Source organism: Prevotella melaninogenica, from assembly GCF_018127925.1.
In the GTDB taxonomy this organism is placed as follows: Bacteria; Bacteroidota; Bacteroidia; order Bacteroidales; family Bacteroidaceae; genus Prevotella; species Prevotella melaninogenica_C.
Genome location: NZ_CP072348.1, coordinates 814,900 through 872,570 on the forward strand (window position 1 = coordinate 814,900; position 57,671 = coordinate 872,570).

General features: G+C 40.3%; 45 protein-coding genes (1 of these 45 running past the window's edge). 16 read left to right on the forward strand and 29 right to left on the reverse strand.

Annotated features, from left to right (window positions below; all coding sequences use genetic code 11):
- Nucleotides 1–24: 24 nt before the first annotated feature.
- Nucleotides 25–699 carry an MgtC/SapB family protein gene (locus tag J4861_RS08890; protein ID WP_211805544.1) on the forward strand — a complete coding sequence of 225 codons (675 nt, stop codon included), beginning with the start codon at nucleotides 25–27 and terminating at the stop codon, nucleotides 697–699.
- 622 nt (nucleotides 700–1,321) lie between these two features.
- On the opposite strand, the gene J4861_RS08895 is transcribed toward J4861_RS08890, so the two are convergent.
- A complete protein-coding gene (locus J4861_RS08895) occupies nucleotides 1,322–1,843 on the reverse strand; it encodes an N-acetyltransferase (RefSeq protein ID WP_211817667.1) in 522 nt (173 codons plus the stop codon).
- Nucleotides 1,844–2,058: 215 nt separating this feature from the next.
- On the opposite strand from J4861_RS08895, the gene J4861_RS08900 reads away from it, so the two are divergent.
- From J4861_RS08900 to J4861_RS08915, 4 genes are all read left to right on the forward strand, one after another.
- Complete coding sequence (locus tag J4861_RS08900) at nucleotides 2,059–3,564, forward strand: glutamine synthetase family protein (RefSeq protein ID WP_211817668.1); 1,506 nt, start codon at nucleotides 2,059–2,061, stop codon at nucleotides 3,562–3,564.
- Between the two features lie 222 nt (nucleotides 3,565–3,786).
- A complete protein-coding gene (locus J4861_RS08905; protein ID WP_211817669.1) occupies nucleotides 3,787–4,512 on the forward strand; it encodes a nitroreductase family protein in 726 nt (241 codons plus the stop codon).
- A gap of 177 nt (nucleotides 4,513–4,689) precedes the next feature.
- Complete coding sequence (locus J4861_RS08910) at nucleotides 4,690–5,949, forward strand: nucleotide sugar dehydrogenase (RefSeq protein ID WP_211817670.1); 1,260 nt, start codon at nucleotides 4,690–4,692, stop codon at nucleotides 5,947–5,949.
- A 1,112-nt stretch (nucleotides 5,950–7,061) separates the two neighbouring features.
- On the forward strand, nucleotides 7,062–7,556 hold the full coding sequence (locus J4861_RS08915; protein ID WP_004360180.1) for a hypothetical protein: 495 nt from the start codon (nucleotides 7,062–7,064) through the stop codon (nucleotides 7,554–7,556).
- 573 nt (nucleotides 7,557–8,129) lie between these two features.
- Here J4861_RS08915 and J4861_RS08920 read toward each other — a convergent pair.
- From J4861_RS08920 to J4861_RS08935, 4 genes are all read right to left on the reverse strand, one after another.
- The gene (locus tag J4861_RS08920; RefSeq protein ID WP_196801662.1) at nucleotides 8,130–8,489 is read right to left on the reverse strand and encodes a DUF2023 family protein; all 360 of its coding nucleotides are present in this window, start codon (nucleotides 8,487–8,489) and stop codon (nucleotides 8,130–8,132) included.
- A gap of 53 nt (nucleotides 8,490–8,542) precedes the next feature.
- Nucleotides 8,543–9,031 carry a flavodoxin FldA gene (gene fldA, locus J4861_RS08925; RefSeq protein ID WP_211817671.1) on the reverse strand — a complete coding sequence of 163 codons (489 nt, stop codon included), beginning with the start codon at nucleotides 9,029–9,031 and terminating at the stop codon, nucleotides 8,543–8,545.
- A 130-nt stretch (nucleotides 9,032–9,161) separates the two neighbouring features.
- Nucleotides 9,162–11,249 (reverse strand): S8 family serine peptidase, encoded by a 2,088-nt coding sequence (locus J4861_RS08930; RefSeq protein WP_211817672.1) that lies wholly within the window; start codon nucleotides 11,247–11,249, stop codon nucleotides 9,162–9,164.
- Between the two features lie 661 nt (nucleotides 11,250–11,910).
- A complete protein-coding gene (locus tag J4861_RS08935; RefSeq protein WP_021672734.1) occupies nucleotides 11,911–12,285 on the reverse strand; it encodes a hypothetical protein in 375 nt (124 codons plus the stop codon).
- A gap of 325 nt (nucleotides 12,286–12,610) precedes the next feature.
- Between J4861_RS08935 and J4861_RS08940 the strand changes: the two genes are divergently transcribed.
- Together J4861_RS08940 and aroC are read left to right on the forward strand one after the other, a co-directional pair.
- Nucleotides 12,611–13,213, forward strand: coding sequence for an FKBP-type peptidyl-prolyl cis-trans isomerase (locus J4861_RS08940; protein ID WP_211817673.1), 603 nt, complete (start codon nucleotides 12,611–12,613; stop codon nucleotides 13,211–13,213).
- Between the two features lie 101 nt (nucleotides 13,214–13,314).
- Nucleotides 13,315–14,403: a chorismate synthase gene (gene aroC, locus J4861_RS08945; protein WP_211817674.1), complete on the forward strand. Its 1,089-nt coding sequence runs from the start codon at nucleotides 13,315–13,317 to the stop codon at nucleotides 14,401–14,403.
- A 169-nt stretch (nucleotides 14,404–14,572) separates the two neighbouring features.
- Here aroC and J4861_RS08950 read toward each other — a convergent pair whose 3' ends face one another.
- Entirely contained in the window at nucleotides 14,573–15,124 is a 552-nt protein-coding gene (locus tag J4861_RS08950; RefSeq protein WP_211817675.1) for an isochorismatase family protein, read from the reverse strand.
- 185 nt (nucleotides 15,125–15,309) lie between these two features.
- Complete coding sequence (locus J4861_RS08955) at nucleotides 15,310–16,020, reverse strand: DUF421 domain-containing protein (protein ID WP_211817676.1); 711 nt, start codon at nucleotides 16,018–16,020, stop codon at nucleotides 15,310–15,312.
- A 309-nt stretch (nucleotides 16,021–16,329) separates the two neighbouring features.
- Between J4861_RS08955 and J4861_RS08960 the strand changes: the two genes are divergently transcribed.
- The 3 genes from J4861_RS08960 to J4861_RS08970 all read left to right on the forward strand — a co-directional run bounded on the left by J4861_RS08960 (nucleotide 16,330) and on the right by J4861_RS08970 (nucleotide 18,733).
- Nucleotides 16,330–17,196: a GYF domain-containing protein gene (locus tag J4861_RS08960; RefSeq protein WP_211817677.1), complete on the forward strand. Its 867-nt coding sequence runs from the start codon at nucleotides 16,330–16,332 to the stop codon at nucleotides 17,194–17,196.
- Nucleotides 17,197–17,371: 175 nt separating this feature from the next.
- A complete protein-coding gene (locus tag J4861_RS08965) occupies nucleotides 17,372–17,797 on the forward strand; it encodes a hypothetical protein (protein ID WP_211817678.1) in 426 nt (141 codons plus the stop codon).
- 153 nt (nucleotides 17,798–17,950) lie between these two features.
- Nucleotides 17,951–18,733: a DUF481 domain-containing protein gene (locus J4861_RS08970; protein ID WP_211817679.1), complete on the forward strand. Its 783-nt coding sequence runs from the start codon at nucleotides 17,951–17,953 to the stop codon at nucleotides 18,731–18,733.
- 493 nt (nucleotides 18,734–19,226) lie between these two features.
- Here the strand turns inward: J4861_RS08970 and J4861_RS08975 are convergent, their stop codons facing one another.
- Nucleotides 19,227–20,201, reverse strand: coding sequence for an endonuclease/exonuclease/phosphatase family protein (locus tag J4861_RS08975; RefSeq protein WP_211817680.1), 975 nt, complete (start codon nucleotides 20,199–20,201; stop codon nucleotides 19,227–19,229).
- 177 nt (nucleotides 20,202–20,378) lie between these two features.
- Nucleotides 20,379–21,443: a bifunctional 3-deoxy-7-phosphoheptulonate synthase/chorismate mutase type II gene (locus J4861_RS08980; RefSeq protein WP_211817681.1), complete on the reverse strand. Its 1,065-nt coding sequence runs from the start codon at nucleotides 21,441–21,443 to the stop codon at nucleotides 20,379–20,381.
- A 587-nt stretch (nucleotides 21,444–22,030) separates the two neighbouring features.
- Here J4861_RS08980 and J4861_RS08985 point away from each other — a divergent pair.
- On the forward strand, nucleotides 22,031–22,981 hold the full coding sequence (locus J4861_RS08985) for an aldose epimerase family protein (protein WP_211817682.1): 951 nt from the start codon (nucleotides 22,031–22,033) through the stop codon (nucleotides 22,979–22,981).
- A gap of 119 nt (nucleotides 22,982–23,100) precedes the next feature.
- The gene (locus tag J4861_RS08990) at nucleotides 23,101–23,970 is read left to right on the forward strand and encodes a hypothetical protein (RefSeq protein ID WP_211817683.1); all 870 of its coding nucleotides are present in this window, start codon (nucleotides 23,101–23,103) and stop codon (nucleotides 23,968–23,970) included.
- Nucleotides 23,971–24,072: 102 nt separating this feature from the next.
- Here the strand turns inward: J4861_RS08990 and J4861_RS08995 are convergent, their stop codons facing one another.
- The 13 genes from J4861_RS08995 to J4861_RS09055 all read right to left on the reverse strand — a co-directional run bounded on the left by J4861_RS08995 (nucleotide 24,073) and on the right by J4861_RS09055 (nucleotide 42,309).
- Nucleotides 24,073–25,992, reverse strand: a complete 1,920-nt coding sequence (locus J4861_RS08995; protein WP_211817684.1) for a heavy metal translocating P-type ATPase — start codon at nucleotides 25,990–25,992, stop codon at nucleotides 24,073–24,075.
- 97 nt (nucleotides 25,993–26,089) lie between these two features.
- On the reverse strand, nucleotides 26,090–26,302 hold the full coding sequence (locus J4861_RS09000; protein ID WP_004360533.1) for a heavy-metal-associated domain-containing protein: 213 nt from the start codon (nucleotides 26,300–26,302) through the stop codon (nucleotides 26,090–26,092).
- Between the two features lie 732 nt (nucleotides 26,303–27,034).
- The gene (locus J4861_RS09005; protein WP_211817685.1) at nucleotides 27,035–27,484 is read right to left on the reverse strand and encodes an HU family DNA-binding protein; all 450 of its coding nucleotides are present in this window, start codon (nucleotides 27,482–27,484) and stop codon (nucleotides 27,035–27,037) included.
- A 362-nt stretch (nucleotides 27,485–27,846) separates the two neighbouring features.
- Nucleotides 27,847–29,430: a hypothetical protein gene (locus J4861_RS09010; protein ID WP_211817686.1), complete on the reverse strand. Its 1,584-nt coding sequence runs from the start codon at nucleotides 29,428–29,430 to the stop codon at nucleotides 27,847–27,849.
- A gap of 54 nt (nucleotides 29,431–29,484) precedes the next feature.
- Nucleotides 29,485–29,718, reverse strand: coding sequence for a hypothetical protein (locus J4861_RS09015; protein ID WP_346267021.1), 234 nt, complete (start codon nucleotides 29,716–29,718; stop codon nucleotides 29,485–29,487).
- A 730-nt stretch (nucleotides 29,719–30,448) separates the two neighbouring features.
- On the reverse strand, nucleotides 30,449–31,012 hold the full coding sequence (locus J4861_RS09020; protein ID WP_211817687.1) for an AraC family transcriptional regulator: 564 nt from the start codon (nucleotides 31,010–31,012) through the stop codon (nucleotides 30,449–30,451).
- A complete protein-coding gene (locus tag J4861_RS09025; RefSeq protein WP_211817688.1) occupies nucleotides 31,009–32,373 on the reverse strand; it encodes an MATE family efflux transporter in 1,365 nt (454 codons plus the stop codon). The genes J4861_RS09020 and J4861_RS09025 overlap by 4 nt, the downstream gene beginning before the upstream one ends.
- 491 nt (nucleotides 32,374–32,864) lie before the next feature.
- Nucleotides 32,865–33,989, reverse strand: a complete 1,125-nt coding sequence (locus tag J4861_RS09030; RefSeq protein WP_211817689.1) for a UDP-N-acetyl glucosamine 2-epimerase — start codon at nucleotides 33,987–33,989, stop codon at nucleotides 32,865–32,867.
- A gap of 116 nt (nucleotides 33,990–34,105) precedes the next feature.
- Nucleotides 34,106–35,053 (reverse strand): SPFH domain-containing protein, encoded by a 948-nt coding sequence (locus J4861_RS09035; protein WP_204866454.1) that lies wholly within the window; start codon nucleotides 35,051–35,053, stop codon nucleotides 34,106–34,108.
- Between the two features lie 103 nt (nucleotides 35,054–35,156).
- Nucleotides 35,157–35,606, reverse strand: a complete 450-nt coding sequence (locus tag J4861_RS09040; protein ID WP_211817690.1) for an NfeD family protein — start codon at nucleotides 35,604–35,606, stop codon at nucleotides 35,157–35,159.
- A 595-nt stretch (nucleotides 35,607–36,201) separates the two neighbouring features.
- Nucleotides 36,202–37,101, reverse strand: a complete 900-nt coding sequence (locus tag J4861_RS09045; RefSeq protein ID WP_211817691.1) for a M48 family metallopeptidase — start codon at nucleotides 37,099–37,101, stop codon at nucleotides 36,202–36,204.
- Between the two features lie 133 nt (nucleotides 37,102–37,234).
- Complete coding sequence (locus J4861_RS09050; protein ID WP_211817692.1) at nucleotides 37,235–38,548, reverse strand: MFS transporter; 1,314 nt, start codon at nucleotides 38,546–38,548, stop codon at nucleotides 37,235–37,237.
- An 11-nt stretch (nucleotides 38,549–38,559) separates the two neighbouring features.
- Nucleotides 38,560–42,309: a DUF4922 domain-containing protein gene (locus J4861_RS09055; RefSeq protein ID WP_211817693.1), complete on the reverse strand. Its 3,750-nt coding sequence runs from the start codon at nucleotides 42,307–42,309 to the stop codon at nucleotides 38,560–38,562.
- Nucleotides 42,310–42,557: 248 nt separating this feature from the next.
- Between J4861_RS09055 and J4861_RS09060 the strand changes: the two genes are divergently transcribed.
- The 4 genes from J4861_RS09060 to J4861_RS09075 all read left to right on the forward strand — a co-directional run bounded on the left by J4861_RS09060 (nucleotide 42,558) and on the right by J4861_RS09075 (nucleotide 46,161).
- Nucleotides 42,558–42,827 carry a hypothetical protein gene (locus J4861_RS09060; RefSeq protein WP_211817694.1) on the forward strand — a complete coding sequence of 90 codons (270 nt, stop codon included), beginning with the start codon at nucleotides 42,558–42,560 and terminating at the stop codon, nucleotides 42,825–42,827.
- A 145-nt stretch (nucleotides 42,828–42,972) separates the two neighbouring features.
- Nucleotides 42,973–43,794: a hypothetical protein gene (locus tag J4861_RS09065; protein WP_211817695.1), complete on the forward strand. Its 822-nt coding sequence runs from the start codon at nucleotides 42,973–42,975 to the stop codon at nucleotides 43,792–43,794.
- Nucleotides 43,795–43,828: 34 nt separating this feature from the next.
- Nucleotides 43,829–44,758 carry a cation diffusion facilitator family transporter gene (locus J4861_RS09070; protein ID WP_211817696.1) on the forward strand — a complete coding sequence of 310 codons (930 nt, stop codon included), beginning with the start codon at nucleotides 43,829–43,831 and terminating at the stop codon, nucleotides 44,756–44,758.
- Nucleotides 44,759–45,546: 788 nt separating this feature from the next.
- A complete protein-coding gene (locus J4861_RS09075) occupies nucleotides 45,547–46,161 on the forward strand; it encodes a DNA alkylation repair protein (RefSeq protein WP_211817697.1) in 615 nt (204 codons plus the stop codon).
- Between the two features lie 115 nt (nucleotides 46,162–46,276).
- Here the strand turns inward: J4861_RS09075 and J4861_RS09080 are convergent, their stop codons facing one another.
- From J4861_RS09080 to J4861_RS09110, 7 genes are all read right to left on the reverse strand, one after another.
- Nucleotides 46,277–49,129 (reverse strand): M16 family metallopeptidase, encoded by a 2,853-nt coding sequence (locus J4861_RS09080; RefSeq protein WP_211817698.1) that lies wholly within the window; start codon nucleotides 49,127–49,129, stop codon nucleotides 46,277–46,279.
- 9 nt (nucleotides 49,130–49,138) lie between these two features.
- Entirely contained in the window at nucleotides 49,139–50,467 is a 1,329-nt protein-coding gene (locus J4861_RS09085) for a thioredoxin fold domain-containing protein (protein ID WP_211817699.1), read from the reverse strand.
- 165 nt (nucleotides 50,468–50,632) lie between these two features.
- On the reverse strand, nucleotides 50,633–51,106 hold the full coding sequence (locus tag J4861_RS09090) for a hypothetical protein (RefSeq protein ID WP_004360519.1): 474 nt from the start codon (nucleotides 51,104–51,106) through the stop codon (nucleotides 50,633–50,635).
- Nucleotides 51,107–51,108: 2 nt separating this feature from the next.
- Nucleotides 51,109–51,741 (reverse strand): fasciclin domain-containing protein, encoded by a 633-nt coding sequence (locus J4861_RS09095; RefSeq protein ID WP_211817700.1) that lies wholly within the window; start codon nucleotides 51,739–51,741, stop codon nucleotides 51,109–51,111.
- A gap of 41 nt (nucleotides 51,742–51,782) precedes the next feature.
- Nucleotides 51,783–53,330: a RagB/SusD family nutrient uptake outer membrane protein gene (locus J4861_RS09100; RefSeq protein WP_211817701.1), complete on the reverse strand. Its 1,548-nt coding sequence runs from the start codon at nucleotides 53,328–53,330 to the stop codon at nucleotides 51,783–51,785.
- A gap of 5 nt (nucleotides 53,331–53,335) precedes the next feature.
- A complete protein-coding gene (locus tag J4861_RS09105; protein ID WP_211817702.1) occupies nucleotides 53,336–56,821 on the reverse strand; it encodes a SusC/RagA family TonB-linked outer membrane protein in 3,486 nt (1,161 codons plus the stop codon).
- Between the two features lie 347 nt (nucleotides 56,822–57,168).
- A protein-coding gene (locus tag J4861_RS09110) for a DUF3078 domain-containing protein (RefSeq protein WP_211817777.1) crosses the window boundary here: on the reverse strand, nucleotides 57,169–57,671 show its 3' portion. It continues 775 nt past the right edge of the window; 503 of the gene's 1,278 nt are visible here — the last part of the coding sequence; its start codon lies beyond the right edge, outside the window; the stop codon is at nucleotides 57,169–57,171.

The following is a 57,671-nucleotide window of genomic DNA, read 5'->3' on the forward strand; positions in this document are numbered from 1 at the left end:
TTCATTATATAATAAAGAAAGAACATGAACATGATAACTTATGAATTTGTACTGAGACTATTCGTAGCTGCTATGCTTGGTGGTGTGATTGGCTTGGAGCGTGAGTATCGTGCAAAGGAGGCAGGTTTCCGAACCCACTTCCTTGTGGCATTAGGTAGTGGTTTGTTTATGATTCTATCACAGTTTGGCTTTAATGATGTACTTGGCCATTACGAGCAAGTATCACTCGACCCCAGTCGTATAGCCTCACAAGTAGTAACGGGTATTGGTTTCATTGGTGCAGGAACGATTATCTTCCAGAAGCATGTGGTACGCGGACTAACAACTGCGGCAGGTCTATGGGTAACATCGGCTATTGGTATGACTGCAGGTGCAGGAATGTATGTACTCTCTATTGCAACAACAGTCCTTGTCTTGCTCTGTTTGGAAGCACTTTATTTTATACTCCAACACTTTGGCACACGCAATATAACTGTTACTTTTAGTACTCCAAAAGAAGAAAACATTCAACCTGTTTTGCAACGATTACGCGATAAGGAGATTATTATTGACTCCTATGAGATGACACGCAAAGACACTTCCTCAGGTCATTACTTTGTTGTGACGATGGAAATGAAGTTCAAACGGAAACGTTATAAGAATCATCTCCTTAACTTTATGGCTGAATTTGAAAACGTAACTGTTGAAACTATGGAGTAAATAGGAGCTAAAAAAAATGGTTCTTCTATTAAACCCAAATCGATGTTTAACCGCTAATGAGCGATTTTGGTTTAATACATAGATTGAAAATAGAATAAAGACTGATACATTTGCATAGTAAGACTATCCTAAATAGATAGTCTTACATAGTGAACAAACTACAAGATAAAATGCAAATAGATACTATGTCTTTCGGTATTCTACAAACAGTTTATTCCCACGTTATTGATATTTGTAAACTATTTTCATGCGACTCGAAGTCAATAGATGCTCTTTAGGCTTCTTAAAGACGCCCTTTAAGCTTGCAAAAGGTGCCCTTTAAGACCCTTACTAACGCCCTTTTGAAGTCCAATTAAGCATCTTTTCTCGTACCACTTCATAACCAATTGATTTACTGTTAGTTACAAACCTACTTTTTACACTTGTTTTTGCTGTTATTTATAGATACTTTACAAGAAACTATGTAATGATTTTGCAAAAACTCATCTACAAAGTTTTCTTCATGTAAATGATTTCTTCTTTTTACAAATAGCTCATAAGGAGGACTTAGCTACCCCCAAAGTTGCAAAAATGAAGAAGTAAGATTTAGACGTCAAAGGAATAGATAACCACTAACAAAATACTAAAAAACGCACTGAAAAGCTAATCTACTATCTCCATTCTCAACATAGACAATACCACAATAAACGAAACCTAAACGAATCAAAGAAGCCTGCATGGGGCGATTATCTGCATGGGTATCTATACGAATAGAAGAGGTAAATGCCGAACAATAGTTGATTATGTCAGCCATTACACCATGTACACCTTCCACAGAAGCCACACGATGGATAACATAATAAGGTTGGTTATCAAGCCAACTACCCTTATCAATACGGTTGTAATTAGGTTCTGGACCCGCCTTAGCTACAAATGTTCCAATAGGTTTCCCACACTCATAAAGTAGATAACAATCACCTTGTGCAATATCACGCCTTATAGTACTCTCAGCAGGATAATTTGCTGACCATTGATTAGGATTACCAGCTTTAATCATCTTTGCTTTCCCGTGCTCAATTAGGTTCGATACTATAGTAAAATCATCTATTGATGCTTTGCCAATAGTACGATTAGACGACAGATTTATTGTTTTCTCCTTTGTCATAAGATTTATACTTTTGTAATGCTAACGATGCAAAAATACAAAGAAAACCTAACATCAAGTTCCTAATATAAAAGAAAGTTGTACAAAACGAAAAATAAAGAATACCACACTGATAATAAATAGAGAAAAATAGTACGAAAAATAATTGCGAATAAAGAAATTAATATGTATTTTTGTCCTCATAATCAAATACTAATCTTATAAAAGCTACGACAATGGAGAATACCCTTTTTAAGTGTTCAGCAAATAGACTGGAAGCACACTTGGGCAAAGACTCACATGAATTTACAAAAGATGATATCAAGCAAGTTGTCAGTGACTTGAACATCAGAATGGTCAACTTCATGTATCCCGCTGGTGACGGACGATTGAAGACACTAAACTTCATGCTTCACACACCCGACTACTTGGAGACAATACTTACAAGTGGCGAGCGCGTTGATGGTTCTTCGCTCTTCAGTTTTATTGCAGCTGGAAGTAGTGACCTCTATGTAATGCCACGCTTCTCTACAGCGTTCATCGATCCTTTCTCAGAGATACCAACACTTTGCATGCTCTGTTCTTTCTTCGATCGAGATGGTAATCCATTAGCTTCATCTCCAGAATATACACTCCGCAAGGCTATGGATGCCTTTAAGAAAGTAACTGGTATGGAGTTTCATGCTATGGGTGAGTTAGAATACTACGTTATCCGAGAGGATGAAGGTGTATTCCCTGCTGACGACCAACATGGTTATCACGAGAGTTCTCCTTTCTCTAAAGGCAATGACTTCCGTATGCGTTCTATGCAGTTGATTGCTGAATGTGGCGGTAAGATTAAGTATGGACATTCTGAGGTAGGTAATTTCATTGAGAATGGACGTTGCTACGAACAGAATGAAATTGAGTTCTTGCCTGTTCCAGCAAATGAATGTGCTGAACAGTTACTCATTGCTAAATGGGTAATCCGTAGCTTAGGTTACGAAGAAGGACTTGATATTACCTTCGCTCCAAAGATTACTGTGGGTAAGGCTGGTTCTGGTATGCATATTCACATGCGTATAATGAAGGACGGAAAGAACATGATGCTCGAGGGTGGAAAGCTTTCTAAGGATGCTCGTCGTGCCATTGCTGGTATGATGGACTTAGCTGAGAGTATCACTGCCTTTGGTAATAAGAACCCAACATCATATTTCCGTCTCGTTCCACATCAGGAAGCTCCAACAAATGTATGTTGGGGTATGAGTAACCGTTCTGTACTTGTTCGCGTACCATTAGGTTGGACTTCTGGCGAGGATATGTGCCACAAGGCTAATGACATCGAACCACTTACAGCACGTGACTACACTATCAAACAAACTGTAGAAATGCGTTCTCCAGATGCTTCAGCTGATATCTATCAGCTTTTAGCTGGTCTTTGTGTGGCTTGCCGTCATGGTTTTGAGATGGCAAACGCTGAGGCTGAGGCTGAGAGAACCTTTGCAGACGGTGATATCCACGACCCAAAGAATGCAGAACGCTATGCTACCTTGGCTCAGTTGCCTGATAGCTGTGCCGCTTCAGCAGACTGCTTGGAACGTCAGCGTAAGGTTTATGAAGAGTATGATGTATTCTCTCCTGCAATGATTGATGGTATTATCAAACAGCTTCGCTCATACAACGACCGTACACTACGCCAAGAGATAGAAGGCAAGGAGATGATGATGGAGAAACTTGTTCGTCAATACTTCCACTGCGGATAAAGCATACATCATTCTAATATGTGACTACTATTAGTCCAAATATAAAATCCCAGGCAACGAAAAGGTTGTCTGGGATTTTTTAAATGGAAATGTTTTACTTAGTAATATATACATCTAATCTCTTGTTTAACATATTATTACAAGACTATCATACAAACCTATCAGAAGAGAAATAATGGCATACACTTTGCTCCTTTTAAATCTATTAAAGAATAAGAGATTATGAGTTTACAAGAAATATTAGATCATAGAAGGGCTGTCAGACATTTCGATCCTAAGAAACCACTCGATAGCACAGTTGTAAAAAAATGTATTGAACAAGCGACATTAGCTCCAACAAGTTCTAACTTACAACTTTGGGAGGCTTATCATGTAACTGACAAGAAGGTTTTAGAGGACTTGGCACCAGCATGCTTGGACCAGTTGACAGCACGTTCTGCCCAACAGATAATTGTATTTGTGACTCGACAGGACCTCTATAAGAAACATGCACTGGCAACACTTGCATTTGAAAAGGAGAACATCAATAAGTACAGTCCTACAGAGAAGAAGGAAAAGCGCATTAAGAAATTAGAACTATATTATGCGAAAGTAATACCGTTTCTCTATTCACGTTGCTTTGGCTTGTGGGGACTTGTTCGTAAGGCTTTAGCACAAACGATTGGACTTTTCCGCCCAATCATGCGTCAAGTAAGTGAGGGTGACATGCGAGTTAGTGTACACAAGAGTTGTGCCTTGGCTGTTCAGACATTTATGTTAGCAATGAGTGAGGCTGGCTATGACACTTGTCCACTTGAAGGTTTTGATAGTCTGTTGGTAAAGAAGGCACTGAATCTACCTTACAATACAGAAATAAACATGGTTATAACCTGTGGCATTCGTATGCCAGATGGTGTTTGGGGAGATCGTTATCGCCGTCCATTTGAGGAAACCTATCATTTAGTTTAGCCTCCTTTCTGTAAATTATCATTGCTGTATGATACTCCTTCATTGCAAGAAGAAAACGTACAGAATAGCTGACGGATAAAAAAAAGCAATAAGAAGGGATTTAGTAAGGATTTTATCCTTATCCATTGTCTTATTCAAATAGAATTACGTATCTTTGCAAAGAATCTGAACAAGACAATGGATAAGGATATTAAAGACTTAAAAATAGCTGTAGCTGGAACGGGCTATGTAGGTCTCAGCATTGCAACACTACTGAGTCAGCACCATCATGTGACGGCTGTTGATGTAGTAAAAGAAAAGGTTGACCTCATAAACAACAGACGTTCGCCTATTCAAGATGATTATATTGAACAGTATTTGGCAGAGAAGGATTTAGATCTTACTGCCACATTGGATGCAGAGACTGCTTATAGGGATGCAGACTTTGTAGTCATCGCTACGCCAACTAATTATGATCCTGTGAAGAACTACTTTGACACACGACGTGTTGAGGAAGTTATCGAAATCGTAATAAAGGTGAATCCTGATGCTATCATGATTGTTAAGTCTACGATTCCGGTTGGTTACACTGAGCATATTAGAGCAAAATACAAGTGTAATAACATTCTCTTTGCTCCAGAATTCCTACGTGAAAGTAAGGCGCTTTATGACAATCTTTATCCAAGTCGCATTATCATTGGTCGTCCTGAAGGTGACGAGCGCTTGGAACAAGCAGCCCAGTTATTTGCTCAGTTATTGCAAGAAGGAGCGATTGAAGAGAATATCCCTACTCTATTTATGGGACTAACAGAGGCAGAAGCGGTGAAACTCTTTGCTAATACTTACCTTGCCCTACGTGTAAGTTATTTCAATGAGTTAGACACCTACGCTGAGGTAAAAGGTCTTGATACATCTAACATCATTCAAGGTGTATGTCTTGACCCACGTATCGGCTCTTTCTACAACAATCCTTCTTTCGGTTATGGCGGCTATTGTCTGCCTAAGGACACTAAGCAGCTGCTTGCTAACTATGCCGATGTACCTGAAAATCTTATCCAGGCAATCGTTGAGAGTAACCGTACACGCAAGGACTTCATAGCTGACCAAGTATTGCATAAAGCTGGATATTACGACTATTACGACCGTGGTGACTATAGCCCAGAAGATGAGAAAGAGTGCGTCATTGGTGTCTATCGCCTTACTATGAAATCTAATAGTGATAACTTCCGCCAAAGTTCAATTCAAGGAGTAATGAAGCGTATTAAGGCAAAGGGTGCGCAAGTCATCATCTATGAGCCTACGCTTGAAGATGGCGCAACCTTCTTCGGTAGCCTTGTTGTCAACAACCTTGCTGACTTCAAACAGCGTTGTCATGCCATTATCGCCAACCGATACGACAAATGCCTTGATGATGTAAAGGAAAAAGTATACACAAGAGATATATTTAGAAGAGATTAATATAATCCCAAATGCGGTCATTAGACCACAAAAGCATAGCTCTTATTACTATAGTTTTGTTTCCTAACATCTTTTATTTCCTTATCGGCATCTTGTCTGTCTTTGTAACTTGGCGTAGCCCACTACGCCTGTGTTCCAAAGCCAAACAATCTACTCGATAATAAAACAAAATATGTTTAGGCTCTAATGACGGATTTGGGATAATCCCATTCTCCACCCTCAGCCAATGTATTCATACTCATCACTCATGGTGCTAACAGTAAACACCATGAGTGCTAATGATATACACCTTCCGAAAAGTAGATAGGAAGAGCTTTACCCATTTGTTAGTAAATGAGACTTACACCACCAAAAGAGAGTATTTATTACTTGGTTATATTGAGAAATACCCCTCCCAAGTAAACACAAAATTACCTATATAAAAGAGAGCCCTCAGCGAATTATATACTAACAAAACACTATTAATATTAGCCCTCGTCCTTTCATTTAAAGTCTTCTACCGCCCTCTATAAGCTAAACATCACTATATCAACTTTTAGGTAAAACTATTTTTCCTGTCATATCTGTCACATCTTATATACTCATAACCCTTTTATCGTCAATAAAATACGGCAAATGTTAAAAGTGACAGCAACGTACATTTAAACTAAATGTGGTGTTATTCACATATAAACATCTCAAAATAACAAGATATTGATATAATGATAAAAAGCAAATAAAAATAATTTCGCTAAGAATGTATTTTCTTGAAGGAATAAAACATTTTATAAGAAAAATTATCTATCTTTGTATCCGAATTCCAGTGTACCTATATAAAAGTGTACACTATAAAGAGTTCTATCTTTTAAAAGAGCGTTTGAAATCATCTTCTGCACGTAATCTGGACAATTACATTCACCGAGGATGGCGGCAATACGCTCATGCTTGGGATTATTGTACCCTTTTCCAAAGGGAATGATATACCTCAATGCGTGGGCTATTGTTTGCTATTCGGTGAAAAGCAGTCCAGAGCTTCGTGTAGAATAACATTCAATAGTTCCCACGCTTTTTCTATTTACTTAATTAATAAACCGCTTACTTTTGGGAATCAAGTTTGCATAAAACAAAAAACTATGAGAAAGTTTTTATTTACGCTCGTTATGAGCTTAGTGTATGTATCTGTCTTTGCACAGAAAGAAGTTCAGTTAAAAGCTGGAACAATTATCCCATTAAGAGCAACTAACACAGTAGCTGCTGCTGATGTAAAAGCTGGAGACAAAGTATTGTTTACAGTAGCTCGCGACATCAACATCGATGGTGTAACTGCTATCCCTTACGGAACCTCTGTTTCAGGTATAATCACATTAGCAAAGAGGTCTTCGTGGTGGGGTACCAAAGGAAGATTAAGCTTTAATGTTACAGAAATGGTTATGCCAAATGGTACTGTTATACCACTACAAAATGGCATGGTGCAGATTCAGGGTAAAAATAGAACTGCCTTGTCTGTCGTTTTATTTGCCCTTGTTGTATGGCCAGCTTGTTTTATTTGCGGATCAAAAGCAGAAATGCAAGCTGGATATGAAATACAAGTAAATGTTGCTGCAAATACAGCATTAAAGGTAGAATAATAAAATAGCATAAAAAAGGGTGTGTCAAAATATAAATTTACAGTTTGACAAGCTTTAGAACTATTAGCAGGATTCTCCGAAAAGAAAAGACTATTTCTTTACTATAAAACGACTATTGAAATGATCTTTTTTGATTGGTTTATTTCAAATTATAATATTACCGAAAGATATTTGTATTTTTACACACCTACTTTTATTTAACCCAAATCGATCATTAGACGATAATATTCATCATTTCTACTTTGCATATTGTTTCTTAACTTCTTTCATTTATTTGTCAATCAAATTAGACAGTCTTAGTCACTAATAAACGACATGAGTTTAAAAGTTACTATCACTACTATCATCCTAACATAAACACTTTATAATATGCATATTACGAGAAATATTAAAAGTGACAGCAACTGAAAACAAAATCTGTTTAGCTTCTAATGACCAATCTGAGTTTTATGTTTCAGCAAGTAAGAACCGTATAAAAGATAAAAAGGCTTGTCTCCCGACAAGCCTATTTATAATACAAAAACATTATGAAATAATTTATTTCGCGAACAAGATTATCATTTAATAATTGGCTTATGTCGCACATTTACAAGTGCGGCACTTGCGTTCACAGTACCGCTCGCACTGTACGCGAATGTCATAACCCAACATTGCACCGAGGATAAAATCCTCTTCTGGTGATAGTTGGTTAAGAGGTTTTGTTATCATCAGCCGAATGGCATCGAGGCATTCTTGTCGACCAAAGAACAAGTTCATACGATCACGACCCACTGGCTGAATGATATATGGGATGTTCTGATGTTCAAGGCGGAGCGTAGCAAATGGCTCATACTTCTTGTTACAAGTATACAAAACCATCTGTCGAACACCCTTCTTGTACTCGTAGATGTGATTCATCAACACCTTCATATCGGCGCTCATCATATCTGCCATCATAGTTATCCCTTTGTGTGAATAGTTATAATGTAAGCACTAAGTTTATAATCTTACAATGAAGGCTTAATAGCTTCCAACCATGCATCAATACGACCTTCTGTTTTGTCGTCTTCGTTTACATCATCCAAAGCAAGACCTACGAACTTACCATCAACAACAGCCTCGCTGTCATCAAAAGTATAGCCATCTGTTGATACACCAGGGAGGATATTTGCACCCTGTGCAGCATCATAAATCTCCTTCATTGCACTACAGAAAGTATCTGAATAGCTCTCGCTATCACCGCAACCGAAGATTGCAACAGTCTTACCAGAGAGGTCAGCACCCTTCAGTACGTTAATACCATCATACCAATCATCCTGCAACTCACCTGCGCCCCATGTTGAAGAGCCAAGGATAAGGTTGTCATTCTCTGCTACAACTTCTGCAGAGAAATCTGACACGTTAATAGCTTCAACGCCGAGCTTCTCAGCGATGGTATTTGCAATGCTTTCGCATGTACCGGTTGATGAACCGTAAACAACAATAGTCTTCTTCATATTTTGTTACTGATTTAATTTCTGATTTTATTAATCTTTACGGTTGCAAAGATACAATGAAAAACTATTACCTGCAATACCTAAAAATGATGGTTTGTGCAAAATACCTACTTTTAGGGAGTACTTTGTTTTACTTTACAAACTTCTTTCCGTTTCTTATATATATACCTTTAGGTAGATTCGCATCAGAAGTTCCTACATAACGACCATCTAAGAGGTAAATACGGTTATCATATTGCTCTGATACCTTCTTTTGACCAATCGTATTAATACCCAAAGCCTTTCTACGTAAAACTTCTCTCAGTCCTGCAGCAACGTCAATCTGCCCATATCCATAAAGATTATTAGGATAACTGAGTGACGTATCATAATGAGAACAAGTCTTAGCGAATATCTCCAGACAATCAGCTGGCGTCAACGTTGGATCAGCTTGTAACCAAAGTGCTATCGCACCCGTCACAACTGGTGCAGACATTGACGTTCCTGCATTAGCATTCCAAGCATAGGTACGACCATTATATTCAAAATGACGCACATCACTTTTTACAGAAGCATTTACATTCTTTGGATTATTGATAAAGAAGGTACTATAAGATGAGATGATATTCTGACCTGGTGCCATTACGTCTGGCTTTATACGCCCATCCAATGTTGGTCCCATAGCTGAGAACGGAGAACGGATGCCCTTCTGTCCACTATCATACACCTTCTTTTCTCCTAAATAATTAACAAACTGTGTACGATAGCTTGTCGATCCAACACATATCACATCTGGCGAACTGGATGGTGAGAAGATTGCATATCTACAATCTCCTGCATCCAACACGGGGTCAAGTGAATGCGGAAACATGTAGCCCGACATACGGTAAAGTTCTATATCAGCATCCCTACCCATAACTTGAAGTGAAACTTGCGGACTATCTCCAAGCTTCGATGGACTACTAATTTGAAAATCATAAGCCGTCTCACGTGCATCATAACTATTCGGATATGCCAACACACGCCATATATATTTCTTTCCGCCTACTAATAAGGAATCGGTAAGTAGTGAGTCTTGAGCATTACAAACATTAACCGTTGAAATATCAACGATTTGCGGGGAAGCTACGTTATCATATACACTTACTCGAAAAGCAAACGTCTGCTTAGACTTTGCCGTACAACTAAAGCGTTTCTCATTACCCATGATAAAAGCTCCAGCTCGCTCTCTTCCTATATTCTTATGTATATACGAATTTCTTGCTCCATCGTTACCAGCAGAAGAAACAATGATTCGTCCTGGTCCTATTAGTTTAGCAAGTAGCTCATAATATAATTGGTCATAGCCATGAAAATCCTGCGAACTACCCTCACTAAAATTGATGACACAAGGTTGATGCATACGTTCCGCATAATCGAATATATACTTAAAACCAAGTGCATCCGTGGCATAGGTAAACTTATAATAATCTTTTGGATCTATCAAAGAAGCATTATCAGCAGCATTATCAACCAATACCAAGTCGGCATCACAAGCCATACCACGATAAGGGGAAACGACTCCATTCCCTTCTGCTCCACTACCGGCAGCAATGCCTGCTGTATGTGTTCCGTGTGTTTGTGTCTCACCATCAATGGGATGTTCCAGTTTTAACAAGGCATCACGACCTACATAATCGCGACCTACATATAATGTTGAACCGATAGTATCACGCGACAACTGATCCCATAATGCTTTGATACGATACTGGCTCATATCAGCTGAATAAAAATTAGGATGCGTCAAATCAAAACCAATATCTTGTACACCAACAACGACACCATGTCCAGTATAGCTCTGAGATAGTCCTTCACCCGTATAAACTTTTTCAGCATTAACAACTAATCGAGTAGTATCCATTTGTATGCTGCATCGTCTTCCTGTCTCTATTCGCTTCACCTGTCTGCCACACGACAATGCCCCGAGGTTACTAAGAGGGATGGCTGCTATACTAATATTCCCCACACGTGCCAACTCCTTACAGCCATACTGACTTAGAACTTCTGCTGCATTACCATCAATACGTACAAAAGCAGTCAACAATCTATCATCACTCTGACTACGAGTAAGCTGCTTCGTTGCCAATGCCGATGCCATTGCTTCGCGAACAAATGGCGACATCTTCTCATAGCGAGGACGCTGAGCAATAATACCAAGAGAGGTAAATATAAAGAGTAGAAAAACTATTAAACGGTTCATTTCTTTATGGGCTAATTACAAATAATGTATTATAAGTAATGTATTCTGCCACAAAGGAACAAAAAAAAACTGACATATGCAAGATGTGTTAGACCTCAGTACCATATGTACGAAGCATCAACATGGCTCTTCTACAAACAACTTATTCCCATGTCATTGATTTTTGTAAACTATTTTTGTGTAGTTCAAAACCAATACATGCTCTTTTGGCTTCTTAAAGATGCTTAATTGACTTGCAAAAGACGCCCTTTAAGCCCCTTACTAACGCCCTTTTGAAGTCCTATTAGGCACCTTTAAATTTACCACTTTATAACTAATTGATTTACTTATGGTTACAAACCTGTTTCGTATATCTGTTTTTTACCGTTAGTTATAGATATTTTCCTTGAACATATGTAATGATTTTTCAAAGTCTTATCTATAGATTTTCGAAGTTTAAAAAGAAATGATTTTCAATGTCAGAGGATGATAATAGGATAGATAAACGACTGTTTTAGCCCTATTTTTGTTTAGTGAGTAACCTTGGTTGTTTCGTTAAAGCAATACGAAAAGCATCCACATATTTAACGGAAGAACTAAAAAAAGGCTACAAGTCATTACCTGACTCATAGCCTTCTATTTACCTATATGAAACCTTCTCTTATGAGAATATGTTGATTTCTTACTTGTTCAAACCGCGGTTGTTCAATGTAACATTGAGAATCTTTACATACTCACGATACTGGCGATCATTCAAAACATAACGCATATAAGAAAGATCCTTCTTAATAGCACTCTGCATCTTAGCCTCACGCTCAGCATTGTCAGCAACAGAAGCATTCATCATCTCAGTTGCGAAAGTGCGATTAATATCCTCTACAACATCTACCTGATCATAATTGAGATTCAGCGCACGACTCAAAGCGTATGTGCTTACATTAAATTTATATGCATTTGCGTTTGTAGCTGTGTTGTTGTTATCGTTCTCGTTTGCAGCAAAAGCCATAGTCATACTCATTACCGCTACCACTGTCAATACAATCTTCTTCATATTCATTATCCTTTCTAAATTATTAAAGCCTCATCATAAGGCTTATTATTATCTTTTATTTTGTAATTAATTTCTTTATTTCGAGTGCAAAGTTACAAGATTATTTACACACAATATAACTATTCATTACATATCATTAAACTTTGCTTATATTTTTGACACACATCAATACATTTGATTTATATCAGTAACAAATTCATCGATTTAACCCATTCTTTCCTAACATACCATATATAATGACACCTCAAAAAGGAAAAACCAGTAATTAATCAGATTATATTCCGTTTTAAATCCTTACCTTTGCACATATAATAATTAGAAATAAAGACAAATGGAGAATAAGAAACATCGACTCATGGTAGTCAGTTACGAATTATACTGTATAGAAAACGGTAAAGAGTACATCATCGAAAAGTCAGACGATATGCAACCTATGCAGCTCTATACAGGCTGCGACATGGCTTTACCTGCTTTTGAACAGGAGGTTGTTAAGTTTGATAAAGACACAGACTTTAAGTTTTCGTTGACAAAGGAACAGGCTTATGGCGAGCGTGATGACAAGAGTGTTTTGGCACTCAACAAGGCTACTTTCTCGCCTAACGGAGTATTTGATACAGAGAATATTTACAAAGATGCTGTCGTACCTTTGCAGAACGAAGAGGGTCAACGCTTCTTAGGTAAGGTTTTAGACATATCAGACGATAAGGTTACCATTGACCTCAACCACCCTCTCGCTGGCAAGGACTTAATATTCCATGGTCATGTCTTCGAGAATCGCGAGGCAAGCGAAGAGGAAGTAAAAGACTTCTTCGAGCAGATGAAACAGCACCACTGCAGTGGTGGATGTGGCGGAGGCTGCGGTAGCGATTGTGGTAATAGCTGTGGTTGCAAAGACCACGAGGAAGGAGAAGGCGGCTGCTGCGGCTGTCATTAAGACAAACTCTTCCTCTCCTATATTATAAGAATAAGGTATATTGAGTATGCAATAACTGCTCAAGCCCATTCTCCTCGAGAACCATTCATAGAGACTTTGTTATGAATACATTCGGACAACTCTTCACACTAACAACCTTCGGTGAAAGCCATGGAGCAGCCGTAGGTGGTGTAGTCGATGGGATGCCAGCTGGTATCACCATCGATATAGACTTCATCCAGCGTGAACTGGCACGTCGCCGACCGGGACAAAGCCATATCACAACGGATAGAAAAGAGGCAGATCAGATAGAACTACTGAGCGGTGTGTTCGAGGGGAAGTCAACTGGTGCTCCCATTGGCTTCCTTGTCCGAAATACGAATCAACATTCAAAGGACTATGAAAACATTCGTAATCTCTTTCGTCCATCGCATGCTGATTATACTTATTTTAGCAAATATGGCATCCGCGACTATCGTGGCGGAGGTCGGTCATCAGCTCGTATTACCCTTTCGCGTGTCGTAGCAGGTGCCTTAGCAAAACTTGTATTGCGTCAGCAGGGTATCAGTATCACAGCTTATACAGAGCAGGTGGGTGATATTCAACTTGAAAGAGATTACCACAGATATGATTTAAATCTCATTGAATCTAACCTTGTTCGCTGCCCAGCCCCACAGAAGGCAAGAGAGATGGAAGAACTCATTGCACAGGTGAAGCGTGAAGGCGACACCATCGGTGGTGTTATTTCATGTGTCATCAAAGGTTGTCCTGTGGGTTTAGGTGAACCCGAATTTGGAAAACTTCATGCGCAATTAGGTGCTGCCATGCTTAGCATCAATGCTGTAAAGGGTTTTGAATATGGAGAAGGCTTCGCTGGATCATCATGGAGAGGTAGCCAACAAAACGACACCTTCTTACCTACTGGCGACAATCCGCAGCACCCAATATGCAATATAGAAACCAACCATAGTGGTGGTATACAAGGTGGCATCAGTAATGGTGAGGATATTTACTTCCGTGTTGCATTCAAACCTGTCGCAACCTTGCTTATAGAACAGCAGACTGTAAACATTGAAGGGGAAGCAACAACAATGGATGTTCATGGTCGACATGACCCTTGTGTCTTACCACGTGCAGTACCCATTGTCGAAGCTATGGCGGCAATGACAATACTTGATGCTTTGCTGATAAGCAAAACTAATAGACTTTAGACATATCGATTCGTTTATACTTGCTATCAATCGCAACTCATAAAACAAAATTAGAAGGGGTTAAATCCATTCTTCTCAAGCTAACAATAGCAGAGAAAAAGTATGGACTTAACTCCTTCTAATTTCTATATACTCTTTTCCTTCTAATGAAGTTAAGTTTAGTACTCTTTTATTTCAGGCTTTCCACAAAAGCACTTAATGCAGCCCCTCCATCTAAAGAAGGTGAATAAGACTCAAGAACGTTGAGCTTTACACCCTCGAAAAATGCCTTTATGTCTTTTGCGGTATTCAACACACAGATGTCGCCAGCCAATCCACAGATATCTATCTGATCTATTTTCAACGCCTTAATCAACCGAGCGAGAATATCTGCTGACGCATTATTTTGCATGATAGAATACTCGTCCTTATCAATGCTATCACCCTTATATAATAAGGTAAAGCCACCCTTTGACTCGTTAAGAGCAACCAATAACGACTCCCAGATTGCTGCACCAACCGAATGTTGCACACAATGACGAGACCATTGTCCGCCCTCGTCAGCAAAAGAGCAGTGATGATAAGGATGCCAATCGGACGTGGCAATCTTCACAATATACTCATCACCATGTTCCTTCACATACGTAGCAAGTGCATCCATCGCCTCCTCAGCACCTCCCACAGGGAGTGTACCAGTAATGAAGTCTACCTGTGGGTCGACTATTAACAATAGCTTTTTCATATTTTATTGTCCCTTTAAACAATAAGACTAAATAGTTTCATTATCTATATTACAAAGCTAACAGAATATAAACAGTTGCTTTATAATATCAACGTTAATACGCTACAGATATTTTCTGAACACGCCAAAATTAATATAAAAATAGTGATACATAAGCCATATACCACTATTTTTATTTTAAGTTTTTATACTTGTGCGTTGTCTGGCTCAATCTCTTGAGCATCTACTTCTACCACTCCACGCTTAACGTGACCATCGTAAGTAACAAAATAAATACCCGTACCCGGTGTCCATTCCATACAGAAGAGTTCTCCTGGACCATTAAAACCATTCTTCTTGATAACGCGTAATGCCCATGCCTGTGAACGACCACTCTGCTTAAGACCACTCGAAACGAACTCACCATTGTTAACAAGTAAGAATGAATCAGCTGTCTTGCCTGTTGGAAGGACTGTCACCGCACCATTTGCTTCAAACAAAACATCCTCAACTTCAAACATAGAGAAGATTCCCTTTTGTCTTAATAGCAAACGGAACTGCTCCATTTCAAGGCTATTACGCTTAAAATTCTTAAAGTTAATAACGCCATTCTTCACAAGGAAAACGCTCTCTCCTTTGATAATATGACGTAGACGAGCAGAACGCATAGCAAAGCGCACGAGCATATTAAAGCCTGTCCATACTGCCAAAGCAAAGAGAATATGCCATATAGACATATCAGGATTATACAAGACACCACCGACCAAGGCACCAATCACAAAGGCACTCACGGTATCAAGTGGCGTAAGCTGTGCCATTTGGGCTTTTCCTGTAATACGCAAGAATGCCAAAATACCTATCATACCCGTAACAAGTTTCAAGGTAATGCCTATATAAGGCTGAATAAACTCAATCATTTCTTGTTGCTTTAAGACGTTATTATAAATTCATTTTTTATTCTTTTTGATGCTACAAAAATACGTCTTTTATACTTAACTCACAAATAACATGACTAAAAATACACTACGAAACGATTAATTCTATTTACGGAAAGAACAAAAACAAGCCTTATATAGCTATAAAGCTACTTGTAGAATTAAAAAAGAAAGCAACTCCTTTGCCAGTTCAGAAATAATATTTAACTTCGCACTGAATAAACTGGTAGAGTGATTAATAGATACCTAAATAAGAGGATTCTTCCCCTTTACCATAAAATAAAGATAAGAATGGAATACTATATCAAGATTAATGAAGAAAAGAGAGGTCCTTATAGCCTCAACGAATTAGCCGAACGTAAGTTGGATGAAACGTCATTGGTTATGCCAACAGATGGTGTAGAATGGGTTCCTGCCAACCAGATAGAAGAACTCCGCACACTCTTTGAGAGCAAAGAATCTATCAATAAGACAGAGAAAACAGAAGAGATACCTTTTGTTGAGGCAAGACCTATCATACCAACAGCACAACAAGAAGCCGTTCAGCAATCACAACCAGCACCTAAGAAGAAGAGTCACGCTGGTTGTCTTATCGGTATTTTGCTCACACTTATCATCTTGGTTGCAGTCATGGTTGTTACTTGTCCAAAGACAGAACAACACAAGGAGGTCCTCTCTACCGTTATCACCACGACTGTGAACGATGCTGTAAATGACAACGATAATCTTACAGGCAACACCTTCATCGATAATGCTTTCAAAACAGTCAGCAATGCCTTTGCTGGTAAGGTGATTGAAACAGCTGTTGATAACCTCGTCACTGTCGATAACTATGTTGTATGTTCATTAGGTAAGGTACACTATGATGGCAAAGATCATATCGTATCTTTAGGTGTCTTCGGGCATATCTTTACTGTAGATGAAGATGACCTTCGGGAAGCTGCAGAGCTGTATTACAAGAAGGAAGAAATCAACATGAAGGAACAACTTAAGAAGAAAGCACAGAAGATGTTGCAGGAAAATATTATTGCCCCTGCAGCCTCAGCTATCGAAGGACTATTAGGAAGTGCTATGGACGGTCTTCTTGATGAAATCGGTTTAGATAATCAACCCTCAAAATCAAGTAAGAAAAAGACTTTGGAAGCTGACTCTATCTAAGTAAAGATTGGACTCTCAGATAACAAGAGAACTGACTTATAGATGGATAATAACGCAAAAGATAGTTGTTAAAAAACAATATTTCTACATAAAAGGAAAGGTTTTACATATTATCTTTTGCATGTAAACAATATTTTATATACATTTGCACAATTAATTTAAATAGAATACAAGTATGAAGAAATTATTTTTTTTAGGATTAATAACGTTGTTTTTTGTATCTTGTGCCTCTTCTTTTAATAATGAAAAGATTGACACTCTGAAAGAACAGCGGAAGGTGCTCAAGATGACTACAGAGTTAAACAAACTGCAGTTAGATTACGAAAAAGAGAAGGCAAACAATGTCGAACTCAACAAGAAAGCTGCTGACATCAATGTTGAAGCAAATATAGCAACAACAGAATTCAGCACAACCAACGCATCAAGCACTGTTAAGGATGCAAAGACCACTATCAAGCGTCTGAAGGAAGCTAAGTCTATCAACAAGAAGTTGGCTAAGAGTCAGAAGACTTTAAGCAAGATGGAAAGAAAGATTGCTAAGCTTCAGGCAAAGATTGATGACTGTAACAAACGCATCAAGTTTGTTAATAATAACAATTAATATCGTCAAAAATATTATCGAGAATAAAGGACGCACACTTTGTGCGTCCTCTCTTATATATATCAGTTATCTTGACAGCTATACTTCTCTACTTTATAACTAATACTTATTACGAAAAACCATCATTTTATTCTCTTTAAAAACTATTATATAATGAAAAAGAAAATACTTCTATCGCTATTAGTACTCTTGGCTCATCTCCCAATATACTCACAAATGCTCTTTTCTGAGAATCTTACAATGGACATAGATAGTACAAAGACGATACAAGGAACTCTTTTACCTGTACTGGATTTTAAGACAGAAAAGGAAAATATTCTCACACTCAAGAATACCGCTAATCTCAACCTCTTAATAAAGCACAAGCGTGTTATCAACTTAATAAACAAGTTGGAGTTTTCCACTTACGGCAAGAAAGTAACGGTAAGTGGTGGATTTGTACACGTTGAATATCGTTATCTACTCAGCCATGCTTTTGAGGTTTACCCTTATGCTGAGTCACAATGGGCAGAAAGTCGTGGAATGGAATACAAGATTTCAACAGGATTACTATCACGCTATAGGATTATAAACAAAGAAAAGTATCTTATGTTTGCATCAGCGGGTATGTTCTATGAATTTGAGAAATGGGAAGATCCAACTCCTAATGCAGCCCCATCACATGTTTATAGTCGTAGCATAAAAAGTCACCTATCAGTAAGTTTCAAACAGCATTTAGGCGAACACTGGGAACTAACAACCACAGCTATTCATCAGGCGAAGCCAGATAGTTACTTTAAGGAAGCACGATTCGGTGGTGCAGCAGACCTAAGGTATAACATTACACCAAAGATTGGAATTAATGGTGCTTATCGTGTTATCTACGACACAGCACCAATTGTACCAATTAGAAAGACTTATACAAGCGTAGAGGCGGGGCTTAGTGTATCCTTCTAAGTAGTACAACTGTAATAAATTAGTAATAAGGCAATACTTTTTTGCATCTTTTTTTGCTATAAAATATGGTTCTTCCGTTAAATATGCGGACGCTTTTCGTATTGCTTTAATGGAAGAAACGAAGTTACTCACTAAACAAAATATGGCTAAAACTGTCATCTATCTATCCTATTATCATCCTTTGACATTAAAAAACTTTTTGTTTTAAGACTTTGAAAACAACAGACAAGGATTTGAAAAATCATTACATAAATCCAAATAAGTCATCCATAAATAACGGTAAAAACACATATAAAAGTCAGGCTTGTAACCATAAGGAAATCAATTAGTTATAAAGCAGCAAAATAGAAGGTGCTTAATTGGACTTCAAAAGGGCGTTAATAAGGGTCTTAAAGGGCACCTATTGCAAGTCAATTAAGCGTCTTTTAGAAGCCAAAAGAGCATATATTGGCTCTGAACAGCATGAAAACCTTTTACAAAAGATATGTATATTTTAATATTGAAGACGCAGAACAAGTGGAAGATGGTCGCTAAATCCATTATTAAAACGCATACCATTATAATTACGGCGGGGCTTTACTCCGCCGTATTTTGTATCTTCTTCTAATAGAAACGGTGCATCATTGATACGGCAATCTGTTACCCACGAACGCAGGTTTACACTTACGAGTATCTGGTCCAGACTTCCCCATTCTCCATGATAACGATAAGTTCCTTTCGCCCCATTACGTCCGTGCACTCCCGCAGATATATTAATCAATCCATATTCATACGCAAGTTGTAGCGAAGGACTATCTGCATAATCATTAAAGTCGCCCATCACTAACAGTTTCGGGTCTGTATACGCACTACGAAGAGAGTCTATAGCACTACACAATCGCTCCATTACGTGCATTCTAAAAGGACGAGAATAAAGTTCACCACCCATTCGACTTGGTGCATGAAGGAGGAAAACGTGTAGCGTATCACCGCTTTCTATTTCACCTTCTACATGTAGAATATCTCGAGTTGGGCGCATTTCCTTCATGGGTATGACTCGTATCGTATCGGCTTTTATCAATCGGAAGGAAAAAGGAGAATACAATAACGCCACATCTATACCACGTGCATCATTCGAAGCTGTCATCACATATTCATAACGAGCCTTACGCAACAAAGATCGACGAGTAAGGTCAAAGAGTACACTATCGTTCTCTACCTCGCATAAACCTACAATATCTGGCAGTATCCAACCACTACTGTCTTCGCCACAAGCAATGATTGTCTGCCCTATTCTATTCAGTTTTTGCCAATACTTCGTACGTGTCCAATGGCGAGGAGAGTCAGGTAAGAACTCATGATCATTCTTCAAAGTATCGTGTCGAGTATCAAACAAATTCTCGGTATTGAGTTCGACAATCGTCAAACGACTTTGAGCTACTGATAAAAAAGAACTCAACAAGAAGAAAAAAGTTAACAATATACGCATAAGTTTCAGGTTTATAGATAAGTAAGTTATTATTTCTTTATTTCAATGTCACTTGCCACATGATTACGTATTTTAGTCTGATACGCCTTCATGTCAGCAGTATCCTTTTCATCAATATCTACATAAAACCATAATAACCTCCTTCTCACTATTCATCTACACTCACTACACAGCACCCTACTTATTCACAACCTCCAACTGCTGACGTACACTCTCCTCATGTATTAGCTCAAAGACCTGGGCTGCAAAGTTGGCATCCATACCGCAAAGACTTGCTTGCGCGCCACGCTTCTCGAGGATTTCGCTATATCTACCAGCTTGAAGAATGGTCATATTATGCTCTTTTTTAAAGGCTCCTATCTCACGACAAATGCGGAAACGCTTGGCAAGAAGTCCCATTAAGGAGTTGTCAATTTCGTCTATTTGCGCACGAAGAAATCTTAATCCTTCAGTTGTAGAGGCATGATCACGCACTACCAAAAGGGACAGAATATAATCAAGAATATCAGGAGTTACCTGCTGTTCTGCATCGCTCCACGCCTTCTCTGGAGTACAATGACTCTCTACTATCAAACCATCAAAGCCTAAGTCCATAGCTTGCTGACATAGTGGTGCTATCAAATCGCGACGACCACCAATATGACTTGGGTCACAGATTATAGGAAGTCCTGGTATTCTTCTACGCAACTCTATAGGAATCTGCCACATAGGGGTATTTCGATAAATTTTCTTTTCATAGCTTGAGAAACCTCGATGAATAACTCCTAAACGTTTCAAGCCGGCTTGATTAAGTCTTTGAAGTGCACCAATCCACAGTTCAAGATCAGGATTGACAGGGTTCTTTACCAATACAGGGATATCTATTCCTTGCAAAGCATCAGCCAAAGCCTGCATAGCAAAGGGGTTAGCAGATGTTCTTGCACCTACCCAAAGAATATCCATACCATATTTCAGAGCCACTTCAACATGCTCAGGTGTCGCCACCTCGGTTGAAATCATCATACCAGTCTCTTCCTTTACACGCTGCATCCATGGTAAAGCCATCTCTCCATTACCCTCAAAACCACCCGGTTTCGTACGTGGTTTCCATACACCAGCACGGAAGATATGGCACCCCTTGGCTGCAAGATTACGTGCCGTAGACATCACCTGTTCTTCTGTTTCTGCCGAACAAGGCCCTGCAATCACTAACGGACGTTCTTTATCGCTCGGAAGTCGCAAAGGCTCTAACTCTAATTCCATAATCATATATCTTTTATTCCTTATTTACTTAATTGTTCCCCAAAGGTAATACAAATCATGCATAAAACCTTATTTTACCATTCTAAAGATGCAATTCGGTCGCGTGCTTTCATCATTAGCTCGGCTTTTAGACGTAGGGATATACGCATATGACGACGACCATACGTCTCTCTACAACATACTTCAAGGCACTAAACGCTCATCATATCTTGTGCTTACCCTCAACACCATTGGTGCTTACCAACAACACGATATGTGCGGGGCATTAACACCATAATAGAATATAGCAAAAAAGAATCAAAAAGAATATGAATTAAAGACTGAAAAACGCTAACAACTAACTTATAAGATGAATTCTATCACTAAAATACGTTATACTCTTCTATTAAAATAAAGAAATTCTGAGTAACATATCATCTTTTTTACTATCTTTGCATAAGATAGACTGCACTCGGCAATATAAAAGTAAACTTTCATTGCACTCGCTGGTACTATCTTTGCATAAGATAGACTGCACTCGGCAATACAAAAGTAAACTTTCATTGCACTCGCTGGTACTATCTTTGCATAAACATATAAAGAAACCTATGAAGCAGTTATATGCAATACTGACAGTAGCAATGCTTAGCGTTGTTCTCTGTTCACACGCACAAGAGCAGGTACAAATCCGACTTGTGAACGGAAACGGTATGGAGGCAGTTATCAGTAACTATGGTGCTCGCCTTGTCTCGCTTACTGCCCACAACTGGAATGGTAGGTTGGAGCCTGTCGTAAAGGGATATACCAATAAGGAGGAGTATCTGAAAGATAGAACCTTAGGTGCTACGCTCATCTACTTTGGCAAGAATAGTGAGGAGACACTATCAGGCAAGATGTGGGAACTTGTTAGTTCTGACAACCAATCGGTTACGCTGCGATATGTGACTTCACAAGGAGAGAATGGATTAGATGGAAAGTTAAACGCCACAGTTACTTACACCCTATCTGACCAAAACGCCCTTGATGTAGACTATCGTATTGCAACAACAGCTGAAACAAAGTTGGAAGTAACAAATGGTATTTGTTTCAACTTATCAGGAGAGATGCACCGCTCTATCCTCAAACAACACCTTTGGGTTGATGCTGTTCAGATAAACACCTACAACGCTCAAAGACAGTTGACAGGTGTACTTCAACGTATAAAGAACACACCATTCGACTTTACAAAACCAAGAGAAATTGGTGAGCGTATCAAGAGTACGAGTAAAGGATATGACATCGCCTATCAGTTGCGACACCCCGATAACATGCAGAAGGCGGCAGCAATTCTCTTTGATGCACAAAGTGGACGTGCTATGACGGTCTATTCAAGTGAACCAACACTCAATATTAACACATATGGTAAGGAGAGTTGCGGTATCTCATTACAGCCAATTCATGCTGGATATAATAGTGGTATGGAGAAAGTAAGTAACGAATTGCATCCTGGTCAGGTCTTCCATGGGGCTACAGTATTCTTCTTCACAACTGATCCTCCACTAATTATGCGCACCAAGTAAAAGGATAAGTATTAAGAACTTCTGAACTACTCGTGCGATAATATCCCCAGTTTGAAAAAGCACTAATTATCTTTAAAATCCTTGGCAGTTGACTGTCAAATATTTATATTTGCAAGCAAATGAGGAAATATAGTTTCATAATAGCGGCTATTCTCTGTATACCATTGTATGCACAGAATACAAAAGGAGACCACAATGGAAGTACTTCCACTGTGGAACCTATAGAATCAGCACGTCTACAAGGCCCACGCGAAGCCACAGAGGCTGAGAAGGAGTATGCCAGACGATTGGCTGAAGACCGTGCACAACAGGCACAGATAGATAACAACCTACCACTCATTACAGAGAACGGACAAACAGTTACACCAAATGATTTCTATTATCCGGCTTGGGGGTATGGTGTTGGAGCATGGAGATTACATAAAGGATTGAACATCAACCTTGGTGCATCGGCTTTTGCAAGCTTTGGACACGGAGACAATCATGGTGCAGGTTTCTCACAAGATGTATCATTGATGTATGTAACAAACCTCTCGAAGAAGGCTACTTTGGCTGTGGGTGGATATGTAAACCATCTTACCTATCGTGGTGATAACTACTTCGTGGGTGGTGTCAATGCTGTCTTCGGATATCAGTTCAATGAACATTGGAGTGCATACGCCTTCGTGCAGAAAGCTTTCACATCTAACAACTTCGGAGATGCCTTTGGCTACGGAGGTTACGGTTCACCTTATTGGGCTGGCTATGGTGGCTTTGGCTATTCACCTTTCGGCTATGGTTATGCTTCAATGGGATACGGATATGGACCAATGGCTTGGGCTTACGGTACCGGGGTTAGTCGCTACATGGATAGAATTGGTGGTGGTGTGACCTATCAATGGGGCTCAAACAATCAGAATTCAATTTCTGTTAGCGTAGAGTTTGACCGCCTCCCTTCTCAACGTAATGGTTTCTATAATACCAATCGATACGATTATCCTGTAAGATGAACAGTCAACAGGTTTACATAAGGAAATAGAGTTTACAATTACTACAGCACATTGCTGAACAAGTAATTAGTAAACTCTATTTTTTATAATACTAAATTCATATTATTTCATCCACCGTAAGCGAAGACTGTTAAGTACAACACTAACACTGGAGAATGCCATCAGCGCACTTGCCAATGATGGAGTAATCTGCCAATCAATGCCAAAAGCATAAAGCAAACCTGCTGCTAATGGGATACAAACAATGTTATAGATGAAAGCCCAGAAGAGATTCTCCCAAATCATACGTACTGTATTGCGACTCAACTGTATTGCTTCTGGGATTGCAGACAAGTCATCTCCCATGAGTGTCACCTGTGCTACATCCATAGCTACGTCCGTTCCCTTACCAATAGCAATACTTACATCTGCCAAAGCCAAGGCTTGTGTATCGTTAATACCGTCACCTACCATTGCTACTCGCTTCCCTTCGGCTTGCAGCTGTCTAACAAGATTCTCCTTATCTTGTGGTAACACCTTACTATGATAGTGTTTTATACCAGCCTTTTCAGCCCAATAACGAGCCGCCTCGTCCTTATCTCCACTCATCATATAGACCTCAATCCCCTTCTTCTGTAGCTCATCCATAGCCTCACGAGCATTAGGTTTTAATGTTTCACGCTCTTCAAAAGGAAGGTTATCAGCCTTTGTAAAATCGATGTTCTTATTCGGAATGGTCAATGTACCTGTCTTATCGGTCACCAACACATCTACCTTGCGCAGACTCTCTAAGGCTGCAGCATCCTTAATGAGTATTTGTTTCTGAGCAGCTTTGCCAATACCAACCATCAGAGCTGTCGGTGTTGCCAATCCCATTGCACATGGACAAGCAATGACTAAGACGGCAACAGCTGACATAATAGCCTGTGGTAAAGCACTATTCCCTCCTATCAACCACCACAAAAGGAAGGTAGCAAGAGCAATACAAGCTACTACTGGGACGAATACTAAGGCTGCCTTATCCACAATTCGTTGTACAGGTGCTTTTGAACCTTGTGCTTCTTGCACCATTCGAATAATATGTGCTAAGGCTGTATCTTCACCAACTTGACAAGCACGCATACGAAACTTACCCTGACTCGGTATCGTTCCTGCCAACACCTTTGCGCCTTTTTTCTTCTCCGCAGGCGTAGGTTCGCCCGTTATCATACTTTCATCGACGTAGGCTGCATCAGCTGTCATAAAGCTTTCTGCCCATATCACATCACCATCCACAGGTACCTTCTCACCGGGACGAACCTCCAAAACATCCCCAACCTCAATGGTTGAGATTGGAACCTCCTCTATCTTGTCGCCATCAACGATATGTGCTGTCTTCGGAGCCATACCCATCATCTGACGAATAGAGGATGCTGTACCGTCTTTGGCTTTCTCTTCCAACAGCCTACCAGTCAACACGAAGGTGATAATCATTACTGAAGCATCAAAGTAGGTGTGCCATACAACTCCCCTACTCATCCATACGGCGTCTCCCCAAAACGTATTAAACGTACTGAACAGAAAGGCGATTCCCGTAGATAAAGCCACCAATGTATCCATGTTTGCACTGCCATGAAGCAACTGTCTAAACGATGATACATAGAACTGGCGACCGCAATAAAGCATGTTTGCCAAGGCTATCAATAATGCAACCTGATTAGCAATATCACGAGAACCTAAGTCTATCCATCGCATAGACACACACATCACAGCTATTGAAAACAACCATGACAACACCGTCTTACGCTTTAAGAGTACATACTCACGCTTCTCTATCTCGTCTACCGACGTTTCCTTATCAATCACTAAATCATATCCGAGCGCATTAATTTCAGCCTTCATCTTCTCAAGTGAGATTACCTGAGGATTGAAATCAATCAAGGCTGAACGACCAGGTAGCGAAACAGAAGCAGAATTAACACCCTTGAGTGTATTCAACTTCTTCTCTATATTGGCTGAACAGGAGGAACAAGCCATACCTATAACTGGAATTGTCTGTTTCATAATGATACTATTTTTATCTTCCCCTTACCAGCGAAGGGAAAGGATTCTACAAATGAAAAGAGCATAAAAATATGCTCTTTAGAGTATAAATAAGCTGTTACAAACTCAGCTCATAGCGTCCACTGTTGTCTACAGCTTCCTTGATTTCAGAAGGATTAACCTTACTTTCGTCATATTCTACTGTGACATTAGCATCTTCAAGATTAGCTTCAGCAGACACAACACCATTGAGTGCTTTTAAGGCGTTCTCAACATTTGCCTTACAATGTACACACTTCATACCGCTTACTGCATAAACATTCTTTTTCATAAGTCTTTCCTTTCTATTAATATTATGTGATTACTATTCTATTTTCTTCTTATCGTTTGCAAAGTTACACATATATTATCTATCAAGCCTTACAGAATTATGGATAAAGATTATAACTTTTCATGTGTTTTCCTAAAATAATGTTGGTTCTTCAGGAATTTGGAGTGATAAAGTAGGCCTACTAAATATAAAAGGCACACAGGGGGGGGAGGGCACGGAGATGAAAGCATAAAAGAAAATATCACGGAGGTGCCAAAGGCACAAAGAGCGACAGAGATATAGTGTACATATTGCTGATAGCTTTGATAAAAAACGTTTTAAGAAATCTTGCAAACTACTGCTTCGTAATGAAGTAGACAAAACATAAATAAAACTCGCAAATATCCTCTGTTTCTCCATGCACCAATGATGCCTCTGTGCCTAACGATTGCTGTTATATAAAACCTCCGTGTTCTCCTTTGCTCTGTGTGACCTTTCTTCAAAGTTCTAATCTCAAAAGGTATCACTCCAAATTGCTGAAGATCAAAAAAACTTGCCCCATTACACCAAAAATGGTGACAGGGGCAAGAAAACGAAAATTAAATTACCAAGTTATTGCTATTGATATCACATCAAGGGCATATCTCTAAAACATGAAAAAAAATCATTAATTCAGAATCTTTCAAAACCGAATTTGTTTTCAAATCTGTTCTTTTCAATTAGGCGTATAAATACTTTCGCGTTCAGTGAGGGTTAGACGGTGTCTGGCACAGGCCCATTTTCTTCTTTCTTTTCCTTTTTCTTCTTGTCTTTCCCTGCCTCTTCTGTCTTTCTCACCGAATCGTAAGAGTTTACAGACAGTTCACTCTTTAATTCTCTTCCTGGCGTAAAGACCACGCGCGGCTTAATCGTCTCGGTCTTAAAAGCCTTTTCCGTTGCAGCCCCCTCGCTTGAAAGTGTCAGGCGCATTGTGCCAAATTCTCCTAACTGCACGCTAAAGCCATCGCGGAGGTAATGAGGCAGACAATCCATAAAGTTTGCCAGCACGTTTTCGATATCACCACGTGTCAGCGAAGAACGCCCCGCAATGTCATGCGCAATATCCCGCAAGGTCTTCTTCCCCACGTTCACAGGACTTGCATAAAACTTTCCAGGACCTGTCTTGGTGCCTGGTTTTCTTCTTTCAATCAATTTGATCTTCATTGTGTTTAAAATTTTATTAGTTATTACTTACTTCTGCTGCATTCGCAGCAACACGTCTTTCATTAGTTTCGTTTCTTATACCGAGCATAATTTGCTTAAGTAAAAGCGTATTTATTCACTATTCAAAAGAAATAAAAACCTCCGCAAAGCTTGGAAAATCCGCACGATGCGGAGGTTTAAAACGCATATTAGGTCAGAGTAAAATTTCTAACGGGTCGGAAGAAAATTTCTAACCTGTTAGAAATTTCTTGCTAACACGTTCCCCGTAAATTTCTAACAGGTTAGAAATTTTCTTGCAACCTGTTAGATTTTCTCTTATCTCTTATCCTCCTTTATCCCATTATAAAAGTTAATCGCGAGGACTACTGAAACGCCTCTGCCCTGAACCCGTTGTAGCGGTAGTTGCCGGTCACGTAGACGCGACTACGGTAGAAGTACAGAGTGTACGCGGAGCGGTTGGTGCTCTGTGGGTGAGCACTTGACAACCAATAGTAGCCGGAGTTGCCAACGTAGTACAGCTGACCAGAGTCGTAGTAACCCAAGGCGGGCAGGTAGAAGTAGTTGCCTGCGTCAGCGGCAGAGGGAAGAGTCTGAGATACAAACCAGCTTTGATCTCTGCCAGTTGTTCGCCAATCAGTATTGTCAACAGCGGTATTGCTGTTGTAACCGATTATGTATGCCTTCTTCTTAAACCACATGCCGCCTTTATATAAATGACCCATTGTTGTCCATAGTTCGTCTCCATCCCAACGAGGATCGCCTTCTTTTGCGTACCACGTCATCTCGTTAACATTTGGAAGGTCTTTGCAAGATGTGTGAGTAGCGGGATTGCTTATGCCGTAACCTGGGAAACTTGTGTTGTACCAACGATTGTTAGCGTCGCCACTGCTCTGGGGGTAGTCGCTGCTGGCAGACTGAGTCGTCAGCGTTGGCTGACTGCCACCAAGGTTCCATTCATGCCCCTTCCAGTACTGTTCTTGTGCGTCCCACATGTAATAATGGTCACCGTCGTAATCGCGTACGTTGAGGTCGGCAGTCATATCGTAGTAAGTGTTCGAAGCGTATGCTGTGGATGGATATATCTTAGTTATGGTGCCCTCCACATTTGTTGCAACGTCCTTTACCCAGTAACGTACCTTTAAGGTATGAGTGCCTGGCTTAATCACCATATAAGCTCCGTTAGTTGTTACGCTGGCTGCGCTGTTGGTCAATGGGAAACCGTTTGGATTGCTGCTGCTACCGCTTGTGGTTAAGATTATCTGTTTGCCGTTTGTTACTGTGGAAGCGTCTAAAGCACCCGTTGTTGCGTTGACGGTGTAGGTCTCAGCGATATCGTTGTCGGAACTTACCTCCACCTTTGTTAAGTAACAGCTTTGCAGAATAGTGTTACTTGTGTAAGGCTGGAAAACCAAGTAAGCTGGCTGATGCTCCAATTCGAACGCAAACTGATTTTTGCCTGTCACCTTATTTGCAGTTGCAGTACCGTAATCGCCTGCTGTGCCAAAGTGCGCAGTATTGTCTGGAGCTGTTTGGCTCTGAGCGGTTGAGATACTTACTGAGTTGCCGCTGCTGTTCTTGCCCAAGTAATAAACTTTATAACTGCTACTTGCGCTAAACTTGCCAGGAACCATATACTTAAAAGCAGCCACCTTTTGGTCTGGAGCGTTCGTGCTCTTCTGCAATACGCCGTCGTCGTCCTTTACGTAGATATAATCGCCTGCTTCCCAATAGAAGTCACCGCTATTATAATTCAGTGACGTGCGCGTTTTTGCCTCGCCCCCTGCGACGAAGGTCGTTAGGTTCTTGTCGTTATCACCCTCTTTGTTAGTTGGGTTTTGCGCCACATCTTCCTTAGCACAAGATGCGAAAGTCAAGGCGATGCCGAACACGACAGCCAAAGACTTTAGTTGCGATGCGAATGAATATTGTTTCATTGTCTTTTTCATCTTTCTTTTTTCTTTGTTCGTTTTCTGTTTTTTGTTAATTAATCGCTTTAGAAATTAGTCGTCCCATGATGAAGAGCTGTCATTGTTAGCTTCCTCGTTGCTACCCTCCTCAAAGTGCTCATCATTCCATAAGCTGAAAGACTTTGCTGGGGCTGAAGGACCGCTGGCGTGGGTTGCCTTCTTGTGCTGGCTCGGGAAGGACGTATCCATGAGATAAGTCGTTTCATTCACTTGGATTATCATGCAACATGGTGCAGAATAAACCTTCTTTTCTTGTTTCTTTCTCATTGCTTTCTTAATTTTAATGGTTCATAAAATAAATCTAATGAATTAATGATTTCTGAATATTTGTAAGTCGCTTTTTTTCTTATCTTGATGTTGCTTGTGATCCTCCTTTTCTTCCTTGTCTTACCTCTCTTCCTCTAAAAGGCAGGCAGCATATCACTGCTGCCTGCCCGAAAAATCAACGAGATAAAACAAACTATTATCAGAGAATTACAATTATTTGTTACGGTAATTTCAGTGCTTAAAACGTCCTTATTTTGCTTTCTTGACAGCTCGCAAACGGGCACAAAAAAGCGAACAAAGGAAACTCCGAGAAGTCCTTTGTTTACAAGCGTTACGCCACGCTTCGCGCGCGCGTAGGATAAAACGAAAAATGTTGGCTTAGACGTTAGTAGCGCCTGTGTGTGTGTGTGTGTGTGTGTGTTAGCAAAATATCTGAAACTACCAAATATAAAGCACTAAAAAAGGCAAAGAAATCAAAGTTTCTTTGCTGCGCTATAGTCGTCGGATATGTCGTTAATAATCTCATCACGACCGCAAAGGTATAACATCTTTTTAGAACTGACAAGAAAAACCCAAAGAAATATATAAATTAAATAAAAAAAGGACAGAGAAACTGGGGACAGGGTAAGAGAAAGACAGAGTAACAGGAGAAACAGAAGGCAGGGAAACAGGGGGCAAAGTAACAGGAGAACAAGAGAGAGGATAATATAAAAGCAGAGTAAAAGAATCGCTAAAGTTTATCTAAGGACGTGCGAAGATTATCTTTCATCCCCTTGAATTGACTGGGCGTCATGCCGGTTACAGACTTAAACTGGCTGGAAAGATAAGCCACAGAAGAGTAATTCATACGAAGAGCAATCTGCGTCAAGGTCAACTCATCATAACGAATAAACTCTTTCACGCGCTCTATACGCAACTCAATATAATATCTTTCGATAGTCTTTCCTTCGACCTCAGAGAAGAGTTTTGAAAGCGCACTATAGTCCTGACGAAGTTCAGATGAAAGATAATCGCTAAGATTGGTTGAACTCTGATTATCATGGTAATGTACAAGTCTGATTAAAGCAGACTTGATGTGATCGATGGTTTGCTGACGACGGTCGTCAAGAAGTTCGAAACCAAGCTCTTTAAGGGCTGTACGAAGGGTAGAAAGTTGGACAGAAGAAGGGTCTTCCTCAATACTAACTTCACCTAATTCAACCTTTGTCGGGTGTAGATTAAGCTGCTGCAAAGTTTGACTAACAGCCATTTTACAGCGATCACAAACCATATTTTTAATATAAAGTGTACTCATACAGATGCTTTCCTTTCTTCTGCTTCACGTGTAAACTCACGGAAGGTGTAAATAACAATAGGTACTGTAAGCGTGAAAGAGAGCACGTCACTGACGGCTTGACACATCTCAACACCTAACAGTCCAAAATAAGATGGAAGAATAAATATTAGCGGAATAAAGAACAAACCTTGTCGGGCTGCTGCCAAAATGTTCGCACGCCATGGTTTACGACAAGTCTGTGCAAGCATATTACTTGCCAAGATTAAGGAGTTGAGAGGGAAGGCACATAGCTGCCAACGTAAGGCTACGACTCCAATCGCAATCACTTTCGGGTCATCACGGAAAACTCCAATAAGACTGCCACTAATGATCCAGCCAATAATACATATTACTATAAGAAAGCTCGTACCAATTATTACAGTAAACCTGTAGGCTTCCTTTAATCTATCATATAACCCTGCACCATAGCAGAAGCCACAGACTGGCTGAAATCCCTGTCCCAATCCGATGACAACAGCAAAGGAAAGCATTGCAATACGTCCAACGATACTCATCGCTGCAATAGCTGAGTCGCCATAAGCACCTGCTGCTAAGTTTAATGACATAGTTGCTATACAAGCCAATCCCTGCCTCATCATGGAAGGACTGCCACCATAGAATATCTCCTTATAATGCTGTAATGAAGGTGAGAAATTACGAAAATGAATGGCTATATTCTCTCCTCTGCGCGTCATTAAGAAAAGAATAACGAAGGACACTGCCTGTCCTATCACTGTTGCCCACGCTGCTCCGCTAACACCCATACCGCACGTAAAAATCAGTATAGGGTCAAGAACCACATTCAATATAGCTCCCGTAACGATTCCAAACATAGCAAACTTAGCATTTCCTTGCAGTCGCATCTGATTGTTCAAGGTAAGTGATGAGGTCAAGAAAGGTGCACCAAGTAGGATGACTTGCATATATTCTTCCGTGTAAGGGAGAATGGTAGGTGTACTTCCAAGCATCAAGGAGAGTGGAGTGAGGAATATTTCGCCAAGGATAAGAACAATTACTCCAACAAGAAACGAACTAAAAAAGCCTGTTGATGCCATCTTTATCGCATTTTCATGACGACGTGCTCCTAACTCACGAGAGATATAATTACCCGAACCATGCCCAAAGAAAAAGCCCATTGCCTGCACAAAGAACATCAGAGAAAACACAACACCTACTGCTGCTGTGGCTTGTGTATCAATCTTACCAACAAAAAACGTATCGGCAATATTGTATAATCCTGTCACAAGCATGGAGATGATAGTCGGTATCGCCATCGTGATAATGACACGATGAACTGGTGCTTGCGTAAGATAAGTATAGTTATCTATATGTTCGTGCATAAACTTTTGCTATTTAAAAGACTTATGCAAAGGTACTAAATAATTCAGAATTCATAATTCACAATTCATAATTATGATTACTGGAAAGGAGGAATTCTTGGATTAAGAAATACATATGCCTGGCAAACAACTCCAATATTAGGTAAGCATTAACATCATAATATATTCATCATTAACGTCATACTATATTCGTGATGATAACCATAACATCCCTATCCTCCCACCTTCAGCCGACGTGTTAGTACTCCGCACATATCGTGCTGATGGTAAACACCAATGGTGCTAAGCACTAATTACCGCACAATCTCTTACTAACCTAATTACTTAATACTCCATACATAAAAGCAACATTTAGTCTTTTGAACTTCTATCCTATAGAAACAATAAGGACAGATATCCTCTATTGTCCGACTATTCTATAATGATAGCGAACAACAAGGATATCTGTCCCTACATTAGGAGCGTTAAAACCACTCTCATATAAATGAAAATTAATGACGTTCGAGTAGGATTTGAACAACACGTTCAGCTGAACGCCCATCCCAACGCTCTGGAACACCACACTTCTTCCATGTTCCTACCACCATATCAGATAATGCCGAACGGAGCAACTCTGGGTCTTCACCAACCAAAACATTAGAACCTACCTTTGCTGTTTCAATGTGTTCTGTATAGCTATTAAGCGTAATACATGGCACACCATTGAATGTTGCTTCCTCTGCAACATTACCTGAGTCAGTAATGATACCCTTAGCATGAGCTGTAAGATAAGCAAATTCAAGATAACCCAATGGTTTTACGATATGGAGGTTATGGAGTTTGATATTCTTCTTCAAACTGAGTGCCATGATAACCTGCACTGCTGAATCACGGAGAGGAGCAATAATAGGCATATCGCCAGCTGTCTCACTCAACACGTGTAACATTCGTTCAAGATTGTCTTGGTCTGCCAACAAAGCCTTACGGTTCAATGTGAAGACAAGGTAGTTACCCTCTTTCAAAGGTAAGCCAGCCAACTCATCGATATCAGAAAGTTTCATTCCTTCAATTCGCTCACGGTCATAGCGAATATTATCAATGAGAATATTACCCACCATATAAACCTTCGAGAGTTCTGCACCTTCCTTATTAGCAATGCTGTTGTTACTAAATCCCGCTGTAAAGAGTATGTCTGAAAGACCGTCAATTACCAAGCGATTGATTTCCTTAGGCATCGTAATATCAAACGAACGAGTACCAGCTGCAATATGTGCAAGGGTGATTGCCTGCTTCTTTGTCACAATAGCGGCTGCCATTGTAGAAGCAAGATCGTCCACAACGATAACCACATCAGATGGATTCTCTTGTAGATACTTCTCAAACTTAGACATCACCTGACCTGTAAGTTCATTCAAGTTCTCACATTCAACACCAAGATAAACATCTGGTCTGCGAATAGAGAGATTATCAAAGAGCTGATCTTCGAGTGTAGGATCATTCTCACTACCTGCATAAACCAATGAATAAGAAACCTTATGAGAACTATTCTCCTCAGAAAGTCTATTGATTACCCTGATGATTGGTGCTACCTTTATAAAGTTAGGACGTGCACCACAAAAGATACAAAGTTTTTTCATTTCTTCAAAGACCCACTCCGTAAGTTCCTTTATAGCAAGAGAAGCTTACGGAGTAGTCATCTATTTTAGTGTTTATATTTAATTATTCGCAGCAAAAGCGATGCTTAAAAGAAGCATTACTTAAACATATCCTTAATCCCACCGATAGAACCCATGAGATTACTTGCCTCAAATGGCAGGTAAACAGTCTTCTGATTGTTATTCTGTGCGAGTTCTGTAAGCATCTGAATGTACTTCTGTGCAATAAGATAGTTTGCAGGATTCGTACTCTGACCAACAGCATCTGTAATCTTCTGAATGGCAATAGCCTCAGCTTCAGCCTTACGAATGCGAGCTTGTGCCTCACCTTCTGCAATCAAAATCTGCTGCTGTTTGTTAGCTTCAGCTCGGTTGATAGCAGCCTGTTTCTCACCTTCAGACTGGAGAATAGCCGACTGCTTCTGTCCTTCACTGGTAAGAATAGTTGCTCGTTTGTTACGTTCAGCCTGCATCTGCTTCTCCATTGCCTCAGAAACACTTGCTGGAGGAGTAATATCCTGAAGTTCAACGCGATTCACCTTGATACCCCACTTGTTTGTAGCATCATCAAGAACGGCACGCAATTTAGTATTAATCGTATCACGAGAAGTCAATGTCTGGTCAAGTTCCATCTCACCAATGATATTACGAAGTGTAGTCTGTGTCAACTTCTCAATAGCATTTGGCAAGTTATTAATCTCATACACAGCCTTGAATGGATCGATGATTTGGAAATAAAGCAGTGCATTTATCTGCATCTGAATATTATCCTTTGTAATCACATTCTGGCGATCAAAGTCATACACCTGCTCACGCAAGTCAATTGAATTTGTATAAGTATAACGTCCTGCACGCAATGCCACAATATCCTTTGCATGGTCAATAAAAGGAATAATAATATTGATACCTGGTTGAAGGGTTGCATAATACTTACCAAGACGTTCGATAATCTTTGTCTCACTCTGTGAGATAATCACGATTGACATCTTAGCAAAAACGAGTGCTAACACAACTAATGCAATCAGCACATAAGCTATTATATCCATAAGCATTAAAGTTTTTAATTCCCCACCCCAAGTATTTTGTTATCTTAATGGGACAAGAAACCGAAGGTTATTATTTGTTATTTAATTATTTTCAGATTACTCTTTAACAACGTTCTACCGTTGCGATAATAGAGTCAAGTCGTAAAATACGCACAGCAGCACCTGAATCTATTTCCATTCCATCAATAGACTGCGCCTTCCATGAGTCACCGTCTACCTTTACTCTGCCGTATCCACCAGCCTCAATCGTATCTGTTACCTTTCCCTCACGACCAATCAATGCTTCAGCATTACTTAATCTTTTATCCGCACCTTGATGAAGATATTTGAGCGCAATCGGTCGTACTAAGAATATACTCAATACCGAGAAGACTACAAACACAATAACTTGAACAACAATATTATCTGTGAATGCAGAAGCAAGTGAAGCACAGAAACTACCTATTGCAAAGCACATAATGTAGAGATCTCCGTTCATCATCTCTAAAATCAGACAAACAAGACCCACTAACAACCATGTTAACCACAGGTTTTGTATCAGATAATCCATCATAGCTATAAAGGTTTAAATTCGCTTGTAAAGATAATAAAAAAAGATGATTCTATCAAATCTTTCAATGAAAAAATAACACTATAACAGCTACTTACCACTATCAGAAAAGTATTTCTTTGCAAGATGACAATATAATACGAATCATAACGCCTAATAAACATTTCGCATAAATTAGCCGTTAGTGGCTTTTAATATTCTTGAAGATGACCATTGTGCTCGTATCTACAGATATCCGACCAACGTATTTGTGCTTAGCACATGACGTGCTGATGCTTAGCACATATCGTGTTAGTGCTTAGCACCAATGGTGCGGAGTACTCATCAGCTTATAATATATTACCAAAGTAGGGTTAATCGATTGTTTAAAAGGCGTTTTTCAAGCATAAAACAGCACGACTTGTTCGGTCAGAAGAATATTACTTTTCGGAGCCTAAAACGACTAAGTCTATTTGATAGAAATTTCATATGCTAAAGAATGTCATTACATTTTTTATCAAATAGTATTGACTATATAAAAATTACGGCTATGTGCCTTCGTTCTTTAAAAAGCAAATAGCCGTAATAAGGTATCATAAAATGATGGTCGTTCAAATTATCAACGTCTGTTTGAACGTTTAGAAGACGAAGAACCACCTATATGCAATGTTCTTGATGACTGTGAATATCCCGTAGAAGAAACACTATTAGAGCCACGACCACGATAATATTTCTCTGCTTCTGGCAGCCACTTCTTGATATTCTCAATACGACGAGCATCTGAAGGGTGGTCGCTCAGAATCTCAGAACGGCTACTATTCGTTGCTGCAGCCATTCGTTGCCAGAATGTTACGGCATTCGCAGGGTCATAACCAGCCATCGCAGCAAAGATAAGTCCCATATAATCTGCTTCACTCTCGTTGTCACGACTATACTTCAAATTACGGAAGGAGAAGTATCCTCCAGCCACTTGTGAAGCGATATCACCCACTCCACTACCAACAGCAGAGTTTAAGACAGTACCCAAAATGCTGGTTCCCATCTGCTGATTCATCTGCTTTGTAATCTGCTCAGCACTGTGCTTAGCCACAGCATGCGCAATCTCATGACCTAAAACGATTGCCAGACTTGCCTCGTTCTGTGTGTAAGGTAATAATCCTTCGTATACAACAATCTTACCTCCAGGCATACAAAAAGCGTTAGCCTGCTTGTCTTGAACAAGATTAAACTCCCACTTGAAGTTATTAATCTCATTAGCATAACCATTATTACGTAAGTAAGTCTCCACCGCATTTGCAAGGTTGCGACCTACACGCTGAACCATAGCAGTATTCTTTGCATCAGTAGAACGTTTTGCTGATGCCATAAATTTTGTATATTCCTGATTACTGAGGCTAAGAAGCTGCGCATCAGAAATACTGATACGATGTGTACGACCCGTTAATGGAACTTTAGAAGCCGTACCACAGGCTGTCATCAAAGCGACAACAGCTGCCATTAAGAAATACTTAATCTTCATTTTATTTACTGTTTTTTATAACTATCTATTTGCGAAAGTACAACATTTTTCGTGAGGTACAAATAAAATCATGACTTTTTTATAAAGGTTAACGGCTGAAAACAAAACATCAGAACCGTCGTTTTAAATGGATTTAAATCACCCTTTTCCGTTTTCCTATCTCCTTTGTCACAGGGAGAAAGTAGGTCACTATAAAACTGATAACACCCAACATTGCCACAAGAAGGAAGAATAGACGATAGCCCACATACTCCTGCAAGAAACCTGTAAACCATCCTGTCATCACCAACGAGAAGGCTGTTATTGCCGTACCTATTGAATAAGTAAATGTGGAGTGCTCCCCTTTTGTACAATGAGCGAGCCATACAACATAAACTGTTAATCCCAAACCTGTTCCAAACTGTTCGATAATCATACAAAGATTGATAATCGATAAGGTGGAAACAAAGTAATAACTGAGATAAACAAAGACAAACTTTGGCAAGGTCAAAGCTATAACAAAGAGCCATAACCAACGCTTCAAGCCATCACGACGTACCAAATTAGCTCCTAAGGCACTGCCTCCAATTAACGAAAACGTACCCACTGTTCCCAAGACTAATCCTAACTCCTGTGGTGAAAGAGCCAATCCTGCATTACTTCCTGGGTCTATCAAGAAGAGTGGTGCTATTCTAAAAAACATCCCTTCGGGTATGAGAAAGGCAAAAAGGAAACACAAGTTTGCCACATAATGAGGACGGCGGACAAAGGCAGCCTTGACATCATGCCACCATTGACGTGTCACCCCTGTCCATATAGGGAGGTTCGCATGAATATTATCTTTGGGAAGTATGATAGCATGAAGTAGCATCAAACAAGTCAATAAGACTGACAGAACCCTAAAAATAGTTGCCCATGAAGGGGCTACCGTCCTATAAATGACCTCTAAGTTTCCTGCTATCGTAACAGGGATAGCCATTCCTACAATGATAGAAAGCATATAAGAAATGGCACGCGTACCAATAAAAGCAGGACGATTATGCAAGGCCGTTTCACGCTTATACAGTCTTTCGATAGCCACATCATGCAAGGCAGCCATCGTTGCGATTATCATTAAGAAGAAGACTGTCCACTCAAACCAATCAACAGATGATGCCATAAACGCCAATCCACCAAGACTCAGTGCCATAACAAACTCTGTCAGAATTACCCATGCATACTTACTCCAATAGCCAACGACCAATCTACCTAACAAAGGTCGGAGGATAAAGGGCAGTATTAACCACGATGTCGTCAGCGTGATAGCACCATTCGACAAGCCCATTCTGTTGAAATAGACTAATGAAGTCATCAACAAGATAACATACGGTAGTCCACGTGTCAAATAGAGCGTAGGAAGCCAGAGCCAGTAGCTACGCCACTGGTCTACAATAGGAATACCATTGATTATCTTCTGCTCCTCGTGCATCTTCGTATGCGTTATTTGTATTGTGCTTCAATAGCTGCTGTCTGGTAATAATGATGAAGGATTTCGTCATATCGATAGCCTTTCTCGCCCATTACAGCAGCACCAATCTGACACAAGCCTACACCATGTCCCCACCCTGCGCCAATAAGACGGAAGTGCTGTGGGACACCATTCACGACCTCACTACGTTCTACTACGAAAGCAGAACTGTAGAGATGGCTCTCACTTAACGTACGTCTTATCTCTAATTCCTTACCGATAATACGCGTGAGTTTTGTCCCTACAATCTTCAAACGCGTGATACGACCACTCTTACCACGCTCTAAAGGTTGGAGGTCAATAATCTCTCCGAAATCAAGACCACTCTTACGACGGATTAGCTCAGCAAGTTCTGACTGTGTGAGGTCTACTGTCCAGCGATAAAAGTCTTGTGTTTCTTGATCGTAGTTATTAAGCACCTGCCCCAAGACTGCCGCATCCTTTGTATTACAGAAAGCCTCTGGAGACGACAGAATCCACTCCTGTGCCGCCTTCTCATCAGTGAGATCAATCGTAGGGGCTGTTCCCAAAGGTGCATTATCTACTACAGAGAGTAGGTAGGGCTTATGAGTATTGTCCCAACAGTATTCATATTCCTCCGAAACACCTCCGCAACACTTACTGAAACGAGCGTCGCAAATTTCCTTTCCATTCATCAATAACTGTCCACGGGTAGCCTTTATTGCCTCTTCAACATGTGGACTCGTTGCCTTCGTAATGCCCTGATAACGTTGACAATGGTCGTCTGCACAGACATCAAACAAGGTATGTGCATCGCTATCATACCATACAACACCCTCTTCATCCGACACTTTTACTGGTGCAGATGCTGTCTGAATACCCAGTTCAATGGCTTTTCGTCTTCTCATCTGTACCAAAAGCCAACTGCGAGAGATGACAGCGTGTGCCTTCAAAAGCTCTAATGAAGAGGTAGCACTCATCTCACTTGAGATAACACTTGCAAGATAACGTTCTACAGGTAGTTCATTAATAGCCCAAAGCTTATCTCCATCGACAACAAAACGTAGCTTTCCGAGGAAGGTTTGTGCCTCTTTACGCTCCCAATGGAAGTCTACTCCGATAGTAACATCCTCCAAAGTGAAGGATATATCATCATTTTGCGGAGTAAAACAAAGTTCCTGATAAGCCGCAGAATCCCAAAGAATCTGTCCGTCTTGGAACTTTACAATCTGCTTACCAGTCACTTCTTTGTTTCCTATTGTATAAGTACCATTCAGCTGGAAACGTATTTCGTCGCCACGAACGATACCTACAGAAACGATAGGTTCGTACTTCCAATCATCAAAGGCGAGGTCAACTGTCCTATTGCGAATCCGTTTCACAACATCTTTCATTGCCTCATCTGACAGTGAAACCTCACGTAAAATTGCCTTGGCACGCTCTGCTGTCATCCCTTCGAAGTCGCTCTGACGAGGCAATATCATCAATCCAGCCATATCCAAGCTACCCGGACTGACCAGACACTGTGCTTCTCCGTCAGCAGAATAACAATCAGGGCGATGCTTCTCACGTGGGAATACGACTGAAATAAACGCCTCCCCACTACGCCAAGCCACGATATTCATCATCGGCTCAGTCTCATCTTCCTTCATTGGAAGTGATTCATATAAACGGCTAAACAGCTCAACATCGTGCTTCTCTGTATGACTCACGATAGCTAAAGCCAGGCAAATATAGTCCTTTATCTCATAGATTCCCTCTGTATCATTCAGTTTTAAGAGCGGAAGAGAGGTCTCATAAAGCCGTTGCCAGTCACGTTGTAAAGGAAGAATACCACTTGTTCCTGCCTGAAAGTGGAGATGATCAGGAGCACTCGCCCCACACTTCGGACCATTATAGAACACCATCAGCTGCGGATAGGCTCTTAGCAAGCGATGTATCTGTACGTAATTATCCGCTATTGCCTGCTGTTGATGATGACGAGAAGGTATCGTAAAATGTACCGGAAGGATTGGGAAAGGATTGACAAGGATATCGAAATCGTTCCCAAAAGGCAGAACAATCTGCTCTACTGGGCGATTCTTTTCACAAAGGAAGCAAGGACGCTTAGCCAGCGTAGCCTTATCAATCTTCGCTCCTGTACTCACCAAGCGTGCAGGATTGAATTGCGCAAGGGCTGAACCCACCTCACGCGTCTGCACACCCTTCAACTCTTCAAAACGTTTTGCAACGTCTTGCCATTGGTTCAGCTGGTTATGAAAAAAATCAGTTAGCCCTTTCTCTCTGTCTTGATTCTGTTTCTGACGTGCTAAAATCTCAACTGTACGCAGCTGATCTTTATAATGATTGTTGGCATTTACCTTATCGATGCTCAGTACGGCATCACTATTTCCACCCCAACGACGGCAGAGATAAAGTTCATCATAGATTCGTCCGATACGGAAACGACGACTGAAAGCCAATCCCATCGCATAGTCTTCACCATAACTTGTGTTAGGGAACTGATGCTGACGAACCAAAGGAGTAAAGAAAGCACGTGGTGCACCGAGTCCATTAATACGTAGGGCGTTGTTACAACCATTATCCTCCGTCCACTCATTATGGCTAATCAAACCTGGTGGAAGGGTGTTAAGCTCAAAGTCACACATACGATAAGAGCCGACTATCATCGCTGCTTTCTGTTCGTGGAAAGCATCGACAATGGTCTGTAAAGTATTTTCAGAAGAATAAAGGTCATCACTATCCAACTGAACAGCAAAGCAACCGCAATGCACATCATTAATAGCATAGTTCCAACAGCCACCTATACCGAGGTCAGTACGTGTAGGGACAAGATGCACAAGACGCTCATCAGCAGCCAAAGAAGAGAGGATCTCCGTCGTTCCGTCTGTCGAATGGTTGTCGACAACGATAACATTAAAAGGGAAGTCTGTCTTCTGTGAGAGTGCTGATACAACCGCATCGCGTACTGTCTTCTCACGATTAAAGACAGGAATCACCACTGACGCCTCCACAGGGAAAGCCTCAGCAGAGAAGTCTGGCTGTGCATATTGCGTTGTATCTACCAAGGCATTGATAGCTGACAGGTGTGCTGTTGCAGCCTGCTCCATCTCAATCTGTACCTCACGGTTGCGTGGATTCACATAATCAAACTGCTTCTCACCACTTGCACGTAGGTCGTCTTCCTCCTCCGTATAGAGATATTCATTCAGATGGAAGAGTTCTCCCTTACGACTTAAGAATAGACGAAGGTCGTACCAACCAGCAAACTGATAATTCTTTGCCACCTCTCTCGCTACATATTCCTTCAGGTACTCTGTCTTGAGAAGTACAACAGAACCAAAATCGAAGTCATCGCGGATGCTACCCAACTGATAGTCTGTAACGGGATGCTTCACCGTCTTGCCAGCTTCAACTGAGTAATGGTCAGCATAAACCATTGCCGCACCAGTCTCCTCAGCCACCTGCAGCATACGATCCAAAGCATGATAGCCCAACGTGACAGGACCTTGCTTCAAATAAAGCAGGGCATAATCGGCTGTTGCTGTTGTTGAAATAAGGCGCATAGTAGCAAGAGAAAGCAAGCTGCCTGCCTGCAGGTGATGGGTGTACAGAGGCAATGCCTCAGTAGGTGGGACATCGGCTGATAATGTGTATATACTCTTCACCACACCAGACTCGTGCAACTGCGCAGCAAGTGACTGTATCATTGCGGCTGTGCTATATGGTAGAAAGCAATCTATCTGTTTCTTCTTTTCCATCTAAAATGTGTTCTTTTATCTACTTGCAAAGATACTATAAAATCCCGTCTTACGTACGAAGTTTCAAAAGAAAACAACCTACAGCGAATTATTTTCATGAAAAGAAATATTTATTTACGTGAAGAAAAATATTTTTTTTCATGAAAAGAAATTCTTTTCTTCGTGAAAATAATTTGGAAGCAGTGGTCATACTGAACTTTTTCTGTAACTTTGTACGCATAAAAAAGACATTAAAAGATAGCCAAAAGATGGAAAAAGAAAATCATATAGACCGTGCATTAGCTTTTATGAAGAATCTTGAAAAGCTTGGTGCACAGCTTCAGAAGGCTGACGAACAGCAGAAACTAATGCTGCAACAGATGCTGACAAAAAGCCAGAACAACGAAACAAACACGGATGAATACCGTGAACTGGAGCAAAGAAGCAAGGACCTTCAAGCAATGATTAACAAGTGGCGTCCTATCTATGAGGAACGTCTGAAGATGGTGAAGGAGGCACAGAAGGCTGCAAAGAAGTAAGACTGACTGTAGAAGAACAAGACTTGAACAAGTTTGTTTCTCGCTATAAAAGAGAAGTATGTGTCCCTTACTGCTACCCACTATCTTCTATTCAAGATTGCAGAACTCCGCATATACAAACAAACTCCCTAACTATCAATAACAAATGAAGAAAGACTTATACAAAGACATCAGACTGTTCTTATTAGCTATCATAGCTGTTAGTTTGTTTTTTTCATGTTCGTCTGTCCCTTCTGGAATAGCTGAAGAGATAACCTATCACGGAGAACAACTGCATCGTTATCTGACGATTATCAAAGACGTAACATCGAAAGCGGAGAAAAGTAAGGATACAATCACCTATTATTGTAACCAAAAAGGACAGCTCATCATAGAGCGTGTGGGTACAGATAGCTTGCAGGATTACACTTACTCCTATGCTGGTGACACCATTCACATTCATAAGACGCATATTAAAGACCAGTTAGACGAACTCCTCGATTGCTATTATATAGTTAAGAACGGACTTATCGTAGAAGCGAATAACCCTCCCAGCTATTATACATACAGCTACGACAATAAGCGAAGACTTGTTTGTCGTGACACACCTAATGTTAGCTGTGGGAGAACAACCTATGATTTCCAATGGAAGGGGGAGAAGATATTTCTTCATAAACCATTTAATATCACCTACAGAGAGACTGGACAGAAGGCAGCCTACCACAACTTCTATTTCTTGTGGATGTATGGTAGTGGCTTAAGCATACCCATCCCTTTCATCACCTTAGGTTATATGGGTGTTATTCCAGAAGGAGATATTAGCAGCTATAGCTTCAGTTCAATACAGAAAGAGTGGGATTTCAAGTCGCAACTGACAACGGAGTATGATAAGGAAGGACGTCCCACCCGCATTGAGGAAGTGCTGATGACATTAGATAAAAATAACAAACAAGATAGTAGTAAACACGTTACACAATACATCTGGTAAATATATACCAATATCAAAAAGCTTAAAACAGGATATGGAAAAGGAAAAGAAAAGTGGAGGAATGATGAGTGTCATCGCTGCCTTAGGTGCAAACATCTTGGTAGCGATATCAAAGTTTATTGGTTTTGCAGTGTCAGGTTCAGCTGCGATGTTGAATGAGTCTATCCATAGTATTGTGGATTGTGGTAATCAGATACTACTATTGGTGGGCAACCGACAATCAACTGTTAAAGCAACGGAGCAGCATCCATTCGGACAAGCACGTGCTAAGTATTTCTATAGCTTGGTTGTTGCAATGATGTTGTTCTTCGCTGGTGGTGCATTGGGTATCATGGAAGCTGCTGAGAAGTTGTTTCACCCAGAACATAGCTTAGAAAACACGTGGCTCATCATCGCTATTCTTGTCTTTGGTCTCTTAGTGGAATTAGGCAGTCTGCGCATTGCCTTCAAGGAAATAAAGGAACTGAATAAGGACAATCTTTCACTGTATCGTTTCCTACGAGAGAGCCGTCACAGTGAAATTCTCATCATCTTTGCAGAAGATAGCTGTGCTGTCATTGGTCTGCTAATAGCCTTAGGAGGTACACTTCTGACCCACTTCACAGGTAATCCATTCTATGATACCCTCTCGGGTGTACTGATTGGTGTACTCCTCTGTGCAGCAGCTCTTTTCCTCGCACGTGAGTTCTACAGTCTGCTTATTGGTGAGAGTGTCACGCAGAAGGATTTAACTCGCATCAAAGAGACATTCAACAGAACAGAAATCAACCGCCTAATCAACGTCAAGACCATTCACCTCGGTCCTAATGACATCCTTGTCACTGCAAAGATTGACGTCAAGAGCGAATATGAAGCACAAGCACCTCAGTTGGTTAACGACATCGAAAAGAACATGCGTGCCGCTTTCCCTGAGTACAAGATTTATATCTATATTGAGACGGATAAATATAAAGAGGATTATTAAAGACCTCTCCCCCAACCCCTCTCCGAGAGAGAGGGGAGTGCTGGACACAAGAGAAAATAATTTCTGTTACTATGTCTATTCGTCGTCCACAAACAATTTATCCCCTTATAAAGCAACCTTTGTAAACTATTTTCGTGCGATTCAATTCCAAAACATGCTCTTTCGGCTTCTAAAAGACACCTAATTGACTTGCAATAGGTGCCCTTTTGAGGGTTAACTAACGCCCTTTTGAAGTCCAATTAGGCACATCTCCCTACATTACTTCACAACCAACTGACTACCTGTAAGTTACAAACACACCTTTTAGACATCTTTTTACCGTTATTTATAGAGCTTTTGTTGGGAAACATGTAATGATTTTTCAAACCCCTACCTGCGTTTTTTAAATATAAAGGTGAAAAGGTTTTCTGTGTCGGAGGATAATAATAGAATAGACAGTTGACAGATTTAGCTATGTTTTTGTTTAATGAATAACTTCGCTTCTTCTGTTAAATCTATACAAAAAGCATCCACGTATTTAACAACAGAACCAAATAATCGGGAGAAGAACTCATTAAGTATATAGCTTCAACTTTGAAATAAAAAGATTTTTGCCAAAAAGTTGTGTATATTCTTGGAAGTTCACAACCTTTTTTTATATTTGTATTGAACAGAATAGGACTAAACTTTTTAATAGTTTCAGAGCGTATAAATCCACACAAGACATTAGAATAATTGGTTCTATTTACTTTCGGCGTGATGAAATACATTATTACAATGATTAATAAAAAGCTAGAAAACAGATCGTTATGAGTGTAGAAAATGTATTAAGTCGAATTTTAGAAATTGAGCACGGATTTCAACATATCATTGATGGAACTAATGAAATCATTTCTTCAAATTCGAAAGAACAGTGCTTTAAATATGCTATCACTCTACTTGAACATAAAGCATATCAAGCACGAATGTTAGCTACATCAATATTGGGCAAATTAGCTACAACAGATAAAAAAGCTCTCTATTTTCTGAAAGAGCAAGTTTCTATCGATAAAAACTGGCGAGTACAAGAAATGCTTGCAAAAGCCTTTGACGAAATTTGCAAGTACAAAGGATATGAATCATCCTTACCTCTCATTGAAGAATGGATAAACGACAACAATCCAAATGTTGTTCGTGCTGTAACAGAGGGATTGAGAATTTGGACAAATCGACCATTTTTCAAAGAAAATCCAATGATTGCTATAGCATTGATCAGCAAACACAAAGAAGATGAAAGTGAGTATCTTAGGAAATCCGTAGGTAATGCGTTAAAGGATATAAGCAAAAAATATCCAGATTTGATACGGCAGGAGGTAATACAGTGGGATTTATCTAACCCACGAATATTCTTCACATATAAACTTGCAACTAAAATATTGAAATAAAGACTGCTTGTATATTTTGCATCTTTACTTTATTCAGTACATCTTGTACAAAGTCAAAAAAAACAGAGGTGCGCTCTTGGTACACCTCTGTTTCTTTATATTTACTTACCATTAATTACTTAAAAGTATGTTTACCTTCCTGCGCAGCAGGCTTCACGATAATCTCACGCTGCTTAGCGTTTGTCATCACCTTCATAGCCACAGCAGTGATATCCTGTGGTGTGAGGGTCTTGAATACTGGTGCAGAAGCGGCATTATCATTTGGAGATAGCTCGTTGCCAGTCTCAGCATAGATGTTCAATAAAGCCATCCAAACTGATGGGTCACTGTTTGACTGTGATGCTGCACCTGATTGTTCCTCATCAACAGCCAAAGGTACCATTGCAGCCTTGAACTCATCTGCAGAGAAACGGCCAACCTTTACATCATCAAGAATACTATAAACAAGGCTAACAGCTTTGTCTGCATTCTCTTTCGCAGTAGAAAGATGAATGTTAAGGCTCTCGCCAGCTACTGGCTGTGAAGTATAGTTGCTCTGTACACCTACGGTATAAGTAAGGTGTTCTTTCTCACGCAATACATCAAAATAACGACGCTCCAAGAGTCCACGCATCACTTCCAAAGCAGCTTGCTCACGCTCAGAAAGTTTCTGCTTATTGGCAAATGAAATTTCAATCTCTGCCATACCACCTTCTGTCTCAGTCTCGAAAGTGCGCTTGATAACAGGCGTAGATGACGAGAAATCCATTGGCTGGATAGCAGTCTTCACAGGCTTACCTTCACCCTTGAGAGAACCAATATAGCGAAGTACCAACTCTTTTGCCTTTGCTTCTGGAATATCACCAATAAGACAATAGGTGAAACGTGATGCATCACCAAGATGAGCTTGGAACTGTTCCTGCAACTTATCAAACTGAACAGACTTAAAGAAAGCCTCATTCTGACGTGGATTCATCGCACTAACCGGATAAAGCAACTGCTGGATAGAATCCTGTACGGCAGCCATACCTGTTGTTGCACGATTCTCATAGACGTAGAGGTTACGCTGGACATACTTATCAAAGGCAGACTTTGAGAAGTTCTGACGTGACAGAATCAAATACAGATAGCTGAAGAAATCGTCAGCCTTGTCAACAGGTGCATTACCACCGATACCATCACTGTAGTCTTCCAATGAGAGGGAGAGATTGATATTCTTACCCTGTAGCCACTGCGCCAACTGATTTCGGTTGTAATTATATACACCTGACTGCATCAAAAGCGAACGCATTGCAGTGTAGTTAGCAAGTTCCTGTGCAGGAACAATAGACTTACCCCCTTCTGCAGAACCTGCAAAGAGGAACTTACCACTCAGCTCCGGAACGTTACGATAAAGAACTTTCGCACCATTAGAGAGTGTCCACTCCTTTGCCTGCAAAGTCTTCAACTGCTTTTCAGAAACAATCTTTCCTCCTGTCAGAGGGAAGTCAATCAACTGACTGATAGGCTTCATACCATCAGCGCAAGCCATATCGCTGAATGAGCTCTTTGCCTTCAATGCAGCCATAAGGTCATTCTCAGTGATATTCATCTCACTCTGTGACTTAGAATAAGTGACAAAAGCGAGGTTATTATCATTGAGCAATGCCTTCATCCAAGCATTCATGTCCTCAACCTCTAACTCAACCAAAGTCTCAAGGTTACGGTTAATCTGTCCGCGGAAGTCTTGTACAGGAATATCATAGAGGAAGTTCTGACGGAAAAGCATCAAAGCATTGTTTGGTGTACCTAATCCTTTTGCTTCAAGGACATCCTTCATTCCATTGTACATCTTCTCCTTCTCAGCATTGAACTCTGCAGCAGTAAAGCCTTGGTCACGCAAGTTATCACGTACAGCTAACATCTGCTGAAGCGCCTTCTGTTCATTACCCTGATAGGGAACCATGTCCCATGCCATCTGATAATAGTTTCTTACCAAAGGAGACAGACTCACCTCAGCGGCAATATAACTCTCCTTATCAGCATTCTTCAACATCACAAAACGCTTTGGAGCCAATGTGTTGAAGAACTTAGTGAAGATAAACTGACGCACACGGTCCTCTTCTGGAGCGTTACCCTTCACCTCATAGCGTTGATAAAGACCAAAAGAAGCACTCTTATTCTCTGGGTCAATGAAACGCATATAGAGCGGTGTTGCATTATCAGGAATCTGTCTTGTCTGTGGATTTACAACAGGTGCCTGTTTAGTGGGCAATGTCTTGAAAACAGTCTGGATATTCTTCTCCATCTGGTCTACATCCACATCACCAATGACAGCAACAAACTGCATATTAGGACGGTACCACTTATCATAGAACTGCTTTACTTGCTTCTGCTGGAAGGTCTCCAATATCTTCTGTGAACCAATCACATTATGAGTAGCATAACCAGCATGATTATAAACAACAGGTGCAATGGCATCTGTCAGACGACGGTCTACTCCCGAACGATGACGCCATTCCTCAAGGATAATACCACGTTCCTTTTCAATGTCTTTAGGGGTCATCTTGACGCCATGGCACCAGTCACGGAGCACCCAAAGCATATTCTCATTTAGCTTCACATCATTGGTTGGTACGTTATGAACCGCATAACGCGTATCATCAACACCTGTGAAAGCCTCAAAGTCATTGAGGTTATTGCTGCGAAGGAAGTTCATCACACCATTAGGGAAGTGGTCTGTCGTATTGAAAGCCAAATGCTCCAACACGTGCGCCAATCCCATTTCCTCATCATTCTCCAAGATAGCACCTACATTCTGGTAGAGGTAGTATTGTGCCTCACCAGTAGCAGAACCATCATTATAGATATAATAAGTAAGCCCATTTGCCAGTTTTCCCTTTCGCAATCCATTCATCTGCGCATTGGCAGGACTAAAGGGGGAAAACAAAAAGCCTATGAGCAGTGCCACTGGCACGCTCGATAGGCATTTAGTGATATTCTTGAACATAGTCATTGTTTACTTTTCAAGGAGTTCGAGCGTAGAGAGCTTCTGCTTGATTGCACCCTGCAACATAGCCTGTGGCATCTCCATATTCTCTAAACGGAGTGTCTCAGCAAATGCCTGGTTATAGTATTCACGTGCCTTGGTATAGTTCTTCAATTCACGATAAGAGTCACCTATCATTACCATATAGTTGACACGGTCCATCACAGCATCTTCCTGTGACAAAGCTTTCTCAGCCCACTTGATAGCAACCTCATGATCCTTAGCCTTCAGACTCTTGCCGGCTGCCATATAGAGGTTCTGTGCTGCCTTACCATAGTCGGCTGAACGGAGGTTGTTCTCCATCTTGCCAAAATAGGTCTCCATAGCTTTCACATAGCCATTTACATCCTTATTCTTATACAAGTTGTAGAGAGCATCAAAGTAGAGCTTAGCCTTCTCGTATGGAGTAATACCTGTCAAGCCAACAACCTCGTATGCCTTTGCATACTGGTTCTTAACTTTCTCTACATAGTCTTTATACTTTACGTTGCCATCTTTTGCCATATCCTCGGCAAAGATATCGTTAGCCTCAACAATGTAGTAGGCAGGTGCCTTACCAAGTTTCTTCATCCAGTCATCAAGGTGGTCGTTCATAAGGTCAATCATATACTGCTTGTGCTCCTTATCTTCATCACCCTCCAATGTTAGAATGATACGATAGTCATTCTCATTGATAAGCTTCAATGGTGCCTTAGCAGCTACATAGTTCTTATAAAGTTTCTGCAAACGTGTTACCCACTTATCTGCATCCATACCCTCCTGCGCCTGCAAGAAAGATGGCGCCTTGAGAAGAAGTTGCTGCTGAACGTCAAGGTCGTTGTTATCAGCCTTGTACTTATTGTAAAGTTCCTCAAAACTTACACTCTCACCTGCTGCAATCTTAGCAGCCTCCATGAGTTCATCCTTATCCATCGCACCTGTATTCACAGACAAGGCCTTACCATCTGGTGCAATGAAAGCTACTGTTGGATACGCTGCTACCTTATAGTTCTTAGCGATATCAACATTCTCACCCTTCTCTGCATCTAACTGCAGACTGATAAAGTGTTCATTGAAATACTTTCCAACTTCCTCTTGTGTGAAAACAGTCTTTGCCATCTTCTTACAAGGAACACACCATACTGCGTAGAAGTCAACAAACAGAATTTTATTATCTTGCTTAGCTTTTACCAAAGCTTCACTGAAAGTTCCCTTAAAGAACTTAATACCATTTGCTGCTTCTGTACCCTGCTGTGCACGAAGCTGTACTGCCATCATCAAAAGAGATACAAGCAGTAAGATATATCTTCTTCTTTTCATATTTAATCTGTTTTTAATGGATTATTTTATTCAAACTATTTATAAAACTGTATCCTACTTACAGCATTGATTTTATTCATATCTATCTTTTTAACATATGAAAGGAATACACTTAAAGTCAATGCTGAACGTAGTATATACATCTACAATATACCTTTATCAGAATTACTCGACAGGCAGTTCATCATCTGTTACTACCACCTTAAAGATGTCTTCCAAGACGACCTCATGATCTTGATTATACACCTTAAGAGAGAGACGATATCTGCCATTTGCCAACTGTTGCGTAGCTTCTTGTGTGACAACAATCAGACCACCGGTAACAGAAATCTTGCCCTCCTTATAGAGTTTCATAAACAACTGTGCTTGTTCCTGATTGTCAGCCTTAACCCCAAACAACTCATAATTGATAGGATTGGTTCCTGCAACACCTTGGATACGTGTTGAAACAAATGGTAACTTATTGATACCACGCTCACTCGTTGCATCGACGTTATGGAAGGCATTAAGAGAATCGGGAGTAAAAGATGCTCCAGTTGTTCTCAGATAGCCTACATCCATTTTGCTACATGATACCATAAAACCTATTGTAAGGGCCATAAGGCATAGCAATGCGATTCCTTTCTTCATCTTTTTCATTTTTAAAAGTCGGTTAAGTTGAAGTCATAAACAAGTGAGTGAACCACTCCTGTGTTTGTTTCAATATTACATGAAGCAACGTCAGAAGTCTTGGTGGTCGTTGGGGAAACCAAGTGGATACGTAAAGGGCCAGCGGCTGGCACACCGTTGTAAGACTCGTGGAAAGTATAAATCCACAACTGCTTACCAGAAGCCATCTCTACTGTCTCACCTCCCTTACCAATAGGTGTTGATGCATCAGAAGATTTAACACCTTCCTTAAAATCATCAAGCATCACACGCTTGTTAGGTAAAACACAATTTAAGATAAACTTCTTACAGTCAGCAACAGGAATATCTGACACTCTCTCCATATGATTATCATAGAGATAACGACGAATACTATGATTCGTAGGACCAAAGAATGTGAAGTTCTTTCCATACTGACTTGTACCTTGGAAGAGCGACACTAAGTCGGCACGTTCTGCCATTACACGAAGGGAATCCCAATTATAGCTGTCCCCTTTGAAGTATTCCCACATCGTCATATCATGCTTTCCATTAGCAAGCCCAGTGTCGTCAAAGTTATACTGAGTACAACTGGAGAAGACTCCCATTGTCAGACACATTGTTATTATATATATAATCTTTTTCATTATATCGAACACTTTTTGATTTGTACAATCCTTATCCATTATTAATTATAAGCCTGCCAATAAGGTTTCTGGCGCAACAATGTATTAATGATGTGCCCATCCTTATCCTGCCATGCATCCTTTGGAAGTGGAAGGAAGAGTGCACCGCCTTGAATGTCTTGATTGGTCAGCAAAAGGAACTTACCTTGCAGTTCTTCTTTCACATATCCATTACGAATGACATCGGCATAACGTGCATCATTTTCACCGATAAACTCTTTCTCTCTTTCAAGGAAGATAGCCTTCTTCAGTCCCTCTGTATCGTAGGTTGATGGATAAGAAAGTGCACCAGCACGTGAACGAATCATATTAAGGTCAGCGATAGCCTTTGCATCGTTGCCTAACTTCTGATAGCACTCAGCTCTCAACAGATAGAAATCAGCAAGACGCCAGTAAACATAGTCAGCATCTACCGTACGGTAAGTCTTACCACTTGCAGAATACTGATCGGCATCCATAATTGCTTTTCTGAACTTATACATAATAGCGTAATCAGTTCCATCTACCTCATGTGAGGTACCCCACTGATAGAAAAATGCCTGTAGACGCTGGTCAGTAGCATCAGGAAACAATCTTTCTATTGTTGAAGTATAAAGCTGATAGGTACTACTTGATGGTAAATCAGCTAATGTTTGGTCCTCTCTTACAGGCCAGCTCACAAAGTTCTGTGCCACCTCATTAGGAGAAACTACATTCTCTGAGCGCGTCTTATCAAAGTACAAGCTGAAGATCGCCTCTGGATTAGGAGACTTCTCATTAGACAGATACGTACAGAGTTCCTCTGGTGAAGAGCAAAGCTGATAGTTACCTACCTGACCATCGATAAGCTGTGTTGAGTAATCGATAGACTTCTGATAATCTTCTTGTGCATTACCCTGCAACTTATAAAGTTCAGTCACACTACCCTTCCACGCATAAATCTGTGCAAGTAAGGCTGCAGCAGTACCCTTTGAAGCAGTCTGACGATTAGTGATAGAAACACCATTCAAGTCTGTCAACTTATCCCATGTAGGCAAAACATCCAATGCTTTCTTTGCATGTTCTATTGCAGCATTAAGCACATCACTCTGTGAAGAGAGAGAGTAAGGCTTTATCTCTGAAGAATTATCAGTGATGATTGCCTCACCATAACGTTGTGCTAAAAGGAAATAAGACAATCCAAGAGCGAATTCAGCTTGTCCAACATGATACTTCCGACGATCTTCAGCCAAGTCTTTTGTCTTATCTATATTATCAAGTAACAGGTTAGACTCAAAGATAATGTCGTAAAGACCCTTCCATGAATACTCACTTGTAATTACTGTTCGTGGATTCCACTCGCGTAACTGCTTGCCATCAAGAATCTCGTCAGCTTTCATACCTGCTGTTGAAAGAACATAGTTATTGCCAACAACGGTGTTGATATAATATTGAATAGAAGTGGTTGTCGCATTCAACTCTTTCTCTGTATTGAACGAGTTGCTGTAAGTCAATCCGTTCTCAGGCTGCAAGTCAAGGCTGCAAGAGGACAGAAGACAACCACATATTGAGAGCATTATAATCTTCTTCATTTCTGTTAGAATTTTAAGTTGAGACCCAAAGTAACCTTTCTATTCAATGGATACTGTGTTCCATCGTCCTTACCAGAATAAGGATTAATAATTTCTGGGTCTACTCCTGAGTAATTGGTAAGCAAGAACAAATTCTCTCCACTGAGGTATACATTAGCATCTTTGATGAATGAGCCCTTCAGCCAGTTCTTAGGTATCTGATAACCAATAACCAACTGCTTGAGTCGTAGGAAGCTAATATTCTCAATGTTAGAATCTACGTTACCATCAAACTGACCTACATAATCCTTATCAGCAAACTCAAGTGATGGATACTTTGCATCTCTATTACTTGTTGTCCAGAAGTCACCAGCGTGGAAGTAGTTCATGATTACACCGAAGTCTTTTGTAAAGGTGAAGGCACTGTTCTTATACATATTCATAACCTTACGGCTAATGGTATAGCTGAAGAGTACATCAAAGCTCAATCCCTTCCACTCCAAGTGGCTATTCAAACCACCATAAACAGCAGGAAGTGTGCTACCAGCATAATAGAGGTCCTTATCATCAATCACACCATCATAGTTCTGATCCTTAATCTTTCTTCCGCCCACACGCAATGGATTATTGATTGATTGGAAGTAGAGTGGAATCTGCTTACCTGATGCATTAAGATACATTGGGATATCCTCTTCCTTCTGAACAATTCCCTCATCCTTGAAAGTATAGATACCATAGACTGGACGACCTAAGACTTTATCATTAAGGTCTTCGCCATTGTATGTCTTACGCAGCATGTTCTTATTATGAGAAAGGTTGAAGCCTACGCTCCAGTTCCAATTCTTCTTGCGGATAACATCATACTGAGCCTCGAACTCGATACCTTCGTTAGAGATAGCAGATGCATTGTCCCACATACTTGTAGCAAGGAAGACATTACCTGGAAGGTAAGACTGCATCAACAGCTTGCTTGAATACTTATAGTAATAATCGAGCTTGAGTTTCAAACGATAATCCAACATCTGCAAGTCAAGACCGAGGTCATACTGGTCACTCTCCTCCCAAGTCAACTTCTTATTAGCCATAGATTGTGGGATAAGACCTAACGAACCATTAAAGATGTTACTCTCCTCCATCACACCCAATGCCAAATAAGGCTCCTGGAACTTCTGCCCAGACTTACCCCAAGAAGCACGAAGTTTACCGAAGCTTAACCACCAGAACTTCTTCATGAAGTGCTCTTCACTGAATGCCCAACCAAGACCTACAGAAGGGAAGGTACCCCAACGTACATCCTTACCGAACACACTTGATCCATCCGCACGGATAGAAAGTTCTGCCATGTAACGCTTCTTATAGCTATAAGCAGCACGACCTAAGAAACTGAGCAATGACTGTTCCTGCTGGTTAGTAAGGAAACTCTGTGCTGCTCTTACTGTTCCACCATCGTTGAAGAGTGAAGGCCATCCCTCACCTGCATACTTAATAGAGTTGGTAGGACCGCCCTTTGCAGTACCGCTTAAGTTCTGCAACAAGTCATAGTTATATGTCATACCAGCCATCAACTCCAACTTATGCTCACTTGGTAATGCCAAGTTGTAAGTAAGAATATTCTCTGTCTGAATATTCGTCATTGCAATATTGGAAGCCTGAACTTCAGACTTCTTATCATACTTCAGATAATCAGGTGTGAACGTGTACACACGTGTGAAGTAATGGTCAAGCGAATAAGTAGAAGAGAACTTCAGACCCTTCAAGATGTTATAGTTCAAACCGACACTCAAACGAACATTATAGTTTGAGTTGGTCTTATCAATATCCTTCAATTGCCTCAACGCCACTTGCTCAGCAGTACTACCCTTACCAGGCAAGAGAGTTGATGTACGTTTCGGGTCGAATGTCAATCCCTGCACACGACCTCCATCTGCTCCAGCTTTCTGCGTAGCATATGTAAGATTAATACGTGTGAAAGCACTCAACTTTGTTGACAGATTGAAATCAAGATTACTCAACAAACTAAAACGACGGAAGTTAGAACTAATCATAATACCAGTTTCATCATAAACACCAGCATTAACCATATATCTAATATTATCCGTACCACCTGCTAACAACATATCAGCCTTAGTCACCTTACCTACACGGAAAGCATACTTCCACCAGTTTGTTCTGTTGTTATAGAAAGTATTAAGTGAATCTTGCGCAATACCTGGCAGACGACGTTCTGAATCCAACACCTTACCATTACGCCACAGATAGTCGTATGCACCATCATTATCAGCATCCCATCCGTATGAATCCTTATAAGAACCCGGATAAATCAACTTATCTGTCATGTAGTCATAATGTGCACCTCTTTGGCTCTTAGCAAGACGGAGAGCAATATCGCGTTCACCCTTACCAAGGGTCTGCATTGGTGTACTTGGCAACCAAGAAAGAGACTGTGAGAAATTAAAACTCACTTCAGAACGTCCAGACTTACCCTTCTTCGTTGTAATAAGGATAACACCATTACCAGCACGTGAACCATAGAGGGATGCTGATGCAGCATCCTTAAGTACCTGTACAGACTCAATACTTGAAGGATCGAGTCCTGACAATGGATTGATACCACCCGTTGCATCTCCTGCACTACTTGACACTGGAATACCATCAATCACATAGAGAGGGGATCCATCATTGATACCCTTCTGATTAAGAGAGCTAAAACCACGAATAGTAATACGAGAACCACCACCACCAGGTGAACCTGAGAGGTTAGTTACATCTACACCAGCCATACGACCCTGCAAGAGGTTCTCAATACTTGCCGTTGGTGCCTTCTGCAAATCCTCAACTTTTACAGAAGCCACAGCACCCACTTGCTCACGTGTATTACGCTTACCATAGGCAACAACCGTAACCTCACCCATTGCGATAGCTGAAGAAGTCAGGATAACGTTCATAGCTTTACCAGCATGATACTTTAGCGTTTTAGCATCATAGCCCACGCTGGAGATAGTAATCGTCCCCTCCTCTTTCTCTACAGGCATTGAGAAGTTACCGTCAATATCAGCGGTAACACCTTGCGACGTACCCTTAATTTGCACAATAGCAAAAGGCACTCCCAATCCATCTTTGTCTTTTACTGTACCACGAATCGTGTATTGTCCTTGTGTTGCGTTCTTCATTTTGAACACATCAATCACCTTGCCATCAATATTATAGACAAAAGATGAGTGAGACAATAGATTTTCCACAGCACTCAGTTCGTCTACATCCTCAAACGATATCGTAAGAAGCAACGTGTCGTTCTTAACATCGTCAGAGTAATTAATCTTGTAGTCTCCCTTTGTAGAAATGAAATCCAAGATCTGAGCAACACTCTTATCCTTAAACGAAATCGAGAATTTCTTACCCGCTACTTGTGCAGAAGCAGGAGAACTCCACGAAAGCATCAAGATAAAAGTTGTCAGAAACACCAAAGAAGGTAACCTTCTTAAAGTTCTAAACATGCGTTGATGATACTTCATTGATTAGTCTTTATTGTTATTATTTTTGATATTAACTTATTAAAAGAATTAGATTCCTTCACAAATGTGCGCTCAATAAAATCTACATAAAAACGGTATTAATATTGATTACAATGCAAATGTACATAAAAATCTTGAATCACAAAGTCTATTGATGATAAAAAAAGTAAAAGAAATGCAGTTATAATAACACACACTATCCCCCTCTCTGTACGAGAAGGGGATGGTTAGTATTTACGTTTCAAGTTTTAGATACTCCACTACATTCATCTTCCTCTACGTTTAAGGTTATATTGATGATAGAACCCACGAAACTGCCTCTATACCTTTTAACTTGCATCATTCAATTAGAAACTATACTGGAAGCCTATAGAAGCAAACTCCTTCAACTGCCAAAAGGCATAATGGTCATCACGACGTACACCATCATCAAAACGAGGATAGATAAACACACGACTTGAAATATAGCGATTGAAGCGGAAGGTAAAGGTATTCTCCCATTCTAACTCCGTACGCTTATAAGTCGAATAGCCATACAGCCGTGTTTTCCAAGTAAGCGATTCCATCAACTGCCATTCTAAATCAACCGTAAACTCAGAACCGAAGTCATGCAGGAAATGATTACCATCCTCGATACCCAAACGACGCGTCAACTCTAACATACGAGTATACTTCATATTATAAGCTAATGGTGCCAAGTGGAAGTTACCCTTCAAACGATGGTTCATCCAGTCTACCGAGTAATCCATACCAATAGAAAGGTTTATGTTCAACGGAGCTGCAAAAGCTGAATAAATCTTTGGATCATTTGAACGGTAAGAATGGCTAAATTGCGTATTGCCAATAAACT

What these genes read in the sequence shown, in the direction of transcription:
- J4861_RS08955 (WP_211817676.1), bottom strand. Translation starts at nt 16,020, where the DNA reads ATGATTGAGTTTATTCAGCCTTATATAGGCATTACCTTGAAACTTGTT.
- J4861_RS08905 (WP_211817669.1), top strand. Translation starts at nt 3,787, where the DNA reads ATGAGTTTACAAGAAATATTAGATCATAGAAGGGCTGTCAGACATTTC.
- J4861_RS08895 (WP_211817667.1), bottom strand. Translation starts at nt 1,843, where the DNA reads ATGACAAAGGAGAAAACAATAAATCTGTCGTCTAATCGTACTATTGGC.
- J4861_RS08910 (WP_211817670.1), top strand. Translation starts at nt 4,690, where the DNA reads ATGGATAAGGATATTAAAGACTTAAAAATAGCTGTAGCTGGAACGGGC.
- J4861_RS09045 (WP_211817691.1), bottom strand. Translation starts at nt 37,101, where the DNA reads ATGAAGATTAAGTATTTCTTAATGGCAGCTGTTGTCGCTTTGATGACA.
- J4861_RS09020 (WP_211817687.1), bottom strand. Translation starts at nt 31,012, where the DNA reads ATGAGTACACTTTATATTAAAAATATGGTTTGTGATCGCTGTAAAATG.
- J4861_RS08970 (WP_211817679.1), top strand. Translation starts at nt 17,951, where the DNA reads ATGAAAAAGAAAATACTTCTATCGCTATTAGTACTCTTGGCTCATCTC.
- J4861_RS08985 (WP_211817682.1), top strand. Translation starts at nt 22,031, where the DNA reads ATGAAGCAGTTATATGCAATACTGACAGTAGCAATGCTTAGCGTTGTT.
- J4861_RS09055 (WP_211817693.1), bottom strand. Translation starts at nt 42,309, where the DNA reads ATGGAAAAGAAGAAACAGATAGATTGCTTTCTACCATATAGCACAGCC.
- J4861_RS08890 (WP_211805544.1), top strand. Translation starts at nt 25, where the DNA reads ATGAACATGATAACTTATGAATTTGTACTGAGACTATTCGTAGCTGCT.
- J4861_RS08915 (WP_004360180.1), top strand. Translation starts at nt 7,062, where the DNA reads ATGAGAAAGTTTTTATTTACGCTCGTTATGAGCTTAGTGTATGTATCT.
- J4861_RS09095 (WP_211817700.1), bottom strand. Translation starts at nt 51,741, where the DNA reads ATGAAAAAGATTATATATATAATAACAATGTGTCTGACAATGGGAGTC.
- J4861_RS08960 (WP_211817677.1), top strand. Translation starts at nt 16,330, where the DNA reads ATGGAATACTATATCAAGATTAATGAAGAAAAGAGAGGTCCTTATAGC.
- J4861_RS09000 (WP_004360533.1), bottom strand. Translation starts at nt 26,302, where the DNA reads ATGAAAAAGAATGTTTATGCAGTAAGCGGTATGAAGTGTGTACATTGT.
- J4861_RS09080 (WP_211817698.1), bottom strand. Translation starts at nt 49,129, where the DNA reads ATGTTCAAGAATATCACTAAATGCCTATCGAGCGTGCCAGTGGCACTG.
- J4861_RS09065 (WP_211817695.1), top strand. Translation starts at nt 42,973, where the DNA reads ATGAAGAAAGACTTATACAAAGACATCAGACTGTTCTTATTAGCTATC.
- J4861_RS09100 (WP_211817701.1), bottom strand. Translation starts at nt 53,330, where the DNA reads ATGAAGAAGATTATAATGCTCTCAATATGTGGTTGTCTTCTGTCCTCT.
- J4861_RS08935 (WP_021672734.1), bottom strand. Translation starts at nt 12,285, where the DNA reads ATGAATATGAAGAAGATTGTATTGACAGTGGTAGCGGTAATGAGTATG.
- J4861_RS08995 (WP_211817684.1), bottom strand. Translation starts at nt 25,992, where the DNA reads ATGAAACAGACAATTCCAGTTATAGGTATGGCTTGTTCCTCCTGTTCA.
- J4861_RS08920 (WP_196801662.1), bottom strand. Translation starts at nt 8,489, where the DNA reads ATGGCAGATATGATGAGCGCCGATATGAAGGTGTTGATGAATCACATC.
- fldA (WP_211817671.1), bottom strand. Translation starts at nt 9,031, where the DNA reads ATGAAGAAGACTATTGTTGTTTACGGTTCATCAACCGGTACATGCGAA.
- J4861_RS09090 (WP_004360519.1), bottom strand. Translation starts at nt 51,106, where the DNA reads ATGAAAAAGATGAAGAAAGGAATCGCATTGCTATGCCTTATGGCCCTT.
- J4861_RS08900 (WP_211817668.1), top strand. Translation starts at nt 2,059, where the DNA reads ATGGAGAATACCCTTTTTAAGTGTTCAGCAAATAGACTGGAAGCACAC.
- J4861_RS08950 (WP_211817675.1), bottom strand. Translation starts at nt 15,124, where the DNA reads ATGAAAAAGCTATTGTTAATAGTCGACCCACAGGTAGACTTCATTACT.
- J4861_RS08975 (WP_211817680.1), bottom strand. Translation starts at nt 20,201, where the DNA reads ATGCGTATATTGTTAACTTTTTTCTTCTTGTTGAGTTCTTTTTTATCA.
- J4861_RS09010 (WP_211817686.1), bottom strand. Translation starts at nt 29,430, where the DNA reads ATGAAAAAGACAATGAAACAATATTCATTCGCATCGCAACTAAAGTCT.
- J4861_RS09035 (WP_204866454.1), bottom strand. Translation starts at nt 35,053, where the DNA reads ATGGATATAATAGCTTATGTGCTGATTGCATTAGTTGTGTTAGCACTC.
- J4861_RS09070 (WP_211817696.1), top strand. Translation starts at nt 43,829, where the DNA reads ATGGAAAAGGAAAAGAAAAGTGGAGGAATGATGAGTGTCATCGCTGCC.
- J4861_RS09105 (WP_211817702.1), bottom strand. Translation starts at nt 56,821, where the DNA reads ATGAAGTATCATCAACGCATGTTTAGAACTTTAAGAAGGTTACCTTCT.
- J4861_RS08965 (WP_211817678.1), top strand. Translation starts at nt 17,372, where the DNA reads ATGAAGAAATTATTTTTTTTAGGATTAATAACGTTGTTTTTTGTATCT.
- J4861_RS09015 (WP_346267021.1), bottom strand. Translation starts at nt 29,718, where the DNA reads ATGAGAAAGAAACAAGAAAAGAAGGTTTATTCTGCACCATGTTGCATG.
- J4861_RS09040 (WP_211817690.1), bottom strand. Translation starts at nt 35,606, where the DNA reads ATGATGGATTATCTGATACAAAACCTGTGGTTAACATGGTTGTTAGTG.
- J4861_RS09075 (WP_211817697.1), top strand. Translation starts at nt 45,547, where the DNA reads ATGAGTGTAGAAAATGTATTAAGTCGAATTTTAGAAATTGAGCACGGA.
- aroC (WP_211817674.1), top strand. Translation starts at nt 13,315, where the DNA reads ATGAATACATTCGGACAACTCTTCACACTAACAACCTTCGGTGAAAGC.
- J4861_RS09030 (WP_211817689.1), bottom strand. Translation starts at nt 33,989, where the DNA reads ATGAAAAAACTTTGTATCTTTTGTGGTGCACGTCCTAACTTTATAAAG.
- J4861_RS08940 (WP_211817673.1), top strand. Translation starts at nt 12,611, where the DNA reads ATGGAGAATAAGAAACATCGACTCATGGTAGTCAGTTACGAATTATAC.
- J4861_RS09050 (WP_211817692.1), bottom strand. Translation starts at nt 38,548, where the DNA reads ATGCACGAGGAGCAGAAGATAATCAATGGTATTCCTATTGTAGACCAG.
- J4861_RS08980 (WP_211817681.1), bottom strand. Translation starts at nt 21,443, where the DNA reads ATGGAATTAGAGTTAGAGCCTTTGCGACTTCCGAGCGATAAAGAACGT.
- J4861_RS09060 (WP_211817694.1), top strand. Translation starts at nt 42,558, where the DNA reads ATGGAAAAAGAAAATCATATAGACCGTGCATTAGCTTTTATGAAGAAT.
- J4861_RS09085 (WP_211817699.1), bottom strand. Translation starts at nt 50,467, where the DNA reads ATGAAAAGAAGAAGATATATCTTACTGCTTGTATCTCTTTTGATGATG.
- J4861_RS09005 (WP_211817685.1), bottom strand. Translation starts at nt 27,484, where the DNA reads ATGAAGATCAAATTGATTGAAAGAAGAAAACCAGGCACCAAGACAGGT.
- J4861_RS08990 (WP_211817683.1), top strand. Translation starts at nt 23,101, where the DNA reads ATGAGGAAATATAGTTTCATAATAGCGGCTATTCTCTGTATACCATTG.
- J4861_RS09025 (WP_211817688.1), bottom strand. Translation starts at nt 32,373, where the DNA reads ATGCACGAACATATAGATAACTATACTTATCTTACGCAAGCACCAGTT.
- J4861_RS08930 (WP_211817672.1), bottom strand. Translation starts at nt 11,249, where the DNA reads ATGAACCGTTTAATAGTTTTTCTACTCTTTATATTTACCTCTCTTGGT.